The following is a 57,671-nucleotide window of genomic DNA, read 5'->3' as shown; positions in this document are numbered from 1 at the left end:
GGTGCGCTTCTCCGACTTCGACACCCGCAACTACCCGACCGTGGACGTCCGTACGGGCTACGCCCAGTGGGTGGAGACGTACGAGAGAACGGTCGAGGACGCCATGGACCTCGCGGTGCTGGAGCGGCTCGCGACCCCCGACTGGGCGGCGGTGACCCGCGCGGCCGACCTCGGCTGCGGCACCGGCCGCACCGGCGCCTGGCTGCGCGGGAAGGCCGCCGACGGCCTGGTCCTGGACGGCGTGGACCTCACCCCCGAGATGCTGGCGGTCGCCAAGGGCAAGGCCGTCCACGACACCCTGACCGAGGCCGACGTCGCCGCCACCGGACTGCCCGGCGGCGGCTACGACCTGGTGATCTCCTCGCTGATCGACGAGCACCTGGCCGACCTCGGCCCGCTCTACCGGGAGGCCTTCCGGCTGGCCCGCCCGGGCGGGCGCTGCGTCCTGGTCGGCCTGCACCCGTACTTCATCATGGCGGCCGGCATGCCGACCCACTTCACGAGCGCCGCCGGTGCCGACGTCGCCATCACCACCCACGTCCACCTGGTCTCCGAGCACCTGAGCGCCGGACTGGCGGCCGGCTGGCAGCTGGCCGAGATGGCCGAGGCGGTGGTCGACGACGCGTGGATCGCCCTGAAGCCCAAGTGGGAGAAGTACCGCAGCCACCCGGTCTCGGCCGCGTACGTCTGGGAGAAGTCCGGCTGAGCGGGGCCGGTCGGGGCCAACTCGCCCAATCGTCAACCGATGGTTGACGACCTTCGGGTCGACAACCTACGGTTGACGCATGGAGAATCCCGTTGTTCCCAAGACCACGCCGATGCGCCTCGACGACCTGATCGACGCGATCAAGAAGGTCCACTCCGACGCGCTGGACCAGCTCTCCGACGCGGTCATCGCCGCCGACGCCCTCGGTGAGCTGGCCGACCACCTCATCGGCCACTTCGTCGACCAGGCCCGCCGCTCCGGCGCGTCCTGGACCGACATCGGCCGCAGCATGGGCGTCAGCAAGCAGGCCGCCCAGAAGCGGTTCGTCCCCAAGGACCCGGGCGCGCCCTCGGACCTCGACCCGAGCCAGGGCTTCAGCCGCTTCACCCCCCGGGCCCGGCACGTCGTGATGGCCTCCCAGGAGGAGGCCCGGACGGCGGGCAACGCCGAGATCGGCACCGTGCACCTGCTGCTCGGCCTGCTGGTCGAGCCGGAGGGCCTGGCGGTCAAGGCGCTGGCCGCCCAGGGCGTCACCCCGGCAGCCGTCCGGGAGGCCTCCACCGCCGCCCTGCCGGCCGCCGTCGAGGAGGTGCCCGGGCTCATCCCCTACGACACCGAGGGCAAGAAGGTGCTGGAGCTGACCTTCCGGGAGGCGCTCAAGCTGGGCCACAACTACGTCGGCACGGAGCACATCCTGCTGGCGCTGCTGGAGCAGGCCGACGGCACCGGACCGCTGGCCGACCTCGGCGTGGACAAGGCCGAGGTCGAGAACTTCACCTCGGAGGCCGTCACGGCCCTCATCGCGGCGACCACCGGCTCGCCGGAGTGACCCGCCCGTCGGGGGCTCCGGCCCGCCGGGGCCCCCGACCGCTCAGAAGCCGGAGATGGGCGTGGAGATGATCCGCACCCGCCCGTCGGCAGCCGCCTCCATCGCCGCCCGAAGGCGCAACGAACGGGCCGGACCGAGGAGTTCGAGCGCCTCCTGATCGGTCGCCCAACGGTGGTCGTCCAGTTCACCGGCCGGGACGGTCACGGGGGTGCCGTCCGGGACGGTGCCGAAGTCGAACAGGAAGTGCTCGGCCGGGTGGTCGAGTTCGTCGGAGGGGTGGGTCCAGGAGATGACGAGCAGCTCGCCGGCCGGGCGGACCAGCCCGGTCTCCTCGGTCAGCTCCCGCTCGGCGCACGCGACCGGACCCTCGCCGCGGTCGATCGTGCCACCCGGGAACTGCCAGTGCTCCCGGTACCCGGCCTTCACGATCAGGATCCGGCCGGACTCGTCCCGCAGCACGCAGCCGGCGGCCGCGTAGATCCGCGGCAGCGATGCCAGCCACTCTTCGCGGGACTTCAAGGGCTCAGCCGACACAGCGGGCCTCCTACGGCGCGGGGATCACTGCGCCCCACTCTGCCACCACTGCCGCGCCCCGCGCCCGGCCGGTCAGGCCTGGCCCAGGAGGTACTCGACCAGGCGGTCGAAGCTGGAGTTGAGGCCCGCCCGCGCCTCCGGACCGCAGTAGAAGTCCGGTGCGTCGGTCTGGTGCAGGACGGCCTCGGTCCGGCCGTCGCCGAGGTCCGTGAGGGTGAGGCTGGAGCGCAGCCCGACACCCTCCTCCTGGAAGGCCAGCAGCTCTCCGGGCCGGATGTCGGTGATCTCGCCCCGCAGCGGGTAGCGCTCCCCGGTCGCGTCGATGACCATGGTGCTGTCGTAGCGCCCGCCGACCTTCGGCTCGATGGTCACGGTGTCCAGCGGGACGTGGGTGCCGACCGGGCCCCAGAAGCGGACGAACCGCTCCGGCTCGGTGTACGCCCGGAAGACGACCGCCGGGGTGGCGGGCAGCTCGCGGGTGATGGTCAGCTCGCCGAGGTTCTCGCTCATGGTGTGTCCTCCGTGGTCGTGGTGCGGTGCGGTGCGGGCTTGCGCGGTGCGGTGCTTCCGCGGTGCGTCGCTTTCACAGGGGTAGACCGGGGCCGGCCGCGGAACTCATCGCTCCACCGGAGACTTTTCCGAACTTCTCCGAGAGACTCCGCCGCCGCCTGCTCAGGAACCTCGCCACGGGCCGATGAGCCGGGACCGCCCGCACGGTCTGCCCTGCATGGACACTCACCCGAACAGCCATCACCACACCCACCGCGCACCCCCCACCCGCCCAACGCTGACCTGCGACGTCGGCGCCCTCACCACCCCCGACCTGGCGGTGGTCGACGCCCTCGCGCGGCTCCGGCTCGCCGCCGGGCGCCACGGTGTGCGGGTGGTACTGCTGAACGCGAGCGGCCCCCTGCGGGAGCTGCTCGCGTTCAGCGGCCTGGCCGGCGCCCTGCCGGTCGCCGGGGTGCTACCCGTCCAGCCGGGGCGGGAGACCGAAGAGCGGGAAGAGCGTGTCGGTGTCCAGGAAGTTGGTGAGACCGGTGATCCGGCCCGCTGACACCTCCAGCACGATCAGCGCCCACGGCTCGTGCCCGCCCGCCGGGCTCGGCCGGTACTGGCCGAACGCCGGACTGCCGTTGGCCTCCACCGGAACGAGCCGCGAACCCCGGCATCCGTGGCCGGGGCCCAGCATCCACTCGCGGATGTCGGCGTGCCCGGTCAGCCACAGCTCGTACGGCGGCATGTTGAGCGTGACGTCCTCGTGCAGCAGCGCGGCCAGGCCGTCCATGTCGTACGCCTCGAAGGCGCTGACGTAGCGGGCCAGCAGCGCGCGGTGGTCGTCGTCCAGCGCGGGCGCCGGGCGGGCGGCCGAGGCGTCCGCCGCGAGCACCGCCCGGGCCCGCTGGAGCGCGCTGTTGACCGAGGCGACGGTGACCCCGAGCAGCTCGGCGACCTCGGCCGCCTTCCAGCCCAGCACCTCCCGCAGGATCAGCACCGCCCGCTGCCGGGGCGCGAGCCGCTGCAGCACCGACACGAACGCCAGCCGCACGGAGTCGCGCTGGGCGGCCACCTCGGCCGGGTCCCCCGTCTCGGGCAGGATCCGGCCGTCCGGCGCCGGCCCGATCCACGTCACCTCGGGCAGTTGCGCCTCGGTGGCGGTGGCCACGGTGGACGGCCCGGTGAGGTCCATCGGACGGGCCCGGCCGTTGCGGCCGTTCAGCGCGTCCAGGCAGACGTTGGTGGCGATCCGGTACAGCCAGGAGCGCAGCGCGGACCGGCCCTCGAAGCCCCGGTGGCCGCGCCAGGCGCGGACCATCGTCTCCTGCACCGCGTCCTCGGCCTCGAAGACCGAGCCGAGCATGCGGTAGCAGTAGCCGGTCAGCTCCGTCCGGTACCGCTCCAGCTGGAGCTCGACCGGCTCGTCCGTCATCAGGTCGGCCATCGCGCGCCCCCGTGTCCTCGCCTCGCCTCGCCAGAGATCACGGTGAACGTACCGCAGGGGACTGACAACCCGGGCCGCCCCCTTCCGGTCACCCCGCCTTCGGGTACTCCTGGGCCGAGTCGAAGGAGGTGGTCACGATCTGCCAGACCTTCGGGAACTCCGCACCGGACAGACCGGTCGGGTTGATCGAGTAGACCACCTTGCGGCCGAGGTCCTTGGTGGCGAACACCCCGCTGGTGTACCCGGGCCGGGAGCCGGTCTTGCCCCAGACCTGGACGCCGTTGGGCAGGGTGGCGCTCATCAGGCCCTTGCTGAAGCAGGCGTGACCGGCGGTCGGACCGATCTCGCAGTTCCTGTTCCGGTGGTTGGGCACGTCCGGCACGTCGAACAGCTCGGCCTGCTGGGCGGGCGGCAGCAGCCGGCCGCGCAGCAGGGCCGTCATGAAGCGGTCCAGGTCGGCGGCCGAGGAGACCATGCCGCCCTCCGCCCACGGCCAGGGGCTCTGCCCGGTCACGTCCACCCGCTGCCGGACGCCGTCCGGGCCGGTGACGTCCACCCACGCGGGAGCGTGCGGGGCGGGCAGCGCGAGGTCGTCGCGGTCCGGGACGACGGTGTCGCGCAGGCCCAGCGGCCGGGCGATCCTGGTCTGCACCTCGCGGGCGAAGGTCCGGCCGGTGACCTTCTCGACCAGCATCCCGGCGATGAAGGTGTTGATGCCGTTGTACTGCTGCGCGGTGCCCGGCGCGAAGCCCATCGGCTGCGCGACGGCGTCCGCGACCACCTGGGCGGGCGTCCAGGAGTCGGCCTTGTGCGCGGCGAACCAGCTCTCCGTGCCGTCCCCCGAGGTCAGACCGCCGCCGCCCGGCAGCCCGCTGGTGTGGTCGAGCAACTGGCCCACGGTGACCGGCGGGTAGGAGGCCGGCAGCAGACCCGGCAGGTAGTGCTGGACGGTGCCGTCCAGGTCGATCCGCCGCTCGGCGGCGAGCTGGAGCACCACGGTGGCGGTGAAGACCTTGGAGATGCTGCCGATCCGGAAGCGCGCGTCCGCCGACACCCCGGCCCCCGCCGTGCCGGACCACTGGCCGCCCCGGCCGCCGACCCGGACCAGCGCGCCGGTGACGCCCCCGGTCGGCAGGTCGGCGAGCGTCCGCGCCAGTGCCGCGCCGTCCGGCGGCCCGGCCAGACGGACGGCGGCGGCCGAACTCGCGCTGTCCGCCGGACGGTCGGCCGCCAGGGCGGGCGTCGCGATGCCCGCGACGGCGGCCACCAGCAGCGCGCCGGAGACGGCGAGGGTGTTCCAACGGCGCTCGCGTACGGGGGTCTTCATCGGCTTGCGCTCCAAGTGCGGCTCGTCCGGCGGGTGACGCTCTCCCAGCGGGTGGCGGTCCACCCGGGAACGAGTCTTCGGGAGTGCGGTGCCCCGGCCATCCGGGACGGGCCCCCAACTGCCCCGGAGGCGACCCCGAGACGGTTCGGGGACGCTCCCGGGCACACGTCAGGGGCGGGCGCCGCATTCGGCGCCCGCCCCTGACGAAAGGCGTCCCGCTCAGTGCGCGGAGTGCTTCTCCGCCCCGCGGTGGCGGTGGCCCTTGAGTTCGGCGTGCATCGCGGGGGCGGAGTGCATGGCCGTCGTCCCGACGTCCCGGCCGCCGTGCCGGAAGGCCCCGTCGGAGCCGGACCCGGCGGCGGACGGGGCACGGGTGCCGAGCCTCGGGGGGAGCGGCTTCGGGGTCATCGCCATGCCCCGGCGCTCCAGCAGCTCGTGGGTGCCCCGGCGGAGCTTGTCGGTGCCGCTCGGCGTTCGCTTGGTCATCATCGACCTCCCTTCGGCGGTCACCGGCCCACGAGGGGCGTCGACCGGGAGGGCCGCACGGGCGTTATGTCCGGGATTGGGCAGGATTACACATCCGGGCGGCCGGCGACGTCCGCGCGAGCCGGTGCCGGCGGGGCGGTTGAGCGGCGGGGCGGTGTCGGTACGGGCGGGGCGGGAGCGGTGGGGCTCAGCCCATGACCTCGTGGACGAAGCACCAGCGCCAGTCCTCCCCCGGCTCGTACGAGCGGATCACCGGGTGGGAGCTGTTGTGGAAGTGCGCGGTGGCGTGCTTCCCCGGTGAGAAGTCGCAGCAGCCGATGTGCCCGCAGTCCAGGCAGAGCCGCAGGTGCACCCAGTCCCGGTTGCCCGCGGCCAGGCAGTCGGCGCAGCCGTCGGGCGGCGGCAGGGGCGCGATGTCCTGGGGTGCCGTGGCGAGGTCTTCGCAGGAGCTCATGCACGCAGAGTAGTGACGGCAGCCCCGGGCGGGCGCCCAAGACACGCCCGAGCCGGGCCGCACCCGGCCGTCTCCCGCCCGAGCCGTCTCCCGCCCGGCCGTCTGCTGCCCGGCCGTGCGGCGGCCACGCCGTGTGACGCTGGCCCGCGTCACACGGCGGGCTCACTCCGCGGGGACCTGCGCCCCCGGGGCCGTCCAGCTCGCCAGCATCGCGAGCTTCTGCGCGGTCGGCGAGCCCGGCGGGGCGGTGTAGGCGACCAGCAGCTGGTCGGGCGAGCCGTTGACGCTCAAGGTCTCGTAGCCGAAGTCGAGTTCGCCGACCAGCGGATGGTTGATCAGCTTGACGCCGTGGGTCTTCTGCTTCACCAGGTGGTCCGCCCAGAGCCGACGGAACTCCTCGCTGCGCACGGAGAGTTCGCCCACCAGCGCGGCCAGCTTGGCGTCCTCGGGGTGCCGGCCGGCGTCCAGCCGCAGATAGGCGACCGTCTCGGCCGCCACCGCGTCCCACTGCGGGTAGAACTCCCGCGCCGCCGGATCGAGGAAGGCGTACCGGGCGGCGTTGCGCCGGTCCGGCGGGGTGGCCGAGTAGCCCTGCACCGCGTCACCGAGGGCGTTCCAGGCGAGCACGTCCATCCGGCGGCCGAGGACGAAGGCCGGCACCCCGGCCATCAGGTCCAGCAGCAGCCGGGTGCCCTCGCGGACCGCCCGCCCGCCGCCGGCCGTCGTGGCCGGGCGCGCCGGGCGGGCCAGAGCGCGCAGGTGCGCGGCCTCCACCTCGTCCAGCCGCAACACCCGGGCCACCGCGGCCAGTACCGCGTCGGAGGCGCTGCCGCCCCGGCCCTGCTCCAGCCGGACGTAGTAGTCGACGCTGACCCCGGCGAGCTGCGCGACCTCCTCGCGGCGCAGGCCCTGCACCCGGCGGCGGCCGTGCGAGGGCAGGCCCACCTCCTCGGGCTGGATCCGGGCCCGGCGCGAGCGGAGGAAGTCCCCGACGGTGTTCTCCATGCCCGCAGCGTAGCCGCGGCCGCGCGCCGCGAGGGTGGTACGGCCTTACCCAGGAAAGGCGGTACCAGGAACCGCCGTCCCGGGAAAGGCTGTCCCCGGGCTGCGCTTTCCCAGGACATCGGTGGCCCTGGATGGCCCGCCCGGGCCCGCGCAGAGTGGTCCCGTCAGCCCGACCGCAAGGACCACGAAGGCAGGACCTCATGAGCTACGCCGCCCTGGCCACCCGTACCGCCGTCGTCACCGGAGCCGCCAGCGGCATCGGTGAGGCCACCGCCCGCCTGCTCGCCGCGGGCGGCGCCCGGGTCGCCCTGCTGGCCCGCCGCACGGAGCGGCTGGACGCGCTCGCCGCCGAGATCGCCTCGGCCGGCGGCCAGGCGCTCGCCGTCACCACCGACCTCACCGACCAGGCCTCGGTGGACGCCGCCGTCAAGGCCGTCCACGACGCCTACGGCGCGGTCGACCTGGTCGTCAACAACGCGGGCGTGATGCTGCCCAACCCCGTCGCCGACGGCCGGCTCGACGAGTGGACCCGCATGATCGACACCAACCTCACCGGTGTGCTGCGGATCCTGCGCGCCTTCACCGCGGACCTCACCGCGGCCGCCGGCGAGGGCCGCACCGCCGACCTCGTCAACGTCTCCTCCATCGCCTCGCACGTCGTCTTCCCCGACTACGCCGTGTACGGGGCCACCAAGGCCGCCGTCACCCAGCTCTCCGCCGCCCTCCGCACCGAGCTGGGCCCGCGCGACGTCCGGGTCAGCACCGTCGAGCCCGGGCTGACCGACACCGAGCTGGCCGGGCACATCGACAACCCCGCGCTGCGCGAGCAGCTGGGCGGGATGTTCGCCGCGATCCCGGCGATGACCTCCGAGGACATCGCCGACCTGATCGCCTACACCGTCACCCGCCCCCGGCACGTCAACCTCCGCCACCTGGTCGCCCTGCCGACCCGGCAGGCCTGAGCCGTCGGCGGCCCCGCCCGGGTTCCCCCACCGGGCGGCGGGCCGTCGTGGGAGCATGCCAACCGTGGCGATCGTGGCGGGGAGTACGAACAGCGACACCGGCGGTGCCCGGGCGGGCGGCCCGCCCGGGCCCGCCGGTACGCCGGGGCCGGACCGTGCCCCGGGGCAGGCCGGGGTCACCGAGCCCGCCGTCCCCGGACCGACCGCTCTCCCCGAACAGGCCGGCGCCCCCGGCCACGCCGGCACCCCCGAACGCCCCGGCGCACCCGGCCCCGCCGCCGCCGGCCGGGTCCGCCAGCCGGTGGCGCTGATCCGGCTGCTCGTCGGCCTCGCCACGATCGCGCTGACCCTGCTGCTCGCCGACTACGCCCGCGCCACCACCAGCGGCATCGCCGCCGACGTCGCCCAGGCCGCCCGGCTGGTGCCCCGCCCGCTGGCCGCGCTGGCGGGCGGCCTCTCCACCGCCGCCCTGCTGCTGGTACCGGTCTGGTCGGCGGTCCGCCGGCTGCTCTCGGCGGTGCCCGACCGCCGGCGCATCCTCCAGCACCTCTCGGACGGACTGCTGGCCGCCGTCCTCGCCTACGGCGCCTGCGTCGCCATGGACCTCGGGCTCGACGAGCTCGCCCCCGCCTCGCTGGTCGCCGCCCTCACCCAGCCGCTGCCCGGCGCCGGCCTCGCCCACACCGAACCGGTCTACGGCTACCTCGCCCCCGTCTTCGCCTTCATGACCGCCTCGGCCGCCCGCGAGCACCGGGTCCCCCGGATCGTCCTGTCGGTCTCCGCCCTCGCCGGACTGGCCGCCGGGTACGCCACGCCGACCGCCCTGCTGCTCGGCCTGCTGCTCGGCTGGACCGCCGCGCACGGCACCCTCTACGCCGTCGGCACCCCCGACCCCCGGCCCCGGCCCGCCCAGCTCCTGCAGAGCCTGCGCGAGGCGGGCCTGCGCCCCGTCGCCGCCCACCCCGCCGGGCCGGACCGCTACCTGGTCCGCCAGGAGGCCGGCCGCCCCGACCTCGACGTCCAGCTGCTCGACCGGCAGGCCGTCACCGCCGCCCTGGTCCAGCGCGCCTGGCGCCGGCTACGGCTGCGCACCGCCCCGCACCCCCGCGCGCTGCGCTCGCTGCGCACCGGGCTGGAGCACGAGGCACTGGTCTCCTACGCCGCCGTCGCCGCCGGCGTCCGCACCCGCCGGATCGCCGCCACCGCCGGGCTCGGCCGGGACAGCGCCCTGGTCGCGTACGAGTACCTGCCCGGCCGCACCCTGGACCAGCTCGCCACCGACGAGCTGACCGACCCGCTGCTCGCCGACGCCTGGTCCCAGCTCGCCCTGCTCCAGCGGCGGGAGATCTCGCACCGGGCCCTCGTCCCCTCCTCGCTCCTGGTCGACCGGGGCGGCGCGGTGCACCTGGTGGACCTCGCGGACGGCGACATCGCGGCGAGCGAGCTGGTGCTGCGCTGCGACATCGCCCAGCTGCTCACCACGCTCGCCCTGCGGGTCGGTGCCGAGCGGTCGGTGCGCAGCGCGGTGGCGGTGCTCGGGCCGGACGCCGTCGGCGCGGCCCTGCCGCTGCTGCAGCCGATCGCCCTGGCCCGCACCACCCGGACCGCGCTCAAGCAGACCGCCCGGGCGCACTGCGCCGCCCTCGCCCCGGAGGCCCCCGGGGCTCCCGGGGCTCCCGGGGCTCCCGGCGCTCCTGGCGCTCCTGGGGCGACCGCCGCCGGCCGGGCGGCCGCGCCCGCGCCGCCCGGCGAGCTGCTGGAGGCGATCCGCGCCGAAGTCCTGCGGACCCAGCCGCAGGCACCCGTCCGAGCGGTGAAGGTGGAGCGCCTGCGGCCCCGGACGCTGCTGGCCGTGGGCGGCGGCGTGGTCGCCGGCTGGCTGCTGCTGCCGCAGCTCTTCGCCTCCGAGCAGAACCCGATCGCCGCGCTGGGCGACGCCGACCCGCTCTGGCTGGCCCTCGCCGTGCTGACCGCGGCCGCCAGCCACTTCACCGCCGCGATGGGCTTCGTCGGCTTCGTCCCCGAGCGGCTGGACTTCCGCAACGCCGTGCTCGCCCAGCTGGCCGGCTCCTTCGTCAAGCTGGTCTCGCCGGGCGGCGTCGGCGGGGTCGCCCTGAACACCCGCTTCCTCCAGCGGGCCGGCATCCCGACCGCCCAGGCGCTGTCCAGCGTCGGCGTCGGCCAGCTCTTCGGCCTGGTGCTGCACCTGCTCCAGCTCGGTGCCTTCGTCTACCTGCTGGACCTGGAGCCCGGCGGCTCCGAGCTGGACGCGCTGCCGGCCGTGGTGAGCGGCCTGGCCGGCGCGGCGGTGCTGCTGGCCGGGGTCTCCGCCGTGCCGCCGGCCCGCCGCTGGCTGGCCGCCCGGCTGCGGCCGCTGACCTCCGAGGTGCTGCCCCGGCTGCTGGAGCTGCTGCGCAGCCCGGGCCGGCTGGCCGTCGGCGTGACCGGGCAGCTGCTGGTCTCGCTCTGTCTGGTCGCCTGCCTGTACTGCTGCGTCCGGGCAGTCGGCCGGGAGCCGGCCTTCGCCTCGGTCGCGGTGGTCTTCCTGATCGGCAACGCGGTCGGCAACGCGGCGCCGACCCCGGGCGGGGCCGGCGCCGTGGACAGCGCGCTGGTGACGCTGCTGGAGCACACCGCCTCGATGGAGGAGGGCGGCGCGCTGGCGGCCGTCGCGCTCTACCGCCTGCTCACCCTGGTGCTGCCGGTGCTGCCGGGCTGGGCGGCCTTCGCCTGGCTGCAACGGCGCGGGGCGCTGTAGCCGCCGTAGCGGCGGGGAGCGCCGTAGCGGCGGAGCGCTGTGGCGGCGGGGCAGTGGCGCCGGCAGGGGCGCGGTGCCGCTACTCCCGGTACTCGTCCTCGTCGAGCTCGACGACCCGGCTCTGCTCGGCGACGTCCGCGACCTCGGTGGCCGGATCGGCGCCGAGCGCCCGCCGCTCGGCCAGCTCGTCGTACTCGTCGCCCTCGTCCGCCTCGTCGTCCGGCTCGACCGCCTCGGCGACCTCGTCCAGGTAGTCCTCGTGATTCTGCGGCATGGCGTCCGTCCTTGCTGCTCGGAGGCTCCCACGGGGCCCGTTGGGGTACTGGAAGTATCCGCCGAGGGCCGCCCGGACGCGATGCGCCACCGGGCCTTCGGCGTGTTGTCCGGTCCCGGTCCGCGGCCTGCGGACCGGCCTCCCGCCTGCCCGGCCACCGGCGCGCAAAACGGGTGCCCGGCCGCCGGGGGTACGATCAGTGCCGTACCAGCAGGGCTTACCCTCACCCACCCGGTGGCCCCGAAGCCCTTACGAACGACGGGGAAATCATGTCCGGCTCGCACTACTTCACCGGTGCACCCGAGGTCGCCAGCGAGCGCCGTCCGATCACGGTCAGCCTGCCGGACGTCACCCTGGAACTGACCACCGACGCCGGTGTGTTCTCCCGCAGCCGGCTCGACCCGGGTACCCGGATCCTGCTGGAGCACGCGCCGCCGCCCCGGGTCCGCGGCCCGATCCTGGACGTCGGCTGCGGCTACGGCCCGATCGCGCTGACCTGGGCGACCAGGCGCAAGCGGCTGCCGGTCTGGGCGGTGGACGTGAACACCCGCGCGCTGGAGCTGGTCCGGCTCAACGCGGAGGCGCTCGGCCTGGGCAACGTGCAGGCCGCGCTGCCGGAGGACGTCCCCGAGGACCAGCGGTTCGCGGCGATCTACTCCAACCCGCCGATCCGGGTCGGCAAGGGCGAACTGCGCCGGCTGCTGCACCAGTGGCTCGGCCGGCTCACCCCGGACGGCTCGGCGTTCCTGGTGGTCCAGAAGCACCTGGGCTCGGACTCGCTGCAGAAGTGGCTGAACGACCAGGGCTACCCGACCACCCGCGTGACGTCGGTCAACGGGTTCCGGATTCTGGAAGCGCGGCCCCGCCCGGAGGGCGAGGGCCCCGAGAGTGGACGAGGTAGGACGTCGTGAAGCAGCTCCGCGGGACCGAACTGAAGCGCTTGCACCGCCAGTGGCGGCGCAGCAACGAGTTCCGGCTCGCGCTGATCCTGGAGAACCTCCAGTCGCCGTTCAACGTCGGCTCGGTCGTCCGGACCGGTGCCGCGATGGGCGCGGAGAAGCTGTACCTCACCGGCGACACCCCGTCGGTCCGCTCCTCCGGCGCCCAGAAGGCCGCGATGGGCACCGACAAGTACCTCAAGGTGGAGCACTTCCCCACCGTCGCCGAGGCCGTCGCCGCCGCCAAGGCGGACGGCTTCAAGGTGGTCGGCCTGGAGCTGGCGGACGAGGCGGTGCCGATGTTCGCCGCCGAGCTGACCCCGGCCGTGGCCTTCGTGCTGGGCCACGAGGACCGCGGCATCACCCCCGACGCGCTCGCGCTCTGCGACCAGGTGGTGTTCGTCCCGCAGCTCGGCCGCGTCGGCTCGCTCAACGTCTCCGCCGCCGCCACGGTGGCCTGCTACGAGGCGCGCCGCCAGGGGTACGCGCTCAGCGGCACCCCGGACGGCAGCGACCCGGGCGGCCCGGACCTCGACGACGAGTGACCCCGGAGTGATCGCCGGGTGAGCCCCGGTGGGGCTCACCCGGCTGGGCTCACCCGGCCGGGGCCCTCACACCTCGACCAGCACCTTGCCCCGGTTCGCCTCCCGGTCGACGTAGAGGCTCCGATAGGCTTTCGGGATCTCGTCGAAGCCCTTGTGCACGGTCTCGTGGTAGCGGATCTCGCCGCGCCGGACCAGCTCGCCGAGGTCCGCGTGCATCGCCGCCAACTGCGGCTCGTCGAACCACTCCTGGGCGAAGATCCCGCGGATGGTGGTGCGCGGGAACATGATGTACGGCAGCAGCCGGGGCCCGGTCAGCTCACCGTTCACCGTGGTCGCCCACTGCCAGCAGACCGCCACCCGGCTGTCCACGTTGAGCATGGTGAACACCGCGTCGGTGACGCTGCCGCCGAGGTTGTCGAAGTAGCGGTCGACCCCGTCCGGGGCCGCGAGCAGCAGCGCCGCGCGGACCTTCTCGGCGTCGTCCGCCTGGTCGTAGAGCACCACGTCGTCGAAGCCGAGCTCCTTCAGGTACGCGGCCTTGCCCGCCGAGGCGGTGGTGCCGACCACCCGGCCGGCGCCCGCGCGCCTGGCCAACTGGCCCACCAGGGTGCCGATCGCGCCGGAGGCACCGCTGATCACCACGGTGTCGCCCGGCCGCACCTCCAGGAACTTCGTCAGCGTGCCCCAGGCCGTCATCCCGGGCGCGCCCATGACGCCGAGCGCCGTGGAGAGCGGCAGCCGCTCGTCGTACCGGGCCGGGTCGAGTCGGCGGTAGGCGGGGAAGAGCATCGGGAAGACGCCGGTCTTCCACAGCTCCTCGGCGCCGTTGTGGACGACGTGGCTGCGCCAGCCGCCGAAGCCCTGGACGAGGTCGCCGACCTGGAAGGCCGCCTCCGGACCGGCCTCCAGCACCTCCATGATCGAGTCCGCGCCCATGTGGTGGCCGATCGGCGTCTCCAGCGCGAGGCCGTTCTGGTACGGGTCGACCGAGACGTACCTGGTCCGGAAGAGCATCTCGTCGGGCCGGAGGCTCACGTCGACCTCCTCGACCACCTTCCGGTAGATCCGGTTGACGTCCGGCACCCCGTCGAGGTGCTCGCGGACCACCCACTTCTCGATCTTCATGCCAGGGCCCCTGTCGAAACGGTACTGGTGGACGGGATCTCCTCGACCGGCCCGGTCTGCTGCTTCGGCGGCCGGCCGACGGGGAGGATCAGATGGGTGGGCGGCGGCGCGCTCAGGTCGATCTCGGCGCGGAACTCCCGACCGTCGTCCCGGCAGATGAACTGCATCACGTGCCGGCCGGCGGCGGCCGCCCGGATCAGGCCGCCGATGGTGGCCCAGACGCCGGAGAGGTAGAAGTCGGAGAGCCCGGGGAGCACCGGACCGTTCTTCTTGATCTCCTCCTCCACCGTCTCGCTGCCCTCGACGAAGGGGTTCCAGCCCGGGAACGTCCCGTCGTAGACCCCGGTGTAGCGGACCTGGGTGAGCGGGGTCGAGACGTCCGCCACCGCGACGGCGCTCTTGAAACCGGGGAAGCGCTCGTCCAGGAAGGACACGATGCCGTTGCGGACCTTGCGCTTGGCCGCCATGTACTCCCGGCCGTGCTTGACCGGCAGGGTGTGCAGTTCCTCGCCGCGCCGCACCCGGGAGGACTGCTCCGGACCGTCGTGCAGCGCCCGCCAGGGGTCGATGTCGGAGAAGTAGGTGGCGAACACCACGGTGGACTCCCGCGGCGCCAGCTCCGGGTAGTGCCGGGTGCGGAACTGCACGTTCATGCTCGGGCAGCGGATGCCGGTGAGCTCGGCGGCCCGCTGCTCGTCCAGCAGGTAGGTGGTGCACGGGTCGCCCTCCGGGAAGGGCCGGCGCAGGCCCAGGAAGAGCGCGACGTAGCCGGGCGACAACTGGCCCGGCTCGTCGATCAGCGAGGTGTAGAGCCTGCGGTAGGTGTCGTTCAGATAGCGGCCCTTGAGCAGCTTCATCACCGTGGTGTGGCCGTCGGCGGCGGAGACCACGATGTCGGAGCGGAACTCCCGCCCGTCGCTCAGCCGGACGCCCACCGCCCGGTCGTCCTCGACCAGGATCTCCTCGACCTTGGCGTTGTACGTCACCTCGCCGCCGAGCTTCCGGTACCGCTGCTCGATCGAGCGGGCCAGCGCGAGCGAACCGCCCTCCGGCACCCCGGCGGCCTGGTTGGCGTGCGAGGCCAGCTGGAAGTAGAAGGGCAGCACCGGGAAGGCCGGGTGCTTCTCGTAGAGGATGAAGTTGAACGCCTCGCGCAGCAGCGGGTCCTGGAAGCGCTGCGAGAAGTCGGTCATCAGGACGGTGATCGACTTCCGGATGGTGTTGAAGTACGGGAGGAAGGAGGCGAGCATCCGCCAGCGCTCGATCCGTCCCATCAGCCCGACCGGCTTGAGGAACGGGTAGACCGCCAGCGCCTTGCGGAACGTCCGGATGCCGTCGCAGAACTCCCGGACCGGCTTCGCGTCGGCCGGCGAGATGCCCAGCAGATGGGCCTCCAGCCGGTCCGGGTCGGAGTAGAAGTGCACCGCCCGGCCGTCCCTGCCGCGGACGATGTTGAACACGTCGAAGTGCCGCATCTCCTTGCCCTGGAGGGCGCCGAGCTCCAGCCAGATCTGGTACATCTCGTTGCCCGGCCCGTTGCCGAGCAACCAGCTGATGCACCAGTCGAAGGTGAAGTCGCTGCGGTCCCAGCCGGTGCAGGAGCCGCCGGGGATCTCGTGCATCTCGAAGACCTGGGTGCGGTACCCGTTCATCTGGGCGTAGCACCCGGTGGAGAGGCCACCGAGGCCTCCGCCCACGATGATCATCGTTTCTCGTCTGCGCGCTGGCGCCTTGTGCCGTGCCAATTCCCTGGCCTTCCTCGTGGTCGTGCCGTGTGCCGAGTGCCGTGTGCTTGTTCGCTGCTCGCCGCTCGCTGTGCGCTGCGTGCCGGGCGCTGTGTCACCAGGCGATCGGGAGCGCCTGCAGTCCGTTCACCATCGCGTCCGCCTTCCAGCGCAGTTCGTCCTCGGGGACGGCCAGCCGCAGGCCGGGCAGGCGGTCCAGCACCGTCTCGATCGCCACCTGGAGCTCCAGCCGGGCCAGATGGGCGCCGATGCAGTAGTGCACGCCGTGGCCGAAGCCGATGTGCGGATTGCCCTGGCGGTCCAGCACGAGGCGCTCCGGCTCCTCGAAGACCTCCGGATCGCGGTTGGCCGCGGCGGTGGCGATCATCACCGCGTCACCGGCCCGGATCGTCACCCCGCCCAGCTCGACGTCGGCCGTGGCGTAGCGCGGCAGGCTGAAGCCGGTAAGCAGCGGCACGTACCGCATCAGCTCCTCGACGGCCTTCGGGATCAGTTCGGGCTTCGCCCGCAGACGGCGCAACTCCTCCGGATTGACCAGGAGTTGGTGGAAGAAGTTGCCGATCTGGTTGGTGGTGGAGACGAAGCCGGCGATCAGCAGGTCACAGGCGATCGAGAGCAGCTCGTCCTCGCTGATCAGCCCCTGCTCGCGGCAGGCCCGGACCAGGACGGTCAGCAGGTCCTCGCCGGGCTCGCGGCCGCGCAGGTCCAGTACGCCGGCCATGTACTCGATGAACGCCTGGCCCTCGACGGCGAGCACCTCGCCGGGGGTGACGGCGGAGAGCACCGTCTCCGCCCACTGCCAGAGCATCCGGTGGTCCTCGGCGGGGATGCCGAGCACCTCGCAGATGATGGTGGTCGGCATCGGGATCGCGAAGTCCTCGACCAGGTCGGCCGGCGCACCCGCCGCGAGCAGGCCGTCGACCAGCTCGCCGGCCAGCTCCCTGGCCCGGACGCGCAGCCGCTCGACCCGTCGGGCGCTGAACTCCTTGGCCACCAGCGAGCGCAGCCGGGTGTGCTCCGGCGGCTCGGTGGAGAACAGCCCGGCGCCGCTGCGGGCGACCGGACGCATCCGGGGCTGGTCGTGGCCCATCGCCTCGGCGAGGCTGAAGCGCGGGTCGGCCAGCACCGTCCGCACGTCCTCGTAGCGGGTGACCAGCCAGGCGCCGTCACCGTAGGGCAGCCGGATCCGGGCCAGCGGCTGCTCGCGCAGCTCGGCGTACCGGGGGTGGAGGTCGAGGCCGAGCGACGCGAACGGGTAGGACAGCGGCGGCTGCTGCCTGAGCATGAGGTGGTCCACCTCTCGTGAGGGACTTCCATGGCCATGGGGGCTACTGGGACTGCCGGGGTGGCGGCCCGGGTCGCCGGACCCGGGCCGCGGGGAGGTGCACTGCTCAGGAGGCATCGGCGGTCGCCCCGGTGAGGATCTCCCTGGCCAGCCCGGCGTTGCGCGCGATGTACTCGTGGCCGAGCATCTCGGCGTGGGTGCCGAAGCCGCGGAACACCGCCGTACCGGTGGCCGAACTGCCGTGCCAGGCACCGTGCTCGCCGGCCGCGTAGAGGGCCACCTTCACGTCGTCGGAGATCACGCTGACCGGTGCGGCGATCACCCCCAAGTTGGGCGTACGGCTGCAGAACTGCAGGTAGTCCCTGGCCTGTTCGCGGGTCTCCTGGGCGACGATCTCCGAACCGGTGTGCCGCTGCAGGTGCTCGGCCAGCTCCTGCTCGAAGGCCTGGACGTGCTCGTCGCCGAGCGTGAAGGACTCCGGGATCCGGTGCGAGTCCATGATCACCACATTGGGCACCGCCCGGCCGCGCCGCTCCAGCTCCTTGGCGACCTCGAAGGCGAGGTTCCCGCCGAGCGAGTAGCCGAGCAGCGCGCACGGCCCGTCCGGCTGGATGGTGTCGATCAGGTCGGCGTAGCGGGTGACCTTGTCGTCCCCCGTGACGTAGTTGAACGCGACCATCCGGTACTCCGGCAGGTGCGCCGCGAACTGCCGGTAGACCAGGCCGTGGCCACCGGCCGGCGGGAAGCAGAAGATGGTCTGCTGCTGCTCCTGGTTGAACCAGAGGTACGGCTGAGCACCCTCCAGCCGGCCGGTGATGATGTGCTCCAGCGTCCTGGCCATCCCGTGCAGGGTGGTGACCTTGAACAGCTGGCTGACCGGGATCCTGATGTTGAACTCGCCCTGCAGCCCGTGGATCAGCTCGATCAGCTTGATCGAACTGCCCCCGCACTCGAAGAAGTCGTGCTCCAGGCCGAGCCCCTCGACGCCGAGCAGCGCCCGCCAGTGCTCGGCCATCCGGACCTCGTAGAGGGTGACCGGCGGTTCGGCGGCCCGGTCCTCGGCCTCCGCCCGGGGCGCGGGCAGGGCGGCGACGTCCACCTTGCCGTTGGCGGTGAGCGGCAGCGCGGGCAGCTCGGCGAAGTACGTCGGGATCATGAAGGTCGGCAGGTAGCCCGCCAGGTGGCGACGGAGCTCCCGGCGGTCGACCGTCCGCCCGGGGGCGGGGACGCAGTAGGCGCAGAGCACGTTCTCGCCGCTGCGGTCCGGCCGGACGGTCACCACCGCCTGGGCCAGCTCGGGCCACTCGGCGAGCTGGGTCTCGATCTCGCCCAGCTCGATCCGGTGACCGCGCACCTTGATCTGCGAGTCGGCCCGGCCGAGCAGGTGCACCCCGCCGTCGGCGTCCCAGCGGGCGAGGTCGCCGGTGCGGTAGAGCCGGACCGGATCGGTACCGTCCGCCCCGCCGAGCGGCAGGGTGGCGAAGCGGCGCGCGGTCTGCTCCTCGTCGCCGACGTAGCCGAGGGCCACTCCGGAGCCCCCGATCCACAGCTCCGCCGGCACCCCGGGCGGAACGGGCCGCCCCTGCTCGTCCAGCAGGTAGAAGGCGCTGTTCGGGAACGGCCGCCCGATCGGGACCATCCGGCTGGGCTCCAGACCGTCCGCCGGGCCCTCGAAGTAGGCGCTGTCGATGGTGGCCTCGGTGAGGCCGTAGGAGTTGATCAGGCGCGTCCGCGGACCGCACAGCGCGCGCAGCCGCTCGTACTCCTCGACCTTCCAGACGTCCGAGCCGACCACCAGCAGCCGCATGAAGTCCAGCCGCAGGCCGGACCGCTCGCAGTGGCCGATCACGGTCCGGACCACCGCGGGCACGAACTCCCCGGCGTCCACCCGCTCGGTCCGCATCACCTCGTAGAGCCGCGCGGTGTTGAACAGCAGCTCCCGGCCGACCAGCACCAGGGCGGCCCCCGAGCAGAGCGCGCGGACGTAGTCCCCGGTGAAGACGTCGAAGGACGGGCCGGCCATCTGGAGGTGGACCCGGGCATCGGTGTCCAGCCGGTACTCGGCGCGCCAGGCCTGGTAGGCCGAGGCGAGGTTGCGGTGCGAGACCCGGACGGCCTTGGGCCGGCCGGTGGAGCCGGAGGTGTAGATGACGTACGCGGGGCTGTCGAGGTCCACCGGCTCGTCGGTGAACCCGCCGGCGGAGCCCTCGGGAGCCTCGGCCACCTCGGATGCCTCGGACCCGCTGGTACCGCCGGTGCTGCCGGTGCTGCCGGTGCTGCCGGTCCCGCCGGGCTCGTCCGCTCCGGTCAGCTCCGCCGGTGCGACGATCCGGACCGGCAGCCCGCCGAGCCGCTCCGGGTCACCGACCAGCAGACCGGCGCCGGCGTGCTCGATCATGTACGCCAGCCGGTCGGCCGGGTGACCCGGATCCAGCGGGAGGTAGGCCGCCCCGGTACGGAGCACGGCCAGCAGGGCGACGACCAGCTCCGGCGACTTGTCCAGGCAGAGCGCCACCACCGAGCCCGGCCCGGCGCCGAGGGCCCTCAGCCGGGCCGCCGCGCTCCGGGAGCGGCGCGCCAGCTCGCCGTAGCTCAGCCGGGCGGTCGGGCCGGACTCCGCCGGAGCGGCCACCGCCGGGGCGTCCGGATCGGCGGCGGCCGCCCGGAGGATCAGCTCGTGCACCGGCTCCTCGTGGGCCACCCGCCGCTCGGCACCGCTCCACCGCTGGATCACCCGGGCCCGCTCCACCGGACCGAGCAGCTCCAGCCCGGTGGCCGGCTGCTCGGCGCCGGCCCCGGTCAGCCCCTCCAGCAGGTTGGTGTAGTGCCCGGCGAGGCGGGCCATCGTCTCCGGCAGGAAGAGGTCGGTGTTGTACTTGAAGACGCAGTGGAAGCGACGCTCCGCCTCGTCCTCGTAGGCGGACAGCGTGAGGTCGAACTGCCCTTCCTCCTCCGGGAGTTCGATGTACTCCAGGTGGTAGCCGTACTTCTCGGTGGCCACCTTGTGGTGCAGCAGGATGAACATCGCCTGGAAGACGGCGGAGCGGCTCGGGTCGTGCTGCAGTCCGAGCTTCTCCACCAGCAGCACGAACGGGTACTCCTGGTTGTCCAGCCCGCCCAGCACGGTGGTGCGCACCTGGGCCAGCAGCTCCGCCACGGTCGGCGACCCGGCCAGCGAGACGTGCAACGGCAGCGGATTGACGAAGTAGCCGTAGACCGAGCCGAACTCCTCGTCGGTGCGGCCGGTCACCGGGCTGCCGACGATGATGTCGTCCTGGCCCGAATAGGCGTGCAGCAGCAGGTAGTAGGCGCTGAGCAGCACCATGAAGACGGTGACGTTGTGCTCCCGGGCCAGCGCGTGCACCCGGGCGCTGAGCCGCTCGTCCAGCACGAAGAACTCGGAGGCGCCGTTGTGCGTCTGCACCGCCGGGCGCGGCTTGTCGGTGGGCAGGCTGAGGATCGGCACCTCGGCGGGCAGGTGCGAGCGCCAGTAGTCGAGCATCCGCGGCGCCTCGCGGCCGGCCAGGAACTCGTTCTGCCGGTTGAGGAAGTCCAGGTAGCGGGCGGTGACCGGGGGCAGTTCCGGGGCCCGGCCCTGCCGCAGCCCCTCGTAGACGGCGAGCAGTTCCTCGATGAAGGTGAAGGTGGAGATCGCGTCCGAGATGATGTGGTGGACGGCCTTCATGATCACCCACTGCTCCGGCCCGCGCTTGAACAGCCGGAACCGCACCAGCGGATCGCGCTCCAGGTCGTACGGCTTGCGGTACTCGCGGACGATCAGGTCGTGGACCTCCGCCCACTCCAGCCCCTGGACGTCGAAGACCCCGAAGTCCGGCTCGACCTCGGCGCGGACCCGCTGCACGGCGTGGCCGCCGTCCAGCACGAAGTTGGCCCGCAGGCTGGGGTGGCGCCCGACCATCGTCCGGAAGGCGGCGGCCATCAGCTCCGGCTCCAGCTCCACCCGGACCTCGACCGCGCCGCCGATGTTGTAGGCGAAGCCGTCCGGGTTGAGCTGCTTGAGGAACCAGAGCGCCTTCTGGTTCTGCGTCAGCGGGTGCTGCGACTCGTCCTCGTACCGCTCGACCTCGGCCGCGCCGGCGCCGGTGCCGTCGTCCTCGATCAGCTCGGCCAGACCGGTGTACAGCTGGGCGACCAGCTCGGCCACCGGGGCGTTGGAGAGCAGCGCCACCACCGGGAGGGCGGTGCCCAGCTCGGTGTTGAGCCGGGCCCGCAGCTCCATCGCGAGCAGCGAGTCCAGCCCGAGCCCGCTCAGGCCGGTACCGGGCTCGATCTGCTCCGCCGGCACCCGGAGCACGGTGGCGGCGAGCGCGACGAAGCGCTCGGTGAGCAGCCCCCGGCGCTCCTCCTCGCCGGCCGCCCGCAGCACCTCCAGCAGGCTGCTCCGCCGCGGCGCCGGCGCGTTCTCCCGGGCTGCGGCGGCCAGACCGGCGACCAGCGGCGGCGGGGCCGGGTACCAGGACAGGAAGACCGGCCAGTCGATCACGGTGGCGACCAGCAACTGGGCGCGGTCCTGGCCCAGTACCCGCTCCAGCACGGCCATCCCGCTCTCGGGCGCGAGGGAGCTCATGCCGCGGCTGTTGCGGTAGTGCTCGACCAGGCCGAGCTCCTCGATCATGCCGGTCGCCCAGGGGCCCCAGTCCAGGCTGAGGGCGGGCAGGCCGAGGGCGCGGCGGTGGTGCGCCAGCGCGTCCAGGAAGGCGTTCCCGGCCGCGTAGTTGGTCTGGCCGGCGGTGGTCAGCAACGAGGCGATCGAGGCGAACAGCACGAAGTGGTCGAGCGGCTCGCCCGCCAGCTGCCGGTGCAGGGCGAAGGCGCCCAGCACCTTGGGGCCGTGGACGGCGTCGAACACCTCGCGGTCCAGCTCCGCCACCAGGGTGTCGCGGACCTGCCCGGCCAGGTGGAAGACGCCCCGGACGGGCGGCGACTCCAGCGCCCGGTACTCCGCGAGCCAGTCCGCGAGGGCGCGTTCGTCGGTGATGTCCAGCGCCACCGGGACGGGCTGGGCGCCGAGCGACTCCAGCTCGCGCAGGAAGGCGACACCGCGACCGGCCCGGCTCTCCGGGTCGAGGCCGCGCCACCGCTCGCGCGGGGGCAGCGGGCTGCGGCCGACCAGGATCAGCCGGCGGGCGCCACGACGGACCAGGGTGCGGCAGAGCAGCCGGCCGAGGGCGCCGAACGCTCCGGTCACCAGGTAGCTGCCGTCCGCGCGCAGGCTGGGCGGCAGCGGACCGGTCAGCCCTTCGGCGGGGCGCAGCCGGTTGGTCAGCCGGCACCCGCCGCGCAGCGCGATCTCGTCCTCGTCGGCCAGCGCGAACTCGCGCAGCAGCGCGGCCGCCTCCGCTCCGGCCGGGCCGGCCGGACCGAGGTCGATCAGCTTGCCGGGGTGGCCGGGCAGCTCCTGGTGGCGCAGCACCCGGCCGATCCCCCAGGCGGGCGCGCCGAGCGGCTCGACCGGCTCGTCGGGGGCGGTGGCCTGGGCGGCCCGGGTGACGATGTGCAGCCTGCAGTCGGGCAGTTCGGCGGAGAGCAGGGCGGCCAGCGTGACCAGGCTGTAGGCGCCGGCGCCGGTGTGACCCGCCACCGTGGCGTGGTCGGCGCCCGCCAGCGCGGGCCGGTCGAGGTTCCACAGGTGGACGACGGCGGCCGGATCGGCGGCCCCGGCGGCCCGCCGGTCGGCCAGCAGCCGGCCGAGGTCCGCGGCGGAGCCGGGATCCACGGTGGACTCCCGCCCGTCCGCGGCGGTCCGGTAGCCGCTGCCCGGGCGGACGAGGTGGCAGCTGCCACCGCGCCCCGTGATCCGGTCGGCCAGCTCCTCGGCGACGCCGCCGGCATCGGCGAACAGCAGCCAGTGGTCCGGGTGCTCGGCCAGCAGGTCGGGGGCGTCCGAGGCGCCCGGCAGCTCCGACCAGGAGGGCTCCACCAGCCAGCCGTCGATGGTGGCGAGGCCGACCGCGGTGGAGGCCTTCTCCACGTCGGCGGCCCGGAACCCGGTGATCCCGCCGAGCGGGGTGCCGCTCCCGTCGTAGACGGCGATGTCCCCGACGAGCTCGTCGCCGCCGTCCCGGGTCACCGTGGCGTGCACCCAGAGCGGCTGCTCCCCGACCGGGTCCAGCCGGACCTCGTCGATGGCGAGCGGCAGCTTGATGCCGGTGCCGGCAGTGCCGGTCGCCACCAGGAGCTGGGGGGTCAGCAGGGTCTGGAAGAAGGCGTCCATCAGCACCGGGTGCACCTGGTGGCCGGCGCCCTGCCCGGCGATCGCCGCCGTCGGCCGGACGACGGCCAGCGCCTCGCCGGGGCCGATCCAGACCTCGTCGATGCCCTGGAACGCCGGCCCGTAGTGGTAGCCGAGACCGGCCAGCTCGCGGTAGCAGTCGGGGCCGGCCAGGTGGCGGGCGGCGCGCTCGCGGATCGGCCCGGCGTCCAGCCGGTGGCCGGGCCGCCGGCGCTGGCCGGGGCGGACGGTGCCGACGGCGTGGACGGTACGGCCCGGCCCGGCCCCGGCCCCGCCTCCGGCGCCGTCGCCGTCGCCGTCCGTCCCGGACGGGCCGGTGGTGACGGCCGTGCCGGTGGTGATCGTGAACGAGCCGTTCTCGGCGGAGAGGGTGAGCTGGACGGCGCGGCTCTCCTCGTCGGGCAGGAAGAGCGCCTTGCGCAGCTCGATCCCGGCCAGCGCCGCGTCCGCCCCGCCGGTCAGCGCGCGGACCGCCTGGACGGCCATCTCCAGGTACCCGGCTGCGGGGAAGAGCACCCGGCCCTGGATCCGGTGGTCCTCCAGATACGGCAGCACCTCTGCGTCCAGCCGGGCCTCCCAGGCGGGCTCGCCCCCCGCGAGACGGCGGCCGAGCAGCGGGTGGTCCTGCCGGCCCCGGCGGACCTGCTCCACCGCCCGGGGCTCGACCCAGTGCCGGTCCCGCTTGAACGGGTAGCGCGGCAGCGGGACCGGGCGCCCGGTCGGCTGCAGCACCGACCAGTCGACCTCGACCCCGAGGTTGTGCAGGGCGGCCAGCGAGGCGGTGAACGTGGTCCGCTCGTCCTCCTGGCGGCGGATCGAGGGCAGCGTCCGGACGTCGGGGCGCTCGGCGCCGCCGGGCCGGGCTTCCAGCGTCTCCTGGATCGAGCGGCCCAGCACCGGGTGCGGTCCGACCTCCAGGAAGAGGCTGTACCCGTCGTCCCCGAGCCGCTGCACGGCCTGCTGGAAGCGGACACTGTCGCGGACGTTGTGCCACCAGTAGCCGGCGTCCAGCTCGGTGCCGTGCGCGGTGCCCTCCCGGCCGGTGAGGTAGAGCGGCACCTGGGCGGGGCGGGCCTTGAGGTCGGCGAGCGACTCCAGCAGCTCGTCCTTGATCAACTCCATCCGGGCGCTGTGGTACGGCACTTCGACGGTCAGCGGGCGGGCGAAGACCTGCTCCGCGGTGAGCGCGGCGGCCAGCTCGGCGAGCACCGTCTCGTCCCCGGCGAGGGTGAGCGAGGTCGGACTGTTGATCGCGGCCACCGACACCGCGTCACCGTACGGGCGGATCCGGCGGACCGCCTCGGCCTCGGTGAGGGAAGCGGCCAGCATGCCGCCGGTACCGGCCAGCCGCTGCTGGAGCCGACTGCGGTGCACCACCACCTTGACCGCGTCGGCCAGGTCGTAGACCCCGGCCTCGTGGAAGGCGGCCACCTCCCCGGTGCTGTGGCCGACCACGGCGTCCGGACGCACCCCGCGGCTGCGCCAGAGCGCGGCGAGGCCGATCTGGACGGCGAAGTTGGCGGGCTGGGCGAGCCAGGTCTCGGCCATCCGGGAGTGCGCCTCGTCGGCGGCCAGCTCGTCGGTCAGCGACCAGCCGGTGAGCTCGGCGAGGTGCTCGGCGCAGCGCTCGACGGCCTCGCGGTAGACCGGCTCGGTCGCGAAGAGCCGGCGGCCCATCCCCCACCACTGCGGACCCATGCCGGTGAAGACCCAGGCCAGCCGGCGGTGCCGCGCCTCGCGCCGCTGGCCGGTCAGCACCCGGGGGTGCGGTTCGCCCCGCAGGTACGCGGTGAGCGCCTCGTCCAGCGATTCGGGCGAGTCGTAGACCACGGAGAGCCGGGAGTCGAGGTGCTGGCGGCGGTGGGCCAGGGTGTGCCCGAGGTCGGCCGGTCGGGCGGGGGTGCCGCCGCGCGCACCGGCCAGCTCGCCCTGGATCCCGGCGGCCAGCTCGGGCAGGGCGGCGGCGTCGCGGGCGGTGAGCGGCAGGACGGTGAGCGGGAGGACGGCCGGGCCCTCCGGCGGCTCGGACGGCTCCTCGGCCGGCGCCGGCTCGGGAGCGGCCTCCAGCAGGACGTGGGCGTTGGTGCCGCCGAAGCCGAAGGAGTTGACCCCGGCCCTGGCCGGGCCCCGGTGGTCCGGCCAGGGGGTCGGCTCGGACGGGATCTCGAACGGCAGGGTGGCCGGGTCGATCGCCGGGTTGAGCCGCTCCAGGTTGATGTGCGGCGGGATCAGGCGGTGCTTCAGCGCCAGCGCCGACTTGATCAGCCCGGCCAGGCCCGAGGCGGACTCGGTGTGCCCGATGTTGGTCTTGACCGAGCCCACGTAGCACCTGTCGCCGGGGCGGCGGCCGACCGCCAGCGCCCGCGCCAGGGCGTTCGCCTCGATCGGGTCGCCGACCGGGGTGGAGGTGCCGTGCGCCTCGACGTACTGGAGGCTGCCGGGGGTGATGCCGGCCTCGGCGCAGACCCGCTCGATCAGGCTCACCTGGGCGTCCGGGTTGGGCACCGTGATCCCGTTGGTGCGGCCGTCCTGGTTGACCCCGCTGCCGATGATCACGGCGTGGATCGGGTCGCCGTCGCGCACGGCGTCGGAGAGCCTCTTGAGCGCGACGACCGCGACCCCCTCGGCCCGGACGTAGCCGTCCGCCGAGGCGTCGAAGGTGCGCGAGCGGCCCTCCGGCGAGAGGAAGCCGCCCTTGGTCTCGGCGATGGTGTACTGCGGCGCGATGTGCAGCAGGGTGCCGCCGGCCAGCGCGAGGTCGGTCTCGCCGCGCAGCAGGCTCTGGGCGGCGAGGTGGACGGCGACCAGCGAGGAACTGCAGGCGGTGTCCAGCGAGACGCTGGGCCCCCGGAAGTCGAAGCAGTGCGAGATCCGGTTCGACACCATCGTCATCATGGTGCCGGTGGCGGTGTGCGCGGCCAGGGTCTCGAAGGAGAGGTCCGAGAACTGGACGATCTTGTAGTCCAGGGTGAACGCGCCGACGTAGACACCGACGTCACGCCCCGCCAGCTCACCCGGCTTCTGCCCGCCGTCCTCCAGCGCCTCCCAGGCCACCTCCAGCAGCTTCCGCTGCTGCGGGTCCATGTGGTCGGCCTCCCGGCCGCTGATCCCGAAGAACGCCGGGTCGAACTCGTCGAAGCCGTCGATGTAGCCGCCCCGGCCGCCGACCAGCCGGCCCGGCTTGGCCTTGTCCCGGCTGCCGAGGGTGGCCACGTCGTACCGGCTGCGCGGCGTCGGCGTGATGCAGTCCTTGCCGTCGACCAGGTTCTGCCAGAACGACCGGTGGTCACTGGCACCGCCCGGGAACCGGCAGCCGATCCCGATGATCGCGATCCGCTCCGGTCCGTCGGCGGGCCCGGCGGGAGCGGGCACGCCGGCGGCCGGGGCGGCGGCGGGCACGGCGGCGGCGGTAGCGGCGGCGGGGGTGGCGGCGTAGCGGGTGGCGGAGGCGATCGAGGAATCAGAGGTATCGGGAACTGCGGGGCATGAATCCGTCATGGTCGAGTCCTTGTGTCGCTGCGTTCGCGCGCGCGGCACGGGCGTGGGAGCACCGCACGGGCGTGGGGACGGCGGCTGCGGACCGGTTCCAGGCAGGCCGGAGACCGGACCGGCCGAAGGGGACAGGCCGAGGGCCGGCGAGGAGTGCGAGCGGGGAATGGGCGGCGGGCAGTGGGCGCGAAGCAAGGGACTACGGGGTCGCGGGGCAACGCCACCGGAACAGGTTCGGGATCGCAGCGGACAAGAGGAGGCAGCGGTCGGCGAGAAGTCGGAACGGACGGACAGGGGGCGCCGGGCGGGCGGACCGGCTAGGTCGGCGGAGCGTCAGGCCGGAAAGTCATCGGCCTGCACCGGCCTTCGCCAGGGCTGGAGATGACTGGCGAGCACCTCGCGCGTCCGGGGGAAGTCGGACGGGCGCAGCAGTCCCACCGCGGCCGGCCGGCGGCCCGGCTGCCAGGTGAAACTCCCGAAGGCGTGGTCCCAGATCGAGAGGTCGGACCCGTAGTGCCCGGCCTCCGCCAGATCGACGCTGTGGTGCAGCCGGTGTTGCTCCGGGCCGGCGAAGACGTGGTTGAGCGCACCGATCCGGACATCGACGTTCGCGTGCACGAAATAGCCCTGAGCGACCACGAACAGGCCCACCACGAACACCGATTCGGCCGAGAACCCCGCCAACGCGAGCGAGAGCTGCACGGCGCCCTGGGTGAGCACCACGTCGACGATGTGGTTGACCCCGTTGTTGGCGACGTTGACCTTGTCGGGCACGTGGTGCACCCCGTGCAGGCGCCAGAGCCAGCGATTGGTGTGGCTCCAGCGGTGCATCAGGTAGTTGGCCAGCGAGCCGAGCAGCAGCGCCGCCGGGATCTCCACCCAGAGCGGCAGCACCGGATGCGGCGGCGCCGCCCACCCGACCATGGCCGACACCGGCACCTGCGCCAGTGCCCCACCGATCATCGTCAGCACGAAATAGGCGCCGTACCAGCCCCACTCGCCGACGCTCGGCCGCCATTCCGGTTCGTAGGGGATCAGCCATTCCAGCACCGTCAGATAGCCGATCGTGCCGAGCAGGAAGAACTGGCTCACCCGCCCGAGGTCCCAGCGCCAACGCAGGGCCGCGACCGCTATCGACATGACTGTGACCAGCAGGAACGGGTAGGCGACGTGACGCAGCGCGGAGCGCAACCGCTCACCCATGGCTACCCCCTTCGCGAGCCAGCTCGAACGATCACCGAAAGCATTCGTTCTGATACTAACGGTGCACGGAAGGGGATGCGAGGCATTTTTGGAAAGAATCACAAGCGCCGCAATTTGTCAGATAATAGATGGCCAAACGATTCTTCCGCCCGTCATAAAGATCCCGGAAATGCGAACCGCCCGCCCCTCCGGAGAAGGACGGGCGGGCGGACGATCAGCGGCCCACGGCCCCGGTCAACCGAGCCGGGCCGGAAGGTGCCGACCGGCGGCGAATCCGCTGATCGCCGAGATCACCGACAGCGCGTGGTCGTCGAGGAAGAAGTGCCCGCCCGAGAAGGTCCGCACCGAGCAGCCCGCCGTGGTGTGCTCGGCCCACGCCTCCGCCTCCGCCGCGGTGACCTGCGGATCCGCGTCCCCGGTCAGCACCAGGACGGGCTGCCCGATGCGGTCCCGGCCGGGCCGGCTGCGGTACGTCTCGGCGGCCTTGTAGTCGCTGCGGACCGACGGCAGCACCATCGCCAGGAACTCCGGATCCCGCAGCATCAACGGATCCGTCCCGCTCAACCGCTCCAGGGACCGGATCAGCGCCCGGTCGTCCGACCGGTGCACGTCCTGCGCCGTGTCCCGCGGCCGGGACGGCGCCCGCCGCCCGGAGACCACCACCCCCTGCAACGCCATCCCGGCCCGCTCCATCCGGACCGCCACCTCGAACGCCACCGACGCCCCGAGGCTGTGCCCGAACAGCGTGAACGGCCGGTCCGCCCACACCAGCAACTCCCGCACCACGTGGTCCGCGAGCGCGTGCACGTCCTCGACACAGGCCTCCCCGGCCCGGTCCTGCCGCCCCGGGTACTGCACCGCGAGCACGTCCACCGAGGTGGGCATCGCCCGCGCCACCGGCAGGAAGTACCCCGCCGACCCCCCGGCGTGCGGAAAGCAGACCAACTGCGCCGGCGCGGCGGGCGCCGGCTGGAACCGCCGGATCCAGAGACTGCTCCGCTCCGGCGCTGCTGCGTACCGTGGCATTCCCATCCCCTCCCCCTCCCCGGGGCCACCCACGACGGCCCACCCTGGCTGCCATTCAAGCCCCGCCGCCCCACCACGACCAGATGCCCGTCCCCCCTCTCGCACCCCCACCCCACCCCTACCCACCCCCTACGCCAAGGGCCCGGCCGCTCCAAGCGACCGGGCCCCGCACCACAAGGTTCAACTCATGGAATCCGAACCCCCGGCCCGGCAGGCACCCGCCGACACCTCCGGACCGAGACCCGGGACCGCACCACACCGGATCGCGGACATCCGCCAACGCGAAGGGCATCCGCCGACGCAAAAGCCCCAGGTCACGGCCAGTGAGTCCTGGGGCTTCTACAGAGCCGCCTACGGGATTCGAACCCATGACCTACGCATTACGAGGGCCCGCAAGATCATCCCGGCTGGCGCCGAACGGACCTCGGCGTAACCGCGCTCGACACCAGCACCAACTACCTCCGCTTCCGTTCGCACGAGGCTCTGGCACGGGTCGCCGGCGACCTGCTGCCGAAGGTCCATCTCTCCACCAAGGTGGGCTACTTCCCGGGCATCAGCGGGGCCGAACACTCCCTCGCCCCCGAACGACTGCACAGCTCGGTGGAGGAAGCGGCCCATGCCCTCGGGCGGGAGCCGGACCTGGTGTTCCTGCACAACCCGGAACACTCGCTCACGCCGGGCGCTGACCGGCCGCGCGAGGCCCTGGCCGAGGCGTGCACAGCCCTAGCCAGTGCGACATCACGCGGGCTGTGCGGCGCGTGGGGCATCGCGACCTGGAACCCTACGGCGCTGCCGCCTCTGGTCGACGCATCCGCGCCGACCCCCTCCACGCTCATGGTGCGGGCTGGCTTGCTGGTGGGCGCCGGAACACTCGATGCCGCCGAGGCCCTGATGGAAGCGTGGGGCCGGGGCACGGGCGCGATGTGGGGGATGAGTCCTTTCGGCGGCAGCACCAAGGCACCGGTGTGGGCTCGGGCCGACGCCCGCGTCTTCCTCCGCGACGGCAGCGGCTACTCCCGTGCACAAGCGGCCTTCCGGATGGCCTACCAACTGCCGAACGTCAGCGCCGTAGCCGTCGGTACGGACGAACCCGCGCACCTCGGAGAACTCGTCGGTGCCCTGGCCGCCGTGCCCGACGAACAAACGGTCGCCGAGTACCGCACGCTGCTCCGTGGCCGCCCGCCCACTCAGTCCGTCTGAAGGTCTTGGACGATCTGTTCCGCCATCTGCCGTGCAGGCCCCAGCCGGGGGTCCTGCGGGTGAGCGCCCGGGCCAAGAATCTTCGAGCACACGAAGAGCGTCATCAACTTGCCGTCCCGGCTCGCGAAGTCTGCGCGCCGCTCCCGCAGCACGCGCTCTGCCAGAGCCGGGACGACGAGCGAACTCGCCCACAACGATGCAGAATCCAACCCACGCGGCGCGCTCCCCCGGTCCTCCCAGTCGAAGAGACAGAACGTCGGCGCGCTCATGTTGGCCCAGTTCAGGTCCGCGTGAGCAGGCACCCACTGCTCGACTGTGGTGTCGAGGGAGCTGGGAAACACGGTGTGGATGGCCTCGGCGACGAGAGTCTGCGGATGGTCTCGGTGTCCGGTGTGGCCACGCGGCTCGTCCGCTGTACGGCGAGAGCGTCCAGCGAGGAGCTGAACGCACACCACCATTCGTCCGGGAGTTCGGGGTCTTCGCTCAGCACGGCGGCACCGATGGGGTCACCGGGCAGGAGCCCTGTCTCGTCAGCCCGCCACATGACGGGCTCATCTGCGTCCCGCCACACTACGCACGCCTGCCATTCGGGCTGCGCCACGCCCTTCAGACGAGCGGCGCACTCAGTGCCGTTCCACCCCTGATCGCCGATCCTGTCCACGAGGCGCCGCTCAACCCGAACCCAAGTGTCACGGCCACTTCGTGCACCAACGGAACGACGCTTGCGCACCACTGTGTCCCGGTCGAGCTGTGTGCGGAGTGATCGCTCGACCTGATCAAGAATCTCGTCTACCGGCTGCAATCGCAGATTGACAGCCTGACCGGCGGGAGCCGAGAGCGTCACAGAGCGACGGTAGCAGCGTGGGATACGCCATGATGGTCCCCTTCGCACCGCCACTCGTAGTCGCGGTCAATCACCTTGAGCGGCGTGCCGGACTGAGGCCAGAGCCAAGAACTCCGGCAAGGCTGAGGGCCGCAAGCCGACGGACCAGGCGAAAGCCCAGGCCAAGGCGGACACGACGGCCAAGCGCCGGGCGCCCAGGAAGCAGGTCCCGAGCGGCTCCGCTCACGCGTCGCTCACGCAAGCGATCTCGTAGCGCGTCGCTGACGGCCGCCCGCATGCCCGACAACAGCAAAAGCCCCAGGTCACGGCGAGTGAGTCCTGGGGCTTCTACAGAGCCGCCTATGGGATTCGAACCCATGACCTACGCATTACGAGCACGCTCGGTTACGTGCCCACCAGTCCCAGTGAGCGGCCCGCAATCCCAGTTTGGCCTGATCACGGTGCCTCTAAGCGTGCCAGTGAGTCCCAGGCGGTGCCACCCGTCCCATGGGTGCCCGAACGTCCCGGGCACTTTACGGGCACCCCTGGCCCGATGAGAGTCACACACTCCAGCTACGACGAGGCCGGACTACCATTGTCACTCTCCGCGACTATCTCCGACAACACGCTGACCCCGCCATAAGGACCATCCCCCACATAAGCTCTACGGGCGAATGCGCACCTCCAGGCCCGGGCCGGCTGCTCCGCCGGCTGAAGTCGTACCTTCCGTTGGCCGAGGACGTGGCCGTCATGAAGGGCTCGATATCCCACACCTGCCGCTGCCGGAACCCGCGAACCGGCAGCCCCTACCAAGCCGCCTCGCCATGCCCGAAGCTGCGCAGCCCGAAGCACGGCCAGTGGTCGGTACGACAGGAACTCGGCGCGGACGCCAACGGCAGGCGCCGCCAGTTCCGACGCACCGGGTTCACCAACGCGCAAGGTGCCCGGAAGGAACTGCTCCTCGTTCAGGCACTGCTCGCATCCGCGGACGAAGACGACCCGAAGGACCGTCGGCGCATCAGCGACATGATCATGCTCTGCGCCAAGGAGCGGTCCGCCCTCCCCGACGTCGAGACCACGTCCCGCCTTCTCAAGGCCGGCCACAGCCTGACCACCCGGACAACGGTCAGCGAATGGCTGGACACCTGGCTCAAGGGCAAGAAGGCGCTGCGGGCGACCGGAGCCGCACGCTACGAAGTGGACATCCGCTGTCATCTCCGGCCACACATCGGTCAGATCCGCCTCGACCGACTGCGCGTGGATCACCTTGATGCGATGTTCGAGGAGATCGCGGCAACCAACGTCGAGATCCTCGAAGAGAACTACCAGCGGCGGCAGGCCCTGGAGGATCTCCGGCCGATTCGCGGGCGGGCCCCAAGGTGCACCGCACGTGCGGTCATCGCCGCGATGCCGCCCTTCCGCCGCGTCACCGGACTGGCCACCCAGCACCACATCAAGGCCACACTGCGAGCCGCGCTCAACACGGCCATCGCCCGGCAGTTGATCATGTTCAACCCCGCCGCATACGTCGAACTGGAGACCGCGCCGAAGCCGACGGCCCTGGTGTGGACCGCGGCCCGCATCGCCGAGTGGAAGCGCTCCGGCAAGAAGCCCTCGCCAGTCATGGTCTGGACACCCACCCAGACCGGTCTCTTTCTCGACCACGTCGCCGAGCACCGGCTCTACGCCCTGTGGCACCTGTACTGCTTCCGCGGCCCCCGCCGCGGAGAAGGTATCGGCGCCCGGTGGATCGACTTCGACAAGGACAGCGAATCCCTCGCCGTACAGACCCAACTCGTCCAGCTCGGCTGGGACATCCTCGAAGGCGAACCGAAGACCGCGGGCAGCACCCGCCTCCTCGCGCTGGACCACTGCACCACCGATGCCCTGATCCTCCACGAGAAGTGCCAGAAGAAGGAACGGCTCACCTTCGGCCCCGGCTGGGCCGACACCGGCCGGATCTTCGTGGAGCCGGACGGGACCTGGCTGCACCCCGCCAAGATCAGCGACCTGTTCGCCCACCTGATCGAAGAGGCCGAGCTACCCCCGATCCGGCTCCACGACCTACGCCACCTCGCGGCAACCCTCGCGCGGGCCGCCGGCATCGCCGACCGCATCGTCTCGGAAATGCTCGGCCACAGCAGCACCTCCCCCATCACCCGCGACACCTATCAGTCGGTGCTGGACAACATCGCCCACGAGGCCGCCGAAGCCGTGGTGAAGCTGGTCCCCCGCAATACCGTCCACCCTCGCACCGACACCAGCGACTTATCACGGCCACTCGGCGCACGGCCGGAACCGGGAGCACGGCCGGCGGCCCAGTGTCCGGCACCGCTGCGGCACCCGGCCTCTCTGATCTCGTCGGACCCATGACCCCACCCGCACCACGGGGCACGCCCGGCAGCCCTGGTTGTCCGGCGCGCGCCGATGCTCACTCGCCGTACGCGCCGGGAGCAGCGCCGTGCCTGGCCGACCGTTCCCGGCGGAAGCGCGAGACGGTCGCCACCACCATCAGTAGTGCGACGGTGCGGACGCCCCAGCCCAAGGCGACATGCCCACCCGACCGAAACTCCTGTTCATAGGCTGCTTCGTGCGCTCCTGCAACGGTCCACGGGAACAGCCAGCCCATGACCACGAACAACGTGGTGAAGACGACGAGTGCTCCAGTCCCCAGTCGCTGAGGCCCGGCTGCCGGTGGTGTCGGCCGCATACGTCGCCGGCTGGAGCTGCGGACGCGGGTGGAGACGGAGACCGGGCCGATTCCCGTCGATACGCGGGAGCGGCCCGCGCCGACGTGGACACGGCCGATCCTCGGCCCTGCGGACAGCCGTATCCCCCTGCTGGAAACGCGTACCTTCAGACCCGGTACGCCGATTCTGATGCCCATGGACCCCCCTTGTCGTGGTGCCCGATCATGGCACGCACGCCGCCAGGTTCTGAACGGTAGGAGACGAGCTCCCCCGGCGGAGCCGCCCCGCGCGCCCGGCCCGAGCCGGTCAGGCGATCAGGCGATCAAGTCGAAGATCGTCTCGGTCTTCGTCGTGTTGGTCCGGGCTCGCAGATAAGCGTTCAGGTTCGCGTCGAGGCTCAGGTCGGACGGGATGACGACCTCGACGGAGAAGGCCCCGTCGGCGTCGGACTTCGTGTCGCGCAGGTCCCGCAGCCTGTAGTCCTCGCCGAGATCGCCCTTGATGACGAAAGACACCCGGACGACCTCACCGGGCGGGAAGCTGTGGCCCGTGAGTACGGTCTTCGTCCCGCCGCGACCGCCGTCCGGGGAGGCGGTGAGAGCCCGGGCAATCGTGGACGTCGGGCTGCCGCCGGCCATCCCACTGGGCAGCGGATTCACTGACGGCCCCGTGGCCGCACCGCCGGCCGCCGCCGAGGCTCCGGTGGGAGCAGGGCCTGCCACAGTGACGGTCGGGCCGGGAACCGTGACGGTGATAGTCGGCTGTGGCGCAGCGGTGTTGTTCACCTGGGCCTGGGTGAAGAAGCCGCCGGCGAATCCGGCTCCGAGGGTGACCACCCCGACGGCGGCGGTGACCACCGCGCTCCAGCCCTGGAGGTCGATCCGGCGGCGCTGTGCCGAGGTGGCCGTGAGTGACGGTGGGGCGGGAGGCTGCGGCGGAATCCCGCCAGGTGCGGGCGGAGGCGTGGACGGGCGACTGGGCATGGACGCGGTCACAGAGTTCCCCTCGTTCTGCGGCCCGCACGGGCCCAAGATCGGCGAACTCTTGGCTACCACAGGGCGGCGCTTCGTGTCGCGGCCGTTCGCTGTCCTGCCGCGTGCTCGTAGCGGTGTCCTTTGCCAAGAGGCGAGTGTGTGGTGCGACGGCCGGATGACGATCTTCTGGAGGCGGTTTCGTGCTATTTGCCACATAGTGTTGGTATATGCGTTGAGTGGGCTGCCGTTCCTGCGCTGGCGCGGTGTGCGAGGAGGAGGTCGTGCCGTGTCCGACAGTGCTGAAGCGGTCCATGCGCGGCTGGCCGAGCTAGCCGCGCCTACAGCTCACAGCCGGATCATCGATCTTGGTTGCGGTTCCGGCCCGACGCTCCTAGCGCTGAGCCGCCTTGCTCCTGATGCCACGCTGATCGGGGTCGACAGGTCGGCCTCGTTCCTGGGGCAGGCGCAGGAGACGCTTCAGGGGCACCCTGGCCCCGTGGTGACGCTTGCTGCGGACCTGCGTTCGCCGATTCCGTGCGGCGATGAGAGTGCGGACGTCGTCCTTTCGTATAACACCGTCGAGTGCCTGCCCGACCCGCAGCAGATGCTGGCCGAAGTCACGCGGGTCCTTCGGCCTGGCGGACGCGCGATCATGGCGCACGTCGACTTCGACTCCCTGGTGATCGCCGGCGCGGGCGCCGACCTGGACCGACGGGTCTGCCACGCTTTCGCGGACGATGCGCAAAGTTGGATGGATCACGCGGACGGCCGGGTCGGCCGCAAGCTCGGGCTGCTGCTGGCGCGGAGTCCGCTGAGGCTGGTGAGCGTGGAACCGCTGCTGACGTGGTCGACCCGTCTTGAGGGGCACGCGCAGGACAGGGTCGGCCAGATCAGGAAGGCATTGCTGTCCGCTGTCAGGCACGATCGAGGTTCGGTCGGCGCGGCCGAGATCGAGGAGTGGCACGCGGCGGTGTGGGAGGCCGATCGTCTGGGTGGCTTCTTCTTCTCCGAGCTGGCTTTCATCGCGGTTGCCGAGCGTCCCGGCAAGGAGATGTCGAGCGGTGGGGGCGCTCGAGCTGCCCGCGGTGGTATCGCGTCCGGGCATGACGGCAGCTGGGCATCGGGCCGATCCGCTGCCGCTTGACGGCCCGCTACTGTTCGGCGCCTGCGTGCAGAACGCTGTCGGCGTAGGAGTGGAGGGCGCTTGCGCAGACGCTGAACGCTGCCGTGGTGTCGAGGGTGAGCGCCGGATGCTCGGGGTCGGTCCAGGAGAGCTCGGGTGCATCGGGTGCGGGGTTGGCCCGGTAGGCGGGTGAGGGCCGGAGGGCGTCGCGGGCATGGCGAAGGTCCTCGGGTGCGCGGACGTGGATGAGGTGGAGCCGTTCGCCGAGCAGCTCGGTGGCGAGCCGGCGCTCTGCGGGGGTGGAGGTCACGAGGGTGACGATGCCGATCCGGTGCTGGCCGGCGGCGTGCGCGAGTGCCTGGATGGTGGCGATGCGGTCCTCCTGGGACCATCCGAGGCCGCGGAGTACGCCGGTGGCGCGCTGCTCGTCCGCGTCGTACAGCCCGCAGTCCTCGCCGTGTTCGGACTGGAGGTGGGCGAGGAGGCTTCGGGCGAGGGTGGTCTTGCCGGAGGCCGGCAGGCCGAGGAGCCAGAAGACCGGGGACGCTGGTGGACGGTTCACGGGGCGTAGCCCCACTTCTCGCACCAGGAGCTGAGGAGCGGCGGTATGTCCGCGTCCTGCGGGGGCGGGGTGGCGGACTGGATCTGTCCGGAGGCGATCTGGGGTGACCAGTCGCCGATGCCGTAGACGAAGGGGCCGTGGTCGTGGCGGCCGTAGTCGAGCATGGCCGGCTTCCAGGGGATGCCGATGTACTCGCACAGGGCCTTGCAGGTGGCTTCCGGGTCGGCGGTCAGCTGCTCGTACGTGACGCTGACGGAGGTGGGCAGGTTGGCGGCGGCGTCGTCGAGGGCGGAGGCGAACTTGTCGACGGTGACGGCCGCTTCGGCGAGGTCGGTGGCGTCGCCGGCGCGGCGGATGGAGTCGGCGATGGCCACCGGGTGGCGGCGCAGGACGATGTAGCGGGCGTCCGGCCAGCATTCGGTGATCCGCTGCCAGATGAACACGTTGCCGGGGGACTTCTCGACGAGCACGCTCTTGCTCGCCTGGGTAAGTTGGCGGTGCAGGAGCCGGTCCCACAGCAGGTGTTCGAGGTCCTGGCGGCCGATGCAGAGGGTGCTCGTGGCGAGTTGGGTGAACTCGTCGGCGACGGTGACGTTGAGGCCGCCGAGGTGGAGTTCGTGCGGGGCGTGCACGTCGGGATGGGAGTCGAGCAGGCAGCGCAGCAGGGTCGATCCGGAGCGGATCGGGGACAGGATGAAGACCGGCGAGGGGACGAGGCGCTGTTCAGGCACGGAACTCCTCCTTCACCTGCTGCTCGCGTTCCGCGAGAATGCGCAGGCGGGTCGTGAGGTCGCGGCGGTAGTGGGCGGAGCCGGGCTGGGTCTTCTCGTCGCAGTGGAAGATCCGCAGCGGGAGCTGGTGGAGGTAGCCGATGCCGGGCCCGGTGGGTTGGGCGAAGGTGTGGGAGAGCCAGTCCTCGTAGTTCATCCAGCTCTGGCCGTCGTCGTGGAACCGGTCGCCGGGGATGCCGCCAGCGGCGGCCATGACGGGCCGCGCTCGGTGGGTGTCGTAGATCAGGAAGTGGGAGGAGACCCGGTTGACCGAGCGGGCCTTGGCGCTGAGGGCGGGGCCGGCGTCTTCGAGTTGCCACTGCCAGCAGTCGTGGTCGTCGATGCGCTGGGCGAGGGCGAGCTGGGGGCAGTTGTCGAAGGTGTCGGCGATGTCGGCGAGGACGTCGGCGGTGTTCGGGTCGCGGAAGGCGACGACGTCGCCTTCGATGGTGATCAGGAAGCGGCTCTTGTCGGTGACGAAGTGGGTGTGGATGTTGTTGGCCTGGTCGCCGGAGGCCCGGTGGCGGGTGCGCCAGCGCAGGCGCACTTCGTCGAATCCCCAGGTGGTGTGTGCGAGTTCGGTGATCTCGTCGATCGGGGCGCTCTCGGCGCCGTCCACGACGAGGACCAGGTCGTAGGGGTGGCGGGTGCCCCGGCACAGGGCGTCCAGGGTGGTGGGGATGGTGCGGCGCAGGAGTTCGACATCGCTGTGGACGAGGTAGGCGATGGTGAAAGCGGGCGGGTAGGCCACTGGGGTCACCACCCTGCCGGTCCGGTCACGTCCGCCGCAGCGGCACCGTCGGGCGGGGCCGCAGTGGTGAGCAGGGCGCGGGCGTCGGTCAGCATGGCGGCGGTGAGTTCCTGGGCGTGGTCGTGGATGGCCTGTTCGATGCCGTGCTCGATGTCGTCGGGGATGTGGGGGTGGCCGACGCACATGCCCATGACCTGGTACTTGACGGTGGCGCCGAGGCCGATGCGGTCGGCGAGGTCCTGGAGTGCGAAGAGGTCGAAGACGACGGTGCCGCTGCGGTAGAGGCGGTCGGCGAAGGTCGCGGTGTAGCGGGAGACGAGCGTCCGCACGGACTCGTGGAGTTCGGGCCGGCTGTACGCCTCCTCGACGGCGTGGGCGACTTCGTCGGGCAGGAAGACGAACGCGCATCGGTAGAAGTCGGAGGTGCCGAGCATGCGGAAGCAGCCGGTGCGTTCCAACAGGTCGACCATCTGCTGGTAGGTGGCATGACGGTCGTCGACGAGCCGGCCGATGCCGTCGGTGCCCTGGTGCTTCATCAGGGCCCAGAGCTTGAGGGATTCGAAGCCGCGGGAGCCGTAGAACGGGGTGATCAGTCCGAGGTCGAGGCAGTCGGGGTCGTCGGCTCGGTCGGGGTAGCGGGCGAAGCTGCCGAGCGAGTTCGGGTCGCGGAAGAGCGCGTAGCTGGAGGGGTAGGAGACGAACAGGCCCTTGTGCGGGTCGAGGGCGACCGAGTCGGCGCGTTCGATGTCGGCCAGCTGGCCCTTGAGCTTCTCGGAGAACAGCAGGCTTCCGCCGTGGCAGGCGTCGACGTGGAACCAGACGCCGAACTGCTCGCAGAGGTCGGCGAGTTGCTGGAGGTCGTCGATGCCGGTGGTGCGGCAGTTCCCGGCGACTCCGACGACCATGAATATCCGCTTGCCGGGCGGTGGCGAGGCCAGCAGCCGTGCCACCGAGGCGGGGTCGCTGGTGAAGTCGGCGGTGGCATCGGCCCATAGCAGCCCGTCCGAGCCCAGGCCGAGGGCTTGGGCGGCGGCGAGGTAGGAGAAGTGCTCGACCCCGCCGGCGAGGAGGATCACTGGCTGCTCGGGCACGGCGCGCAGGCCGTGCTCGCGGACCTCGGGGTAGGTGTGGGTGAGGGCGGCAGCGATGGCGATGTGGTTGCTCATGTTCCCGCCGGAGGTCCACATTCCCCCGAGCGAGGCGAGGCCTTGGTAGTCGGCCAGTGGTGTGACCGGGTAGCCGATGAGTTCTCGCAGCCAGGTGATCAGCTGGGCTTCGATCACGCTGGCGGCCGGTGCGCTGCGGTCGAAGGCGATCAGGTTCTGGTTGAGGAAGGTGGCGACGATGTCGGCCGCGAGGGCGGCGATGCTGTCGCCGGTGTCCGGGAACGCGAGATAGCGGGGGTCGGCCTGGGAGATCGACCAACTGGCGATCTCCGCCAGGCACTTCAGCAACTCTTCGTCGCCCGTACCCGCGATGGGGATGGGTTCGGCGAAGCGGTCGATGAGTTCGCGAGGCGTCGCGTGCCGCAGGACGAGGCCGTCCCGCAGCTTGCCCGTGGTGAAGTCGAGGCCGAGGTCGAGGGCCCGGCGGAGCAGCGCGCGGCTGTCGTCCGGTGGCCGGTGGCTCAGCAGGGCGGGCGGTTGGGGGTCAGACACGTCCGAACTCCATTCGATACACGCAGCCTTCGCAGGAGGACCAGGCCGGTCCGTGGAGGAAGGAGTCCCGTAGCGACCGGTACGGCTTCGAGGTCCAGATCTCGGCCATCGGCGCCTGGTGGATGTTGCCGAGCACGTTGCCCCGGGAGGACTCCATGTGGACACAGCACGGCGTGACGTCGCCGTCCTTGGTGATGTAGCCGGCGTCCCACGGCCATGGACACACAGCGTTGGCGGCGGCCGGGGAGGTGAGGCGGGAGTAGTCGAAGATCGAGAGCTGGAGGTCTCGCGCTTCGGCCCGTCCGAGACCGGCCTCCAGGTGCGGGACAACGTCACCTGCGGGGAGGGCGAACAGGGACTCGGCGTTGAGGGTCTTGTCCTCGCCCCAGTGGTGCAGGCTCTCCACGCTGACGCGGGTGAGGCCGTGGTCGGCGACGAAGTCGACGATGGCCGGGAACTGCTCCAGGTTCGCCGCAGACAGCGTCACCGCGGCGGACAGCCCGGTCTCCCGTCCCTCGGTCAGGGAGGCCCCTTCGCGCAGGGCAGCGCTCAGTTGGCTGAGGCGAAGCCCCGACCGCATCCGGCCGAGGGTGGCGTCGTCCGCGCCGTCGACGCTGATCGCGATCAGCCCGAGCCCGGCGTCGAGGACGGGTGTGAGGCGTCGGCGCACGAGCAGGCCGTTGGTGTTCGTCGAGGTGAACACGGCTCGGTCGGTGCAGGCTTGGACGTAGGCGGCGAAGGCGCGGACGATCAGTGCTTCTCCCCCGCCGACGAACGAGACGTGGCCAAGGTCGGGCAGCTGGTCGAGGAGCGCGACGAACGCTTCCAGGGACAGGTGTCGGCCACTGCTCTCGTGCACGGCCCGCAGGCAGCCGGCGCAGGCGAGGTTGCACAGGTCGGTGAGTTCCACCTGGAGGTACTGCGGGGCGGGTGTGGGCTGTCCGGGGACGAGGCCGTAGCGGTCGAAGTCGTCCGTGACGAGGAACTTCCGGAAGCGCTCCGGCACGACGACCGCAGACCCGTGTTCGGGTATCACGAGGCCACCACCTTCCGGTAGACGGAGACGATCTCGTCGGTGAAGAGCTCGAACTCCTCCACCCGGCGGGTGAAGGACGGCACCCTGGGTGCCCGGTTCCGGGACGCGGCCTCAAGTGCCCGCATCCACGCAGCTGGATCCCGGTAGTCGTCGACGAGGTGGAGGCCGTGGTCGTCCGCGAGGTGGCGCATGGACGGCACGGCCGATGAGAACACCGGCACCCCCAACGCCCGTGCCTCGTGTGCCACCAGCGGATGGTTCTCCCACCACTGCGAGGGCACCAGCAGTGCCCGGGCGCCGGCCAGCACCGGCCCGACATCGGCACGCGATACCTGCGGGAGCCAGCGCACCCGAGAGTCGGCCGCGGCCAGGGCTCGCACCCGCTCCTCGTACGCCGTGTCGTCCGGCACGGTCGCGATCAGCAGAGAGAGTTCGGTGTCGGCGGCGCGGAAGGCGTCGAGGAGCAGGTACAGCCCCTTCTCCGGCGAGCACCTGCCCAGGAACAGCAGGTACTGCCCAGCCGGTCCTGCCGTGGCGAGCGGCGCCCAGGCGGAGGGCAGCCCGTAGCAGGCCCGGTCGCGGACGACCTTGCCCAGGTCGACGCCCCCGTTCGCCAACTCGGCTGCCTGGTGCGGCGTCTGCGTCCACACGGCCCGCACCCGGCCGTTCAACCAGGCCACGTTCCGTGCCCGCCAGTCGGCCACGTCCCCGAGAGCCTTCGCCGGGGCATTGAGGCATCCGAGGCACTCCCCGGACGCCGCAGTGGCGGTGCACTGCGTGCCGGTGGATCGGACGACGAGCTGATGGTCGGGGCACACCGCGGTGTAGTCGGTCAGCGTCGCGACCACCGGCACCCCGCGCAGGGCCGGCACGTCGAGGAACTCCAGACCGGTGCGGCTGAAGTGCAGCACGTGCACGAGGTCCACCGGGGGCCGCGCCGCGAGGAGCTGCTCGACGTGGCCGGCCTGCTCCGCTTCCTGGGCACGCCACCCGGCCGGGTAGCCGTCGTCGAAGACCGACGGCAGGCCCAGGTACTCGTCGGCGGTGCGCCGGTGCGGCGGTGGAGGTTCGCCTGCGGCGAGCCAACTGACGTGCAGCCCGCGGGCCTTGAGGGCTCGGGTGAGGTCGTCGGCCAGGATCTCCGTCCCGCCGGCGTTGTCGTCGGCGAACCGGTGAGTGGTGAGAAGGATCCGCACGTGTCACCCCCTCAGCAGGTGTTGCCCTGGAGACCGGCCCAGCGGACGATCGGCGTGAGGCCCTCGGGCATCCGGCCGTTCACACCCGCCGCACCCGGGCCTCCCGCGGCTTCCGGGCCGGACAGGCTGAGCCCGCCAATGTGGGTGGGGTCGAGCACGGCGAACGGCTCGTGGAGGGTGAGAGCACTCCAGCCGCCGTCCTCGAAGTCCACGAAAACGTTCACCCCGAGACCGACCTCGCTGTCAGCGTTCGCCGACAGCGGCAGCACGAGCCGCACCTGCGACCCGTCCCAGGTGAGCTCGACGTTGTCGGCGTTCTCCCAGACGGGGTCGGGGTGGGGAACCCGGCGGAAGCGGTCGGCGGCTGCCTTGAGCCACCGGGCGCCGTCGCGGGCGCACCGCAACTGCCGCTCACCCGGCCACTGCTGGGCCGCGAGGTCGTGCAGGGTGAAAGCCCCCTGGCCCAGGGGCTGCAGCCGGACTCGGACACCGCGCACGGCATCCGGGGTGTCGCCCAGGTCCAGCTCCACCGCCAGCCCTTCAGCGCACACAGTGAGCGTGGCGGAGAGATCGGCCGGGTTCACGAGTCCGCCGCGGACCCGGCCGGGCCCGCCGAGCGCGATGACCGACCGCTCGTCGGTCGGAGCAGGGTGCAGGCGGGCCGCCGGCAGGTAGGCAGCCTCGGGTGCCGCGGCGAGTGCCTCGTCGGTGAGCCCGTACGGGGACGGCAGCGCGTCCAGCACCTCGGGGTGCTCCTCCCGGAGCGTGACGACCAGGCGCACGGCCAGATCGGTGATGAACCGGATCAGGTCACACTTGACCTCGTCGGGCTTGGTGATGTCACCGTTGGCCAGGACCGCCTGGTAGTAGCAGCCCCCGCCGCAGACGTACCGGGACGGGCAGGACGAGCACACGTCGCGCTCGTCGACCACGAGGTCGAGGTACTTGCGCCGCTCGCTGTCCTCGACTCCGGTGGAGGCGTGCCCGATGTGCCAGCCGGACTTCCCGATGAAGTGCGCGCAGGGGTAGAGGTTGCCGTTGGTGTCCAGGTAGGTGCCGCTCTTGCCGGCCCCACACCGGTAGACCTGCGCCGCCCGGTCCTTCACGCGGTAGAAGAACCGCATGAAGAAGTCCTCGGAGTTCAGGGCGAGCAGCCGCGCGAGGATGCCCTGCGGCGGCTGGGCGAGGATGTGGTCGACGAGTTCGGCGTAGCCCTGCCGGAAGGCCGGAAGCGTGGCCGGGTTGAGGGCGTAGTCCTTGTCGTAGGTGGCGTTCACCGGCTTCATGTAGATGTTGCGGGCGCCGACGTCCTCGAAGAGATTCCGGAAGATCGCGGTGAAGTCGGTGCAGTAGGCGGTGAGGACAGCGGAGACGCCCATGTCGGGGTGGCGGGCCAGCACCCGGTCCAGGACGGAGCGCACGTGGTCGTATGTGCCGCCGCGTCCGTTGGTGTAGAAGCGGACCTTGTCGTGGACGTCCTTCGGACCGTCCAGGCTGATGTCCTGGGGTGGGCCGAGCTTGTCGGCGAGCTCCGGGGTCATGGACAGGGTCGCGTTGGTGACCATGGGTCCAGCCCACACGACGCTGACCGGCGAGTCGGCGAGGCCTTCCTCGACCATTGTGTGGACCGCGTCGTGCATGTGGCGCACCAGCATGGTCTCGCCAGCCAGGCCGAAGTCGACGCGGCTGTAGCGCGCCTCCTCCTCGACGAGCCGCCTTCGGTGGGTGGCGAGGCCCTGCACCACGGTCTCCAGCGGGATGGTGACGGGCTTGGCGTCGGCGTGGACCCGGTCGCGGAAGGAGCAGTAGGTGCAGCCCATGTTGCATGAGTCGGTCAGGGAGAGCTGGGCCTGCGGGTAGGCCTCGCGGTACTCGGTGATCTGGTGGACCGGCTCCAGATCGCCGCAGGGGCAGGGCTGGTTCGGGGCGGTGATCTGGCCGCCGCGGACGTGGAAGACATAGCCGTCGGCGAAGGAGATGTGCAGGGCATCGCTGGTGGAGTGCGTCAAGGCGTCGCTGATCACGGTTGACCTCTCAGGTTGAGATGGCGCGGATCGGTGCGGATCGGAAAATCAGGGCTGCTGGGGACCTGGCAGAGCGAGCCGGTGGCGCAGGCGGTCCAGCCGTTGGGCGAGGTGGAAGCACGCGCGCTCCGCGTCCCCGTCAGCTGCCTGGGCTGGGCTGCTGGCCTCCCGCAGGGCGAACGTGCGGTGCAGGAGATCGCGTAGTTCGGCAGTCTCTCGGTCGCCGATCAACCGGGGCAGAGCGGACAGCTGCTGCTCCAACGTCGCGGGCTGCGGGGAGAGCGCCGGGTCGGTGAACACGAGCCGTGCCAGTGCGGCCCGGGATTCGAACCAGAGGTACTTGGCGGTGAGTTCGCGGCCCTGCTGCTCGTACTGGCTCGGCCGGCCGAGCACACCTGCGGCGGGGCCGGGCAGGAGCGCGGCGGTCCAGCCTGGGTCGTGGTGGGCGGCGCCGGGGCTGCGGAGTTCGCACCACTCGTGGAGGTCGCGGGTCGTGTGGCCGTCGGCGCTGACGAGGTCGCGTTCGGTCGGCCGCGCGGCGGAGCCTTCCGCGGCCAGCCCGAGGCAGCCGAGTGCCTCGATCACGAGGTCCTCCGCAGGCTGGTATCCGGCCGGGAACTCGGCGGAGCTCAGCTCGAAGTCGACGTCACTGCCAAGGCCCAGGACTCCCTGGGCGCAGGAGCCGCGCAGGAGCAGATCCAGATCCTCGCGCGCCAGGGCGGCCAGCACGACACGAGCGAGACGGTCGGTGATCTCCTCGGCAACCTCTGCCCGTGCGCAGGCCGCGGGCCATCCGCCTGTGGAGGCCAACTCGGCAATCCTCGAGGCCAGTTGCCGCAGCGGTACGACGCCGGCCGGACGATCACCCTCGGCAGCCGAGAACAGTTCGATCACCCAGCCGCGACGCAGCTCCTCCAGCTCGGGCCCGGTCGGCCGGGGGTACTTCACCAGATGGTGCAGCCGGCCCAGCAGCGCGGCGTAGGCACTCTCACCGTGGTGCTCGCGCAGCCGCGCGGTCAGCACGGTGTGCAGGACGCCGAGCTGCGGCGGGAGGACGTCCTCGGCGAGGTGGCCCAGGTGGGCCGCGCTCGCCGGCGCAGCCTCGGCCACCGGGAGCTCGCTGACGAGCGTCACCTCGATACCGTGTCGGCGTACCTCTCGCCGCGAGGTGCCCTCGGGCAACCAGTTGGCCAGGATGGTCTCAAAGCCGTCCAACTCCGGTTCGCCAGAAGGCATGGAGGCCGGGATGCGGTCCCGGAGCCGCAAGTCATGCCCGAAGAGGTCCGACCAGGCGATGTCCCACTTCATCAAGGTCAGCAGGTCAGGTTCCGCGCCAGCCGGTACGAGGAGCGCGTCCTCCCAGTCGATGAGGATCACCCGGCCGTCGAGGCCGAACATGTTCCGCGGGATGCACCCGGACGCTTCGACGCCGCGAGCCAGCAGGGCCGTGAGGAGTTCCACGACAGCCTCACCGGAAACCTTCAGGGCGGCGGCCGGCAGCGCCGAGACGGGACGGCCAAGGTAAGGGGACACCAGCGCAGCTCTCTGATAAGGCAGCTGGACGATCTCGGGAACGCAGACCTGAAGGTTGCCGAAGCCGGAGACCGACAGACCGTCAAGGCGGCGGGCGGCACCGGCAGCCAGGCGCTGCTCCACAGCGGCCGCCTCGGTGGAGCGCAGCTTCGCGACGACCTCGCGCCCCTGGTGGCGAAAGCGGCGCACCAGCCCAGTGACATCGACAAACCCGGGGTGTTCGAACTCGGCTTCCCCATCCGGCCGTTCCAACGCGCGCTGCACTGACGCCGCGAGTTCCCGCGCATCATCTGCACCATCGGACAAGTCGCTCACCTCGCTCCCCTCCCGAGCGCTGCACGCAGACTTGCCACCGTAGCCGGTCGGTCACGTTGCGTTCGATCGATTTAGCGAATTGGCCGAGCCGCCATCACTGCCAATAAGCGGAATGGCCGCCATCATTTTCCGATGATCATTCAGGGGCGGTGGGATCAGTCCCTGTTGGGCGATCTTGCCTTGTGGTGGAGGTGGTCAGCGGCTGAGGTTAATCAGTCCGACGGCCGAGAGGGCATGGGATACTCGAAAGGCGGCACCGACCGTCCTGGGGGTGCCGCTGGTGTGCGACTCCGCGCGGCTCGTTCACGGCTCCGCCTTCTCACAGAAGTGGTCTCTCCTTCTATGGCTACGGTCCTCTCCATCGCCGACACGGTGCGGCAGCGCTTCACGCAGGCGCTCTCCACCGCGTTCCCCGACACCGCGGACAGCGACCCCCAGCTGCGACGAAGTGACCGCGCCGACTTCCAGGCCAACGGCATCATGAGCCTCGCCAAGCCCCTGCGGGCCAACCCGCGCGAGGTCGCCACGCGTGTCCTGGAGAACCTGGCTGCGGACGAGGTGATCGCGAGCCTGGAGGTCTCGGGCCCGGGATTCATCAACGTCACCGTCACGGACACCGCGATCCTCGACCGGCTGGCCGCCCGCGCCGCGGACACCCGGCTCGGAGTCGGCAGCAGCGCCGAGCCCGGGGTCACGGTGATCGACTACAGCCAGCCGAACATCGCCAAGGAGATGCACGTCGGCCACCTGCGCTCGACCATCATCGGCGACGCCCTGGTGCGGACGCTGGAGTTCTCCGGCGAGAAGGTCATCAAGCGCAACCACCTCGGCGACTGGGGAACCCAGTTCGGCATGCTCATCCAGTACCTCGTCGAGCACCCGGACGAGCTGGACGAAAGCACCGATCCGGCCGAGTCCGGCCCCTCGATGTCCCGCCTGAACCGCCTCTACAAGGCCTCGCGTGCCCTGTTCGACAGTGATGCCGACTTCGCCGACCGTTCCCGCCGGCGTGTGGTCGACCTCCAGGCCGGCGACGCTCAGACCGTCGCATCCTGGCAGCGGATGGTCGACGAGTCGAAGCTGTACTTCGAAGCCGTCTACGCGAACCTCGGCGTCCTCCTCGAAGACACCGACGCCATCGGCGAGAGCTACTACAACCACATGCTCGCCGACGTGTGCGCCGACCTCGAAGCCTCCGGCGTTGCCGTGCGCTCCGACGGCGCGCTGTGCGTCTTCTTCGACGACATCAAGGGGCCAGACGGCGAGCCGACCCCGCTCATCGTCCAGAAGAGCGACGGCGGCTACGGCTACGCCACCACCGACCTCGCCGCCATCCGCGACCGCGTCGGAATGCTCGGCGCCGACCAGCTCCTCTACGTCGTCGACAGCCGCCAGGCCCTCCACTTCCAGATGGTCTTCGAGACCGCCCGGCGCGCCGGCTGGCTCCCCGACAACGTCCGCGCCCTGCACCTGCCGTTCGGCACCGTCCTCGGCAAGGACGGCAAGCCCTTCAAGACCCGCTCCGGCGAGACCGTCCGCCTCATGGACCTCCTCGACGAAGCCGTCGACCGGGCCCGTGCCGTCGTCGCCGAGAAGAGCCCCCAACTCGCGGCCGAGGAACTCGAAGACCGGGCACGGCAGGTCGGCATCGGCGCGGTCAAGTACGCCGACCTCTCCACCTCCCGCACCCGCGACTACGTCTTCGACACCGACCGCATGGTCTCCCTCAACGGCGACACCGGCGCCTACCTCCAGTACGCCTACGCGCGCATCCAGTCCATCCTGCGCAAGGCCCCCGAAGGCACCACGCCGACCGCCCACCGCGACCTGGCCCTGGAGCCGGCCGAGCGTGCGCTCGGCCTACTCCTGGACGAATTCGGCGCCACCGTCGGCCTCGTCACCGAGACGTTCGAACCCCACCGCCTCTGCGCCTACCTGCACAGCCTCGCGGCGGCGTACACCAGCTTCTACGAGCACTGCCCCGTCCTCAAGGCACCCAGCCGTGAGGTCATGGAGACACGCCTCCTGCTGTGCCAGCTCACCGGCCAGACCCTCCGGCTGGGTATGGACCTCCTCGGCATCGGCACACCTGAGAGGCTCTGAGCCGGACCCAAGCGGCCAGGCCACCCATTCTCAATCTCTGAACAAGCGACAGAGGATCCCGGTGACAGACACGTACGACCTCCTGAGCCCAGAGTCTCTCTCAGAGAATTACATCCACCAGCTCAGGCAAACGATCGACGCCTACCTCCCCCAGCACGTCTTCGTCGGCGAGGTCCTGCAGAACGCCCTCGACGCGGTTCGCGAAACAGCAGGAGGCAAGCACAAAATTGATCTCGCGATCGACTTCGACAGTCGGGAGGTGACGATCAGGGACGACGCTGACGGGTTCCCAAACGAACCAAAACTGCTCTTCCTGGGCGGCGGCAAGAAGGCGGGAAGGAAGCTGGCCGGGCAGGTAGGCGTCGGGCTGAAGGTCGTTCTTTTCAGCTCAGAGGCCTTCACTCTCCGATCCAGGACGGCCCAGGGCGCCTTCAAGTTCTCGGTGAACGGCGCAAGCTCTTTCGACAGTCCGCCAGAGGCCCGTCCGAACCTCACGATGCCCAGGACATTCGAGCCGGACTCGGCCCCGCTGGACGCCATCGGGACGGAAATAAGCTATCGCTTCGCGCAGGAATCCAGGGTCCTCGAAAGCTACCTCCAGGAGATCGAAACCGAAGCCCTGCCCAGGGGGCTGCGGTCCGAATTCGTTCAGACACTGACGAACGCCGTACAGAGCGGGAGGTATCCCACGCGGTTCGCCGCCCTTTTGGCCTGCGACCTGAAGCGGTTCTCCTACCTGGGCATGACAGAGCTCCCCAACACCCTGCGGGACACCGTAGTCACCATCACGGTAAAGTGCGCCAATCCGGTCGCCACTCTCGGCAACACGATCGGCGAGCTCTTTGACGGCAAGGACAACTTCTCCTTCCATGTACCGGTCGGATACCTGGACATGGCGGAAACGGTGTCCTGGGCAAAGCCTCCGAAGCCTGCTCCGTACGCCCAGAACCTCGGTGCCGGCGGCGTGGACCTATTCAAGGTGCAGAACGGTTTCAACGTCACCGAGTATCGCACCATGGAGGATTTCGAAGCCCTCCTGATGAACGCCCGCGGGAAGCTCCCCGACGAAATCGACTCGTTTCGGCGACTGCTTTTCCCGAAGATTAACGTGATCCGCCTAACGGTAGCCAGGATTCCCCACTTCGAGCGCTACCTCCCCGGCGGCAGTCAGCGCGTGTTCAGCGCCAACGGCGTAGTGACCCGGCACTCCCCCGATCTGACCAAGGGGCGAAACCAGCAGTACGTCCGCTGCTTCGATATCGTCGTCGATGTCGACGCGGAGCTCAACTACGGCAAGACGCACCTCAAGAACATGCGGCTGGTCGGCCTGCTGAAGAATTTCGTCAACGAGGCGTATCGGTCAACGATTCAGAACGCCGCTTCCCGCTTCGTCGGAAAGGCCGACCCGTTCCAGGACGATGAACGGTCGGCCGCCTTCTGGTCGAGGAAGGATCTGAAGCGACCGGAGCTGACAATCAAGAAGGTGCCCGCCGACGAGAACGACGTGATCGCCCTCTTCTTCGAACTGGCGGGCCAGGGAAGGTTCCCCCAGTTCCAGTGGTACGGCCTCTCACAGCGCGACCGGTACGACGCCCGGGCAGTAATCAAGCGTCTCGGCGATTCGGAACAGGTCTTCGACAATCCCATCGAATCCGCTCTGCGCGTAGTTGAGTTCAAAATCCGCGCCGGGGCTGTCACACAGGATTTCGATCGCGAGGACAAGAACCCCAGAGATATCGATCTCATCATCGCCTACGAGGAAGGCACATCCACTTCTCCCCAGTTCCAGTTCCTGGACCTGGCGGACTCGGACATGCAGGACCGGTACCCCGAGCGCGTGTTCCCTCATGTGAAGAGGGTCCTCAGGGACACTCAGTCCGGGTATGAGGTCCAGGTCCTCCTTCTCCAGGACTGCCTCGAGGATTTCTTCCCGCCGCCGCCGCCGCCCGCGGCACCCGACGACGCCATCGACGAATAGCCTGAGATTTTCGGTGCCTCCGCAGCCTTGAGGTTCGCCATGGCGCCGACAGTCGCGGCCGGCGCGGCAGCGGCACCAGCCGACTCGCTCCCGGCTGGGACTGCCCCGGTCGGCGGAACAGGGGCTTGACCGTCCCGTGTGTGGACGGTCAAGCCCCTGTTCCGTCGACCGGGAGGCTCCAGGTCCGGTGCCCTGGATACCCAGTGGGCGCCGGGAACGTCTATCCGGGAGCCATCAATCAGCGTCGACCGGCAGGAGCGAGAACAATTCCTCAGCCGATACCGGGTACTTGCTTTTCATGACGTCGTGGTAGGCGCGGAGTGCCCTGGTGATCTGCGCCTTGGAGCGGGGGGCGATGTGCACCAACAGGAGGTCGTAGAACAGCTGGGAGTTTCCGCTGGCCATCTTGCCCTTGGTCTTCCCCTCGGGAGTCTCGATCCACATGGAGGAGAACGGCGCCGAGGTCATCTTCCAGTCGAGTGCGGACAGCCTCTTCATCACCTCCTGCCATTCCAGGGTGCCCTGCTCGAGTACGTGATGCACGGCTTTCGCCACCTGGGCCTGGATCGCCGGCCGCATGAACGGGTGCCCCGCGCCGTCGCGCCCCTTGGGTGCCCTCAGATCCTTCGGTGACACCGCGGCCAGGTAGCGCTGCTGCATGTTCCCGCACGCTTCGAGGAGCTCCTGCAAGCGGACGCTGAGAACCTTGAAGCTGTCGTCGAGGACCTCGTCGGTTACCCGCTGCTTGGTCTGCTCGTTGGCGCAGGGGAGGTCGTAGCCGATTTCCTTGACGATGTCGTAGAGCACGCCAATCGTGGTCCAGGCGGGACTTGATGCGCTGACGGAGCGCTGGGCGAGGACGAGCTCACCGTCCTGGCCGACCTTGCTGAACACGAGCACGACCTTCTCGCGCTTCAGGAAGTCGTCCTCGTCGAGCAGCCGCCTGGTGAGGATGGCGAAGCTGTCGTCCTCGTCGAGTGCGATGTTCTCCTGCAGGTTGGTGCTCTTGGCGTTCCGGTTGATGTTGGTGAAGAGCCGCCGGGTGCGCCGGCGTCCGTCGTCGGTGTCGAAGTGGGGGACGACGATGACGTTGATGTCCTCGCTGCCCAAGGCCGGGTTCTGCTTGATCGCGTCCTTGATGGCCTTGAGCCGGTGCTGCCCGTCAAGGGCGAAGAACTGCTGGGTGCCGTCGAAGGTCAGGACGCCGAAGTTGCGGTCAAGTCCCTGGAGGACGGCCTGGCTTTCCGTGTCCATCGTGACGGTGTGGTAGTTGGGGTCCCCTCCCCACACCGCGATGATGAGGGCGCCGAGGAAGCGGTTCTCGTTGGTGAGCAGGTACTCGGTGATCTCCGCGGTGCGGGCGCCGACCCCGCGCTGGATCATGGTCCCCAGGTCCCGGTTGCCGCCGAGCTCGTGCGCGAAGTTGACCTCCCGCGCCACCTGGGCGTAGCTCATCAGGCAGGAGTAGTAGGTCCAGTTGCCCACGGTGGCTTTGAAGGCCGGGACGAACGTCTTGGACGTCATGAAGTACCTCGTTGTCAGGAGCGATGCGGGGCTAGGAGCGGAAAGCCGGCTTGGGTGTGGGGCTGAGTCGACCACGTAGCAGGGGGCCGCCTTGGATGTTGATCGGCGGGTTGTACAGGTGGAGCAGGCGTTCCTCCAGATTCTTGATCATCGACCGGTCGTCGATGGTCGCGAACCAGTACTCCAGGGGGCGCAGGGCGAGGTAGTGGGTGAGGCGGTCGTGCCGGTTGGTGGGCGGCTCCCGGGTCCAGAGATTCTCGGGATTGCCGCGCAGGTGCTTTCGGTAGTCCCGGTACCTGTTCCTCAGCGTGTTGCCCATCTGACCGGCACCGCCGGCGTGTCCGATGTAGAGGACTTGGTGGAAGCTGGCTGCGGTCCGGTCCGCCATCGACAGCTTGATCGATGGTGACCAGACGAACATGTAGAGGCCCGGCTGGTCCGGTATCGCGGCGACGATCCCTTCCGTGGCCTTGAGCCGTTCCCACGGAGAGGCGAGACGCTTCAGGTCGTCCTGAAGGACTTGATGGGCCGGCACGTCCAGCATCGGTGTGATGCCGAGCTGAATCTCGAGAGCTGGACTGGCGCCCAGGCGGTGGCGGTTGACCGCTCGCGCGATGGTGTCCGGTGTCGCCATTCCTGGTTGCTCCGACTGAGTGACGGTGTGTGATGGGCGCACACATCCTTACACGCAGCACCGACAGCTGTAGCCAGGAGACGCAAAACTGCCCGGTGGGTGACCTTTTGTCACCTACCGGGCAGTTTTGGGGGTATTTCACATGACTAGAGGTGACAGACGGAGCAGCCGGCCTCATCGTCGTCGGCGTCGAGGGCGTCGGAGAGGACCTCGAGCAGTGGCCTGTTGGGCTTGATCCGCTTCGCGGCCCGGGCGAGGTTGGCCTCGTGATTGGCCTGGATCTCCTCGCGGCGCTCTATCAGCTCGTGCAGGGATTCGCCCTGGGACCAGGTGTAGTCGCGGCCTTGCATAGCGGTGCTCTGGTGGCGGACCTTCTCCTCGTAGGCGACGGCCTTGTCGAAGAGTTCGGGGTGGCGGTCCTTGAGGCCGAGCCACTCGTGCTTGCGCTGGAAGAAGCAGAAGTAGCAACCAGAGCGGGTACGCCACTCGTAGTAGGCCGGCAGGCCGGTGCCAGCCTCGTCAAGGATGCGGCTTACACCTGCCCGGTCGATGCCGTCCTCGCGGAAGGGGAAGACCGCAGTGATGTTGGGCTTGGTGCTGACGTAGCCGAGGCGATTCTCGTCAGCGCGGATGGCAACGTAGGAGATGACCTCGTCGTCGCCGATCCAGTCCTCAAGTGGCTTGATCTTCAAGTTCTTGGTGCACCAGCGCATCTGGGGGCTGGGCAGGGTGCCCTGGTAGACCTCGAGCCAGTGGTCGAAGTCGCGGTCGGTATTCAGCCGGGTGATCGGCTTGCCGACGGCGGCCTCGAGCTTGTTGAGGTACTCGTACGTCTCCGGCAGCTCGGCACCTGTATCGCAGAAGAAGTACTCCATCTCCGGCACGCGGTCACGCATGTAGATGGCGAGGGCAGAGGAGTCCTTACCGCCGGACAGGCCCATGACGTGCCGGACCTTCTTTCCGGAAGCGGTGTCGGTCATGGTCACTCCATCCTCTCAAGTTCGCTGGTGGCGGGGTCGGTGACGCGCTGGGCCAGGGCGGCAAGCAGGATTCGAGCGCCGTCAGGGCCGAGCGCCTTCTCAGCTTGCTCCAGGACACTGACAGCCAGGTTCTCGGCTTCCCGCTCGGCCTGCTTCGGCAGGTAGATCAGGGTGCGCTGTTCCGCCCCGTCCCTGTCGGTCAGGGTGAGCAGGCGGGCTTCGAGTTCCTCTTCGCCGTCTGCAGGAGCATCGCTTTTGTACAGGTGGCTGACGCGGTCGAGGGCACGGGCCATCTCTCGCACCCGGCGGCCGAAGACTGCGACGTCGTTGTCTGACCAGTCGCCGAGGGCGGCATGGGACAACCGGACGATCATCGGGTCCAGCCAGTCCTCGTCCGCCAGGTACTCATTGAGCGCTATGGCGACGAAACCGCGCAGCTCCAAGCTGAGCGAGACACCCGCAAAGCCCTTCAGCCGGGCCGCCAGTGCCTTGCGCAGCTTGGGCAGCGAGGACGGCAGGCGAAATTCGCGGCTGATCGTCTCGACCGCTTCCGCGCGCAGAGCGCGGTCGGCGCCGGCGATCTCGTCGGCCGCGGCGGCGAGCCGGTCGACGTAGCCCTTGTTGCCCGCCGTGCTCTTGCGGAGCTCGGGGGTGATCGGCTCCAGGCCGAGCGCCTTGGGAAGCACGTGGAAGAGCAGCTCGTCCGGATCCTGCGCCGTGAACAGGGCAGAACGGACGGCGAGAGCGTCCTTGCTGAGCCGTTGCGTGCGGCGGGCATAGGGAGTGAGCACCATGACCCGTTCCAGCAGCGCGCGGGTCACCGCGAGCAGCGCAGGGTTGCGCAGGGCCTGGGAACGGGGCGGCTCCACCTTGAGCGCCAGCGAGAGGTTCTTGACGACACTGTGCCGAAGCCCCTCACCGACGGGCGTGGCCTTGACGGAGAAGCGGCCGGGAGACTTCACCATGCGCTCGACCACGTCGGGCGTGAGCCGCGGCAGGTAGGAGCCGTCCTCGAACAGAGCTACGTCGTGACTGCGCAGGATGAGGGCGGTCACGACCAACAGGGGAACAACGCCAGCCTTGGCACCGTACGGCGGCACCATGATGACCCGGAAGATCCGCTCGAGGCTGGTGCGCTCGTGTGCCTCGGTCAGCGCCGTCTCAAGGGCGTTCCACGCCTCGTGGGTATGGGTGTGAGCGGGGCCAGGGCGAGAGAACCCGTAAGGCAGTAGCGAGGAGGATGACTGGTCGGCAGCGGCAGGGTTCTCGCGGTGCAGACCCATGTAGGCCAGTGCACCGCTGTACATCGATCGTTCGGCCGGGAATTTGACGATGCCCAGGTGCGGTTCGCCGGACTTCTGCAGCATCGCGGTCAGCAGCTCGCGGCGGCCCTTGGCGCCCTGGCTGCTCAACTCGTGGCGGCCGATGATCTCGTTGCGAATGTGCGGTGTGTGGGGGAAGACCCGGTCGCAGGCGGTGGATGCGAGCGAACTCAGGCTGCGACCCTCGATCACTTCTCCGTCCTCGGCATCGGCAGCGATGCCGGAGCGCCACAGCCGCCAGGTCGCGCGCTGTGTGGGCGGAAAGAAGGCGGCGCTGAGAAGTTCCAGCAACTCCCGCTTCGCACCGGACGTGCGTTCGCTGATCTCCCGCCTGGCAACGAAGTCGAGGGTTTTGTCGCGCTGCAATTCCTCCAGCGCGACAAGGTTGAACGCGGCCCGCAGGACGAGGTCGGGCTCCTCTGTGACGCCGAGGACCACGGGCAGGGAGGACTCGACGACAGGCCTGTCCTCGATCCCGCCGAGGTGGAAGACCAGGAGGCCGTCGGCGTGGTCGGCGAGTGCGTCCGGTCCCTTGAGCTGCTTGGTCTGCGCTGTGGTGATCTGGACGAAGAGGGCGCGGAGCATGCCCGTGACCTGGCTGTGCCGGCCGGCGGCCACTGCCACGGGGAGGTAGTCGCCGAGGCGCTGGGCAACCACGGTGTCGTCGAGGTGGCTGAGCGTCTCCTTCAGGCGCCCGTCGATGTCGACGTCGCTTCCGCGCCAGGCGCGGTACTCGCCGTTGAAGCGCCGATGAACCAGGAAGCCACGGGCCACCAGGTTGTTGAGCTGTTCTTCGAGGACAGCGAACGCCTTCGGATCAGCTGCCTCGCCGGGCTCGTGGAGGGCGTAGTAGACCATCGCGGCGGTCGCCCGCAGGGCGCCGTCCTCGTCGATCAGGTTGAGCATGCCCACCGTGCGCAGCAAATTCTGATCCGCGATGGACAGCCCGTTGGCCTGGGTGAGACGCGACTCGATCTCGATCCACTTACTGGCGTTGCTCGAGGCAAGCAGCGAGGTCCGACCAGAGTCGAGGAAGAAGTCGTACAGCTGTGGCAGCTTGACCGTGCTGGCACGGCGAGGCTTGTCGGTGGAGTGCATCGCCAGCGAGCGGCGGACGGTGTTGGGCTCGTCGTTGTTGAGGAACCCGGTGAGGCTGCGGTCGTGCTGGCCGATCTGCGAAGCGAGGAACGGTGCTGCGGCCGCGGTCAGGGGGTGGAGGGGGTAGAGGTCCGCGAAGTCCTGTGCCTTGAGGACGACGACGTCGTTGAGGCCGTGATCGCGCCAGGTCGTTTCAGCCGCCTCGGCATAGGCCATGATCAGCTTCTGGCCGGCCGCGGGCACCTCGGACTGGTCGAGGCGGCGACGCATCAGCTGCACGGCGTCGCCAAGGTGCGGGGCAAACGTGATGTCCTCGAACCGGCCCTGGATCTTCGCCCACTCGCGGGTCTGCAGCTCGCTGGACTGTCCCGCATAGTTCATGAACGACATGTGCTGAAGGGTCATCATGAACAGCGGCAGGCCCTTGGGGCCGGCGCTCTTCTCGGCCAGCTCCTGCAACAGGAACAGGTCCGCTTTGGCGGTGGCGAACTGGCTGTGTCCCGCGAGGTGTTCGAGGGTCTTGCCGAACTCGTCGATGACCAGTAGCAGCGGCTGCTGCGCACACAGGGCGGTCACTGCGGCGATGACGTCCGCGGGCTCGGCGGCCGTAGGGTCTTCGCATCGTGCCAGCGCTGTGGAGACCGACTTGGGCATGCGGGTCGGCCACCGACGCTGGGCCGCGGTGCGCAGGGCCCGGGACAGGGTGATGACGAGCGGTTCGCGGCGGGCGGTGGCAACGGCCCCGAGGAAACCGGCCGGTGCCAGCTCGTCGCGGGCTGCCGCAATCCGATGGGCCAGCCCGGCACTGGTGCCGGCCAGAACCTCCTGCGCTTCGGCCCGGCGCCCTTCGTCGTGACCGAGGAGGGCGTCGATGAGGTTGACGAGGGTGGACTTGCCCGAGCCGTATGCACCGGTGAGCGACCACGAGCGGGGGCGGCGGAGGTCACCGAGGGAGTTGGCCAGGCGGTCGAGCACGTCGAGCGCCCGGGTGCCCACGTAGGGCGAGTGGAGCTCGTCGAGGACGTCTCGTTCCACATTGGTGGAGCGCATCCGGGAACCGACGAGGTGGATGCCGGCCGGGAATTCGGTGCCACCGGTCTTACGGGCGGTCTTGGGCCGCGAGGGGGTCTCGGTGGTCACTCGGAGGTCTCCTCGATCAGGGGGAGCTGCTGCTCAACGGTGCTGCGGAGCTCCCGGGCCTCGGCGGCGGCGAGCTTGGGGTAGGAGCGGGCCCACTCTGCCCGGGTGGGGAAGCCCGGCTGCTTGCGGACGTGGTCGTACTGGGCGTCCAGGACGTCCCAGGCGAGCTCGAAGGGGTTGGAGGCAAAAACGAGACTGCGCTGGCCGACAGCTTCGACGAGCTGCAGGCCGGGCGTGGTGGCCGCGACTCGCTCCAGCGCCGCTGCGATGTCGGGCTCGCGGATGCGGAAGGCTCGCCCGGGGGCGCCGGGCTCGTTGGCGAGCCGGGCAAGGGAGATGGATCCGGCCTGGCGCGTGGTGGTGGAGGCGTAGTCCAGGCAGGCATAGGCGACGATCCGGTCCGGCAGGGTGACGCGAGTGCCAGTGGTGAACTCCCACTCCGTGCGGCCCGAGACAGGTTGTTCCACGGTCTCGATCAGGCCGAGCTCGCGGAACTGGCAGGCCAGCAAATCTTCGAGTGCGCCGGGTCCGCCGTTCTTGGCGCGCTTCGCCGGGACGTACATCTTGGTGATGCAGTCGACGTCCTTCTTGATGGACCCCTCCGCTGGTGCGCCCTCGTAGGAGAGGTTCACGTGGCGCACGATCAGCTCGATGAGGTCCTTCTCGGAGAATCGCGCGAACGGGGCGAGCTGGAAGGCGACGTACCAGGACGGCGCCCAGCTCTTGGCACCCGGTCGGGAGCTCAGCAGCCACCAGTGCAGCAGCCACAGGCTGCCCTGTTCTTCGAGGTACGGGTCGGCGCCGTCCTCGTCAAGGAGCCAGCGTGCCTCCCACGTGGGGTACGAGAGGAACGCGCGGGAGTTGCTTTCCTCGCCGTAGTGCTCTCGTGTCAGCTTGAACGCCCGTGACCAGTAGCGCATGGAATTGACCATGTTCTTACCGACGCCAAGGAGGACCGTGGCGTCCTCTGCGAGGAACGCCTCCGGGTTCTCCTTCACCTGCATGTACGCCTTATGGAGCCACCCGAAGCGCGGCGCGAACGTCTCGTGCCGCGAGAAGGAGGGGAGAGCGGCTTCCGCGAGCCGGCTATCTGACATGCGAGGTGTTCTCCGGGTCTGTTCAGGCTTGGATGATCTTTGAGTGAGATGAGCTATATCGCAGGTGCTAGGGCGGCCCGGACTTGTTGGACCGCTCGTACCGTGGAGGACACGGCTCGCTCGACGTCGTGGGTGGTCGTGGCGTACCCCAGGGAGAACCGAATGGTGCTGTCTGCCTCTTCCCGGCTGCGTCCCATGGCCAGGAGCACGTGGCTGGGACTGGGCGCGCCGGAGGAGCAGGCGCTCCCCTCCGA

The 57,671-nt window shown here is 70.8% G+C and carries 40 protein-coding genes, 1 tRNA gene and 2 pseudogenes (2 of these 43 running past the window's edge); 12 read left to right on the top strand and 31 right to left on the bottom strand.

The genetic code is table 11. From position 1 onward, the window contains the following. Positions 1-706 carry the 3' portion of a class I SAM-dependent DNA methyltransferase gene (locus ACZ4UX_RS02125; RefSeq protein WP_465704990.1) on the top strand. The gene continues 2 nt to the left of window position 1, outside the view, so only the last 706 of its 708 coding nucleotides appear in the window; only part of the start codon is in view: it crosses the left edge, with 1 base visible at position 1; it ends in the stop codon at positions 704-706. Between the two features lie 79 nt (positions 707-785). Next, positions 786-1,535, top strand: a complete 750-nt coding sequence (locus tag ACZ4UX_RS02120; protein ID WP_329488464.1) for a Clp protease N-terminal domain-containing protein — start codon at positions 786-788, stop codon at positions 1,533-1,535. Between the two features lie 42 nt (positions 1,536-1,577). Here ACZ4UX_RS02120 and ACZ4UX_RS02115 read toward each other — a convergent pair whose 3' ends face one another. Both ACZ4UX_RS02115 and ACZ4UX_RS02110 read right to left on the bottom strand, forming a co-directional pair. Beyond that, a complete protein-coding gene (locus tag ACZ4UX_RS02115) occupies positions 1,578-2,054 on the bottom strand; it encodes an NUDIX domain-containing protein (RefSeq protein WP_396485912.1) in 477 nt (158 codons plus the stop codon). 87 nt (positions 2,055-2,141) lie between these two features. Then, complete coding sequence (locus ACZ4UX_RS02110; RefSeq protein WP_329488467.1) at positions 2,142-2,579, bottom strand: SRPBCC family protein; 438 nt, start codon at positions 2,577-2,579, stop codon at positions 2,142-2,144. 217 nt (positions 2,580-2,796) lie between these two features. On the opposite strand from ACZ4UX_RS02110, the gene ACZ4UX_RS02105 reads away from it, so the two are divergent. Continuing rightward, entirely contained in the window at positions 2,797-3,126 is a 330-nt protein-coding gene (locus tag ACZ4UX_RS02105; protein ID WP_465704988.1) for an STAS domain-containing protein, read from the top strand. Here the strand turns inward: ACZ4UX_RS02105 and ACZ4UX_RS02100 are convergent. The 5 genes from ACZ4UX_RS02100 to ACZ4UX_RS02080 all read right to left on the bottom strand — a co-directional run bounded on the left by ACZ4UX_RS02100 (position 3,037) and on the right by ACZ4UX_RS02080 (position 7,283). Continuing rightward, positions 3,037-4,011: a sigma-70 family RNA polymerase sigma factor gene (locus ACZ4UX_RS02100; RefSeq protein ID WP_465704986.1), complete on the bottom strand. Its 975-nt coding sequence runs from the start codon at positions 4,009-4,011 to the stop codon at positions 3,037-3,039. The two genes, ACZ4UX_RS02105 and ACZ4UX_RS02100, sit on opposite strands and share 90 nt — an antisense overlap. An 88-nt stretch (positions 4,012-4,099) precedes the next feature. After that, a complete protein-coding gene (locus ACZ4UX_RS02095; RefSeq protein WP_465704984.1) occupies positions 4,100-5,338 on the bottom strand; it encodes a serine hydrolase domain-containing protein in 1,239 nt (412 codons plus the stop codon). Positions 5,339-5,557: 219 nt separating this feature from the next. Next, positions 5,558-5,824 carry a hypothetical protein gene (locus ACZ4UX_RS02090; protein ID WP_465704982.1) on the bottom strand — a complete coding sequence of 89 codons (267 nt, stop codon included), beginning with the start codon at positions 5,822-5,824 and terminating at the stop codon, positions 5,558-5,560. Between the two features lie 187 nt (positions 5,825-6,011). Further along, positions 6,012-6,278: a UBP-type zinc finger domain-containing protein gene (locus tag ACZ4UX_RS02085; RefSeq protein WP_329488471.1), complete on the bottom strand. Its 267-nt coding sequence runs from the start codon at positions 6,276-6,278 to the stop codon at positions 6,012-6,014. A 162-nt stretch (positions 6,279-6,440) separates the two neighbouring features. Next, positions 6,441-7,283 carry a helix-turn-helix transcriptional regulator gene (locus ACZ4UX_RS02080; protein ID WP_465704980.1) on the bottom strand — a complete coding sequence of 281 codons (843 nt, stop codon included), beginning with the start codon at positions 7,281-7,283 and terminating at the stop codon, positions 6,441-6,443. A gap of 200 nt (positions 7,284-7,483) precedes the next feature. Here ACZ4UX_RS02080 and ACZ4UX_RS02075 point away from each other — a divergent pair, with 200 nt between their 5' ends. Together ACZ4UX_RS02075 and ACZ4UX_RS02070 are read left to right on the top strand one after the other, a co-directional pair. Then, positions 7,484-8,245 (top strand): SDR family oxidoreductase, encoded by a 762-nt coding sequence (locus ACZ4UX_RS02075; RefSeq protein ID WP_329488474.1) that lies wholly within the window; start codon positions 7,484-7,486, stop codon positions 8,243-8,245. Positions 8,246-8,318: 73 nt separating this feature from the next. After that, positions 8,319-11,003 carry a lysylphosphatidylglycerol synthase domain-containing protein gene (locus tag ACZ4UX_RS02070; protein ID WP_465704978.1) on the top strand — a complete coding sequence of 895 codons (2,685 nt, stop codon included), beginning with the start codon at positions 8,319-8,321 and terminating at the stop codon, positions 11,001-11,003. Between the two features lie 79 nt (positions 11,004-11,082). Here the strand turns inward: ACZ4UX_RS02070 and ACZ4UX_RS02065 are convergent, their stop codons facing one another. Continuing rightward, on the bottom strand, positions 11,083-11,277 hold the full coding sequence (locus ACZ4UX_RS02065) for a hypothetical protein (RefSeq protein WP_329488477.1): 195 nt from the start codon (positions 11,275-11,277) through the stop codon (positions 11,083-11,085). 269 nt (positions 11,278-11,546) lie between these two features. Here ACZ4UX_RS02065 and ACZ4UX_RS02060 point away from each other — a divergent pair, with 269 nt between their 5' ends. Beyond that, a complete protein-coding gene (locus ACZ4UX_RS02060) occupies positions 11,547-12,188 on the top strand; it encodes a class I SAM-dependent methyltransferase (protein WP_465704976.1) in 642 nt (213 codons plus the stop codon). After that, on the top strand, positions 12,185-12,760 hold the full coding sequence (locus ACZ4UX_RS02055; RefSeq protein ID WP_352291022.1) for a TrmH family RNA methyltransferase: 576 nt from the start codon (positions 12,185-12,187) through the stop codon (positions 12,758-12,760). The genes ACZ4UX_RS02060 and ACZ4UX_RS02055 overlap by 4 nt, the downstream gene beginning before the upstream one ends. A 66-nt stretch (positions 12,761-12,826) precedes the next feature. On the opposite strand, the gene ACZ4UX_RS02050 is transcribed toward ACZ4UX_RS02055, so the two are convergent. From ACZ4UX_RS02050 to ACZ4UX_RS02025, 6 genes are all read right to left on the bottom strand, one after another. Next, positions 12,827-13,885 carry an MDR family NADP-dependent oxidoreductase gene (locus tag ACZ4UX_RS02050; RefSeq protein ID WP_380384106.1) on the bottom strand — a complete coding sequence of 353 codons (1,059 nt, stop codon included), beginning with the start codon at positions 13,883-13,885 and terminating at the stop codon, positions 12,827-12,829. Then, positions 13,882-15,591, bottom strand: coding sequence for a phytoene desaturase family protein (locus tag ACZ4UX_RS02045; protein ID WP_465704974.1), 1,710 nt, complete (start codon positions 15,589-15,591; stop codon positions 13,882-13,884). Before ACZ4UX_RS02045 ends, ACZ4UX_RS02050 begins: the two co-directional genes overlap by 4 nt. 133 nt (positions 15,592-15,724) lie before the next feature. Beyond that, entirely contained in the window at positions 15,725-16,915 is a 1,191-nt protein-coding gene (locus tag ACZ4UX_RS02040) for a cytochrome P450 (RefSeq protein WP_352291025.1), read from the bottom strand. Between the two features lie 106 nt (positions 16,916-17,021). After that, entirely contained in the window at positions 17,022-26,666 is a 9,645-nt protein-coding gene (locus ACZ4UX_RS02035) for a non-ribosomal peptide synthetase/type I polyketide synthase (protein WP_465704971.1), read from the bottom strand. 324 nt (positions 26,667-26,990) lie between these two features. Then, the gene (locus ACZ4UX_RS02030) at positions 26,991-27,860 is read right to left on the bottom strand and encodes a sterol desaturase family protein (protein ID WP_465704969.1); all 870 of its coding nucleotides are present in this window, start codon (positions 27,858-27,860) and stop codon (positions 26,991-26,993) included. Positions 27,861-28,094: 234 nt separating this feature from the next. Continuing rightward, positions 28,095-28,886, bottom strand: coding sequence for a thioesterase II family protein (locus ACZ4UX_RS02025; protein WP_465704967.1), 792 nt, complete (start codon positions 28,884-28,886; stop codon positions 28,095-28,097). 429 nt (positions 28,887-29,315) lie between these two features. On the opposite strand from ACZ4UX_RS02025, the pseudogene ACZ4UX_RS02020 reads away from it, so the two are divergent. Further along, positions 29,316-30,086, top strand: a pseudogene (locus tag ACZ4UX_RS02020) (aldo/keto reductase); the annotation flags it as partial. Here the strand turns inward: ACZ4UX_RS02020 and ACZ4UX_RS02015 are convergent. Together ACZ4UX_RS02015 and ACZ4UX_RS02010 are read right to left on the bottom strand one after the other, a co-directional pair. Next, a pseudogene (locus ACZ4UX_RS02015) lies at positions 30,074-30,930 on the bottom strand (hypothetical protein). The pseudogenes ACZ4UX_RS02020 and ACZ4UX_RS02015 sit on opposite strands and share 13 nt — an antisense overlap. 333 nt (positions 30,931-31,263) lie before the next feature. Continuing rightward, positions 31,264-31,343, bottom strand: a tRNA-Thr gene (locus ACZ4UX_RS02010). 316 nt (positions 31,344-31,659) lie between these two features. Here ACZ4UX_RS02010 and ACZ4UX_RS02005 point away from each other — a divergent pair. Next, positions 31,660-33,282 carry a tyrosine-type recombinase/integrase gene (locus tag ACZ4UX_RS02005; RefSeq protein WP_465704965.1) on the top strand — a complete coding sequence of 541 codons (1,623 nt, stop codon included), beginning with the start codon at positions 31,660-31,662 and terminating at the stop codon, positions 33,280-33,282. A 631-nt stretch (positions 33,283-33,913) separates the two neighbouring features. On the opposite strand, the gene ACZ4UX_RS02000 is transcribed toward ACZ4UX_RS02005, so the two are convergent. After that, entirely contained in the window at positions 33,914-34,456 is a 543-nt protein-coding gene (locus ACZ4UX_RS02000; RefSeq protein ID WP_465704963.1) for a hypothetical protein, read from the bottom strand. Positions 34,457-34,859: 403 nt separating this feature from the next. On the opposite strand from ACZ4UX_RS02000, the gene ACZ4UX_RS01995 reads away from it, so the two are divergent. Continuing rightward, on the top strand, positions 34,860-35,717 hold the full coding sequence (locus ACZ4UX_RS01995) for a methyltransferase domain-containing protein (RefSeq protein ID WP_465704961.1): 858 nt from the start codon (positions 34,860-34,862) through the stop codon (positions 35,715-35,717). A gap of 7 nt (positions 35,718-35,724) precedes the next feature. Here ACZ4UX_RS01995 and ACZ4UX_RS01990 read toward each other — a convergent pair whose 3' ends face one another. The 8 genes from ACZ4UX_RS01990 to ACZ4UX_RS01955 are packed head-to-tail and all read right to left on the bottom strand — an operon-like array spanning position 35,725 to position 45,541. Further along, positions 35,725-36,258 (bottom strand): adenylyl-sulfate kinase, encoded by a 534-nt coding sequence (locus ACZ4UX_RS01990; protein WP_465704959.1) that lies wholly within the window; start codon positions 36,256-36,258, stop codon positions 35,725-35,727. Continuing rightward, positions 36,255-36,989 carry a sulfotransferase family protein gene (locus ACZ4UX_RS01985; RefSeq protein WP_465704957.1) on the bottom strand — a complete coding sequence of 245 codons (735 nt, stop codon included), beginning with the start codon at positions 36,987-36,989 and terminating at the stop codon, positions 36,255-36,257. The genes ACZ4UX_RS01990 and ACZ4UX_RS01985 overlap by 4 nt, the downstream gene beginning before the upstream one ends. Next, positions 36,982-37,791 carry a hypothetical protein gene (locus ACZ4UX_RS01980; RefSeq protein ID WP_465704955.1) on the bottom strand — a complete coding sequence of 270 codons (810 nt, stop codon included), beginning with the start codon at positions 37,789-37,791 and terminating at the stop codon, positions 36,982-36,984. The genes ACZ4UX_RS01985 and ACZ4UX_RS01980 overlap by 8 nt, the downstream gene beginning before the upstream one ends. Further along, entirely contained in the window at positions 37,785-39,437 is a 1,653-nt protein-coding gene (locus ACZ4UX_RS01975; protein WP_465704953.1) for a pyridoxal phosphate-dependent decarboxylase family protein, read from the bottom strand. Before ACZ4UX_RS01975 ends, ACZ4UX_RS01980 begins: the two co-directional genes overlap by 7 nt. Then, on the bottom strand, positions 39,430-40,473 hold the full coding sequence (locus ACZ4UX_RS01970; RefSeq protein ID WP_465704951.1) for a radical SAM/SPASM domain-containing protein: 1,044 nt from the start codon (positions 40,471-40,473) through the stop codon (positions 39,430-39,432). The genes ACZ4UX_RS01975 and ACZ4UX_RS01970 overlap by 8 nt, the downstream gene beginning before the upstream one ends. Then, on the bottom strand, positions 40,470-41,669 hold the full coding sequence (locus tag ACZ4UX_RS01965) for a glycosyltransferase (protein ID WP_465704949.1): 1,200 nt from the start codon (positions 41,667-41,669) through the stop codon (positions 40,470-40,472). Before ACZ4UX_RS01965 ends, ACZ4UX_RS01970 begins: the two co-directional genes overlap by 4 nt. Positions 41,670-41,680: 11 nt before the next feature. Beyond that, positions 41,681-43,693, bottom strand: a complete 2,013-nt coding sequence (locus ACZ4UX_RS01960) for a radical SAM protein (protein ID WP_465704947.1) — start codon at positions 43,691-43,693, stop codon at positions 41,681-41,683. A 48-nt stretch (positions 43,694-43,741) separates the two neighbouring features. Continuing rightward, on the bottom strand, positions 43,742-45,541 hold the full coding sequence (locus tag ACZ4UX_RS01955; RefSeq protein ID WP_465704945.1) for a hypothetical protein: 1,800 nt from the start codon (positions 45,539-45,541) through the stop codon (positions 43,742-43,744). Positions 45,542-45,883: 342 nt separating this feature from the next. Between ACZ4UX_RS01955 and argS the strand changes: the two genes are divergently transcribed. Both argS and ACZ4UX_RS01945 read left to right on the top strand, forming a co-directional pair. After that, on the top strand, positions 45,884-47,644 hold the full coding sequence (gene argS / locus ACZ4UX_RS01950) for an arginine--tRNA ligase (protein ID WP_465704943.1): 1,761 nt from the start codon (positions 45,884-45,886) through the stop codon (positions 47,642-47,644). 61 nt (positions 47,645-47,705) lie between these two features. Further along, positions 47,706-49,622, top strand: a complete 1,917-nt coding sequence (locus tag ACZ4UX_RS01945) for an ATP-binding protein (RefSeq protein ID WP_465704941.1) — start codon at positions 47,706-47,708, stop codon at positions 49,620-49,622. 234 nt (positions 49,623-49,856) lie between these two features. On the opposite strand, the gene ACZ4UX_RS01940 is transcribed toward ACZ4UX_RS01945, so the two are convergent. The 6 genes from ACZ4UX_RS01940 to ACZ4UX_RS01915 all read right to left on the bottom strand — a co-directional run. Next, on the bottom strand, positions 49,857-51,146 hold the full coding sequence (locus tag ACZ4UX_RS01940; RefSeq protein WP_465704939.1) for a DNA sulfur modification protein DndB: 1,290 nt from the start codon (positions 51,144-51,146) through the stop codon (positions 49,857-49,859). 31 nt (positions 51,147-51,177) lie between these two features. Next, on the bottom strand, positions 51,178-51,780 hold the full coding sequence (locus ACZ4UX_RS01935; RefSeq protein WP_465704937.1) for a hypothetical protein: 603 nt from the start codon (positions 51,778-51,780) through the stop codon (positions 51,178-51,180). 146 nt (positions 51,781-51,926) lie between these two features. Beyond that, positions 51,927-52,760: a phosphoadenosine phosphosulfate reductase family protein gene (locus tag ACZ4UX_RS01930; protein WP_345278744.1), complete on the bottom strand. Its 834-nt coding sequence runs from the start codon at positions 52,758-52,760 to the stop codon at positions 51,927-51,929. Between the two features lie 2 nt (positions 52,761-52,762). Then, entirely contained in the window at positions 52,763-56,320 is a 3,558-nt protein-coding gene (locus ACZ4UX_RS01925) for an ATP-binding protein (RefSeq protein ID WP_465704935.1), read from the bottom strand. Next, positions 56,317-57,417, bottom strand: a complete 1,101-nt coding sequence (locus ACZ4UX_RS01920) for a DUF4007 family protein (protein ID WP_465704933.1) — start codon at positions 57,415-57,417, stop codon at positions 56,317-56,319. Before ACZ4UX_RS01920 ends, ACZ4UX_RS01925 begins: the two co-directional genes overlap by 4 nt. 53 nt (positions 57,418-57,470) lie before the next feature. Next, a protein-coding gene (locus ACZ4UX_RS01915) for a cysteine desulfurase family protein (RefSeq protein ID WP_465704931.1) crosses the window boundary here: on the bottom strand, positions 57,471-57,671 show its final stretch. It continues 969 nt past the right edge of the window; 201 of the gene's 1,170 nt are visible here — the last part of the coding sequence; its start codon lies off the right edge, out of view — the gene reads right to left on this strand; its stop codon occupies positions 57,471-57,473.

It is taken from the genome of Kitasatospora sp. NPDC028961 (genome assembly GCF_055564815.1).
Note: the sequence above shows the minus strand (reverse complement) of the source record. Positions and strands in the feature narration are given on the sequence as shown.

What these genes read in the sequence shown, in the direction of transcription:
- ACZ4UX_RS02035 (WP_465704971.1), bottom strand. Translation starts at nt 26,666, where the DNA reads ATGACGGATTCATGCCCCGCAGTTCCCGATACCTCTGATTCCTCGATC.
- ACZ4UX_RS01930 (WP_345278744.1), bottom strand. Translation starts at nt 52,760, where the DNA reads ATGACCGACACCGCTTCCGGAAAGAAGGTCCGGCACGTCATGGGCCTG.
- ACZ4UX_RS02120 (WP_329488464.1), top strand. Translation starts at nt 786, where the DNA reads ATGGAGAATCCCGTTGTTCCCAAGACCACGCCGATGCGCCTCGACGAC.
- ACZ4UX_RS01935 (WP_465704937.1), bottom strand. Translation starts at nt 51,780, where the DNA reads ATGGCGACACCGGACACCATCGCGCGAGCGGTCAACCGCCACCGCCTG.
- argS (WP_465704943.1), top strand. Translation starts at nt 45,884, where the DNA reads ATGGCTACGGTCCTCTCCATCGCCGACACGGTGCGGCAGCGCTTCACG.
- ACZ4UX_RS02080 (WP_465704980.1), bottom strand. Translation starts at nt 7,283, where the DNA reads ATGGAGAACACCGTCGGGGACTTCCTCCGCTCGCGCCGGGCCCGGATC.
- ACZ4UX_RS02075 (WP_329488474.1), top strand. Translation starts at nt 7,484, where the DNA reads ATGAGCTACGCCGCCCTGGCCACCCGTACCGCCGTCGTCACCGGAGCC.
- ACZ4UX_RS02060 (WP_465704976.1), top strand. Translation starts at nt 11,547, where the DNA reads ATGTCCGGCTCGCACTACTTCACCGGTGCACCCGAGGTCGCCAGCGAG.
- ACZ4UX_RS02025 (WP_465704967.1), bottom strand. Translation starts at nt 28,886, where the DNA reads ATGCCACGGTACGCAGCAGCGCCGGAGCGGAGCAGTCTCTGGATCCGG.
- ACZ4UX_RS02110 (WP_329488467.1), bottom strand. Translation starts at nt 2,579, where the DNA reads ATGAGCGAGAACCTCGGCGAGCTGACCATCACCCGCGAGCTGCCCGCC.
- ACZ4UX_RS02030 (WP_465704969.1), bottom strand. Translation starts at nt 27,860, where the DNA reads ATGGGTGAGCGGTTGCGCTCCGCGCTGCGTCACGTCGCCTACCCGTTC.
- ACZ4UX_RS02085 (WP_329488471.1), bottom strand. Translation starts at nt 6,278, where the DNA reads ATGAGCTCCTGCGAAGACCTCGCCACGGCACCCCAGGACATCGCGCCC.
- ACZ4UX_RS02100 (WP_465704986.1), bottom strand. Translation starts at nt 4,011, where the DNA reads ATGGCCGACCTGATGACGGACGAGCCGGTCGAGCTCCAGCTGGAGCGG.
- ACZ4UX_RS02045 (WP_465704974.1), bottom strand. Translation starts at nt 15,591, where the DNA reads ATGATCATCGTGGGCGGAGGCCTCGGTGGCCTCTCCACCGGGTGCTAC.
- ACZ4UX_RS01940 (WP_465704939.1), bottom strand. Translation starts at nt 51,146, where the DNA reads ATGACGTCCAAGACGTTCGTCCCGGCCTTCAAAGCCACCGTGGGCAAC.
- ACZ4UX_RS02095 (WP_465704984.1), bottom strand. Translation starts at nt 5,338, where the DNA reads ATGAAGACCCCCGTACGCGAGCGCCGTTGGAACACCCTCGCCGTCTCC.
- ACZ4UX_RS02090 (WP_465704982.1), bottom strand. Translation starts at nt 5,824, where the DNA reads ATGACCAAGCGAACGCCGAGCGGCACCGACAAGCTCCGCCGGGGCACC.
- ACZ4UX_RS02105 (WP_465704988.1), top strand. Translation starts at nt 2,797, where the DNA reads ATGGACACTCACCCGAACAGCCATCACCACACCCACCGCGCACCCCCC.
- ACZ4UX_RS02040 (WP_352291025.1), bottom strand. Translation starts at nt 16,915, where the DNA reads ATGCTCAGGCAGCAGCCGCCGCTGTCCTACCCGTTCGCGTCGCTCGGC.
- ACZ4UX_RS01920 (WP_465704933.1), bottom strand. Translation starts at nt 57,417, where the DNA reads ATGTCAGATAGCCGGCTCGCGGAAGCCGCTCTCCCCTCCTTCTCGCGG.
- ACZ4UX_RS02065 (WP_329488477.1), bottom strand. Translation starts at nt 11,277, where the DNA reads ATGCCGCAGAATCACGAGGACTACCTGGACGAGGTCGCCGAGGCGGTC.
- ACZ4UX_RS02050 (WP_380384106.1), bottom strand. Translation starts at nt 13,885, where the DNA reads ATGAAGATCGAGAAGTGGGTGGTCCGCGAGCACCTCGACGGGGTGCCG.
- ACZ4UX_RS02005 (WP_465704965.1), top strand. Translation starts at nt 31,660, where the DNA reads ATGAAGGGCTCGATATCCCACACCTGCCGCTGCCGGAACCCGCGAACC.